49 protein-coding genes (2 of these 49 cut by a window edge) are annotated in these 57,671 nt (G+C 55.5%); 24 read left to right on the top strand and 25 right to left on the bottom strand.

The window, feature by feature from the left end; translation table 11 throughout:
• Nucleotides 1-144, bottom strand: partial view of a uracil phosphoribosyltransferase gene (upp, locus tag H8E27_09750; GenBank protein MBC8325895.1) — the 5' portion only. 462 nt of this gene lie to the left of the window's left edge; 144 of the gene's 606 nt are visible here — the first part of the coding sequence; its start codon is at nucleotides 142-144; its stop codon lies beyond the left edge, outside the window.
• A gap of 23 nt (nucleotides 145-167) precedes the next feature.
• A complete protein-coding gene (gene sppA / locus H8E27_09745; GenBank protein ID MBC8325894.1) occupies nucleotides 168-1,283 on the bottom strand; it encodes a signal peptide peptidase SppA in 1,116 nt (371 codons plus the stop codon).
• Between the two features lie 202 nt (nucleotides 1,284-1,485).
• Here sppA and nusA point away from each other — a divergent pair, with 202 nt between their 5' ends.
• The 15 genes from nusA to H8E27_09670 all read left to right on the top strand — a co-directional run bounded on the left by nusA (nucleotide 1,486) and on the right by H8E27_09670 (nucleotide 20,294).
• Nucleotides 1,486-2,913 (top strand): transcription termination factor NusA, encoded by a 1,428-nt coding sequence (gene nusA, locus H8E27_09740; GenBank protein ID MBC8325893.1) that lies wholly within the window; start codon nucleotides 1,486-1,488, stop codon nucleotides 2,911-2,913.
• A gap of 8 nt (nucleotides 2,914-2,921) precedes the next feature.
• Nucleotides 2,922-5,327, top strand: coding sequence for a translation initiation factor IF-2 (gene infB / locus H8E27_09735; GenBank protein ID MBC8325892.1), 2,406 nt, complete (start codon nucleotides 2,922-2,924; stop codon nucleotides 5,325-5,327).
• A gap of 19 nt (nucleotides 5,328-5,346) precedes the next feature.
• Nucleotides 5,347-5,733, top strand: coding sequence for a 30S ribosome-binding factor RbfA (rbfA, locus tag H8E27_09730; GenBank protein MBC8325891.1), 387 nt, complete (start codon nucleotides 5,347-5,349; stop codon nucleotides 5,731-5,733).
• Nucleotides 5,733-6,722 carry a bifunctional oligoribonuclease/PAP phosphatase NrnA gene (locus H8E27_09725; protein ID MBC8325890.1) on the top strand — a complete coding sequence of 330 codons (990 nt, stop codon included), beginning with the start codon at nucleotides 5,733-5,735 and terminating at the stop codon, nucleotides 6,720-6,722. The genes rbfA and H8E27_09725 overlap by 1 nt, the downstream gene beginning before the upstream one ends.
• Complete coding sequence (gene truB / locus H8E27_09720) at nucleotides 6,722-7,465, top strand: tRNA pseudouridine(55) synthase TruB (protein MBC8325889.1); 744 nt, start codon at nucleotides 6,722-6,724, stop codon at nucleotides 7,463-7,465. The genes H8E27_09725 and truB overlap by 1 nt, the downstream gene beginning before the upstream one ends.
• Nucleotides 7,462-8,394 (top strand): bifunctional riboflavin kinase/FAD synthetase, encoded by a 933-nt coding sequence (locus tag H8E27_09715; GenBank protein MBC8325888.1) that lies wholly within the window; start codon nucleotides 7,462-7,464, stop codon nucleotides 8,392-8,394. The genes truB and H8E27_09715 overlap by 4 nt, the downstream gene beginning before the upstream one ends.
• Before the next feature lie 268 nt (nucleotides 8,395-8,662).
• Nucleotides 8,663-9,655 (top strand): MoxR family ATPase, encoded by a 993-nt coding sequence (locus H8E27_09710; protein ID MBC8325887.1) that lies wholly within the window; start codon nucleotides 8,663-8,665, stop codon nucleotides 9,653-9,655.
• A gap of 128 nt (nucleotides 9,656-9,783) precedes the next feature.
• Nucleotides 9,784-10,590, top strand: coding sequence for a DUF58 domain-containing protein (locus H8E27_09705; GenBank protein ID MBC8325886.1), 807 nt, complete (start codon nucleotides 9,784-9,786; stop codon nucleotides 10,588-10,590).
• Between the two features lie 430 nt (nucleotides 10,591-11,020).
• A complete protein-coding gene (locus H8E27_09700) occupies nucleotides 11,021-11,563 on the top strand; it encodes a hypothetical protein (protein MBC8325885.1) in 543 nt (180 codons plus the stop codon).
• Nucleotides 11,560-12,576 carry a VWA domain-containing protein gene (locus H8E27_09695; GenBank protein MBC8325884.1) on the top strand — a complete coding sequence of 339 codons (1,017 nt, stop codon included), beginning with the start codon at nucleotides 11,560-11,562 and terminating at the stop codon, nucleotides 12,574-12,576. Before H8E27_09700 ends, H8E27_09695 begins: the two co-directional genes overlap by 4 nt.
• A 4-nt stretch (nucleotides 12,577-12,580) precedes the next feature.
• Nucleotides 12,581-15,355: a VWA domain-containing protein gene (locus tag H8E27_09690; GenBank protein MBC8325883.1), complete on the top strand. Its 2,775-nt coding sequence runs from the start codon at nucleotides 12,581-12,583 to the stop codon at nucleotides 15,353-15,355.
• Nucleotides 15,355-17,064, top strand: coding sequence for a BatD family protein (locus tag H8E27_09685; protein MBC8325882.1), 1,710 nt, complete (start codon nucleotides 15,355-15,357; stop codon nucleotides 17,062-17,064). The genes H8E27_09690 and H8E27_09685 overlap by 1 nt, the downstream gene beginning before the upstream one ends.
• Complete coding sequence (locus H8E27_09680; protein ID MBC8325881.1) at nucleotides 17,061-17,804, top strand: tetratricopeptide repeat protein; 744 nt, start codon at nucleotides 17,061-17,063, stop codon at nucleotides 17,802-17,804. The genes H8E27_09685 and H8E27_09680 overlap by 4 nt, the downstream gene beginning before the upstream one ends.
• 55 nt (nucleotides 17,805-17,859) lie before the next feature.
• Nucleotides 17,860-18,834, top strand: coding sequence for a PmoA family protein (locus tag H8E27_09675; protein MBC8325880.1), 975 nt, complete (start codon nucleotides 17,860-17,862; stop codon nucleotides 18,832-18,834).
• Between the two features lie 26 nt (nucleotides 18,835-18,860).
• Entirely contained in the window at nucleotides 18,861-20,294 is a 1,434-nt protein-coding gene (locus H8E27_09670) for a Gfo/Idh/MocA family oxidoreductase (protein MBC8325879.1), read from the top strand.
• Between the two features lie 69 nt (nucleotides 20,295-20,363).
• Here the strand turns inward: H8E27_09670 and H8E27_09665 are convergent, their stop codons facing one another.
• Nucleotides 20,364-20,762 (bottom strand): DUF5069 domain-containing protein, encoded by a 399-nt coding sequence (locus H8E27_09665; GenBank protein MBC8325878.1) that lies wholly within the window; start codon nucleotides 20,760-20,762, stop codon nucleotides 20,364-20,366.
• A 177-nt stretch (nucleotides 20,763-20,939) separates the two neighbouring features.
• On the opposite strand from H8E27_09665, the gene H8E27_09660 reads away from it, so the two are divergent.
• The 6 genes from H8E27_09660 (at nucleotide 20,940) to H8E27_09635 (ending at nucleotide 26,339) form a co-directional block, all read left to right on the top strand.
• Nucleotides 20,940-21,653 carry a hypothetical protein gene (locus tag H8E27_09660; protein ID MBC8325877.1) on the top strand — a complete coding sequence of 238 codons (714 nt, stop codon included), beginning with the start codon at nucleotides 20,940-20,942 and terminating at the stop codon, nucleotides 21,651-21,653.
• A 29-nt stretch (nucleotides 21,654-21,682) separates the two neighbouring features.
• Complete coding sequence (locus H8E27_09655; protein ID MBC8325876.1) at nucleotides 21,683-22,522, top strand: hypothetical protein; 840 nt, start codon at nucleotides 21,683-21,685, stop codon at nucleotides 22,520-22,522.
• Nucleotides 22,523-22,604: 82 nt separating this feature from the next.
• Nucleotides 22,605-23,414 carry an LpxI family protein gene (locus H8E27_09650; GenBank protein ID MBC8325875.1) on the top strand — a complete coding sequence of 270 codons (810 nt, stop codon included), beginning with the start codon at nucleotides 22,605-22,607 and terminating at the stop codon, nucleotides 23,412-23,414.
• Between the two features lie 3 nt (nucleotides 23,415-23,417).
• Nucleotides 23,418-23,915 carry a hypothetical protein gene (locus H8E27_09645; GenBank protein MBC8325874.1) on the top strand — a complete coding sequence of 166 codons (498 nt, stop codon included), beginning with the start codon at nucleotides 23,418-23,420 and terminating at the stop codon, nucleotides 23,913-23,915.
• 94 nt (nucleotides 23,916-24,009) lie between these two features.
• Nucleotides 24,010-25,464 carry a decarboxylating NADP(+)-dependent phosphogluconate dehydrogenase gene (gnd, locus tag H8E27_09640; GenBank protein MBC8325873.1) on the top strand — a complete coding sequence of 485 codons (1,455 nt, stop codon included), beginning with the start codon at nucleotides 24,010-24,012 and terminating at the stop codon, nucleotides 25,462-25,464.
• The gene (locus H8E27_09635; GenBank protein ID MBC8325872.1) at nucleotides 25,461-26,339 is read left to right on the top strand and encodes an HAD family hydrolase; all 879 of its coding nucleotides are present in this window, start codon (nucleotides 25,461-25,463) and stop codon (nucleotides 26,337-26,339) included. Before gnd ends, H8E27_09635 begins: the two co-directional genes overlap by 4 nt.
• Before the next feature lie 6 nt (nucleotides 26,340-26,345).
• On the opposite strand, the gene H8E27_09630 is transcribed toward H8E27_09635, so the two are convergent.
• From H8E27_09630 to H8E27_09525, 22 genes are all read right to left on the bottom strand, one after another.
• Entirely contained in the window at nucleotides 26,346-27,713 is a 1,368-nt protein-coding gene (locus H8E27_09630) for an HlyC/CorC family transporter (GenBank protein ID MBC8325871.1), read from the bottom strand.
• Nucleotides 27,713-28,666: a DUF21 domain-containing protein gene (locus tag H8E27_09625; protein MBC8325870.1), complete on the bottom strand. Its 954-nt coding sequence runs from the start codon at nucleotides 28,664-28,666 to the stop codon at nucleotides 27,713-27,715. Before H8E27_09625 ends, H8E27_09630 begins: the two co-directional genes overlap by 1 nt.
• A 71-nt stretch (nucleotides 28,667-28,737) precedes the next feature.
• Complete coding sequence (locus H8E27_09620; GenBank protein ID MBC8325869.1) at nucleotides 28,738-29,973, bottom strand: HlyC/CorC family transporter; 1,236 nt, start codon at nucleotides 29,971-29,973, stop codon at nucleotides 28,738-28,740.
• A 54-nt stretch (nucleotides 29,974-30,027) separates the two neighbouring features.
• Nucleotides 30,028-31,239, bottom strand: coding sequence for a hypothetical protein (locus H8E27_09615; protein ID MBC8325868.1), 1,212 nt, complete (start codon nucleotides 31,237-31,239; stop codon nucleotides 30,028-30,030).
• Between the two features lie 2 nt (nucleotides 31,240-31,241).
• Nucleotides 31,242-32,456: a cell division protein FtsA gene (gene ftsA / locus H8E27_09610; GenBank protein ID MBC8325867.1), complete on the bottom strand. Its 1,215-nt coding sequence runs from the start codon at nucleotides 32,454-32,456 to the stop codon at nucleotides 31,242-31,244.
• 5 nt (nucleotides 32,457-32,461) lie between these two features.
• Nucleotides 32,462-33,367: an FtsQ-type POTRA domain-containing protein gene (locus H8E27_09605; GenBank protein ID MBC8325866.1), complete on the bottom strand. Its 906-nt coding sequence runs from the start codon at nucleotides 33,365-33,367 to the stop codon at nucleotides 32,462-32,464.
• Nucleotides 33,357-34,238, bottom strand: a complete 882-nt coding sequence (locus H8E27_09600) for a D-alanine--D-alanine ligase (GenBank protein MBC8325865.1) — start codon at nucleotides 34,236-34,238, stop codon at nucleotides 33,357-33,359. The genes H8E27_09605 and H8E27_09600 overlap by 11 nt, the downstream gene beginning before the upstream one ends.
• Nucleotides 34,239-34,340: 102 nt before the next feature.
• A complete protein-coding gene (gene murB, locus H8E27_09595; protein ID MBC8325864.1) occupies nucleotides 34,341-35,252 on the bottom strand; it encodes a UDP-N-acetylmuramate dehydrogenase in 912 nt (303 codons plus the stop codon).
• Nucleotides 35,206-36,663 (bottom strand): UDP-N-acetylmuramate--L-alanine ligase, encoded by a 1,458-nt coding sequence (murC, locus tag H8E27_09590; protein ID MBC8325863.1) that lies wholly within the window; start codon nucleotides 36,661-36,663, stop codon nucleotides 35,206-35,208. The genes murB and murC overlap by 47 nt, the downstream gene beginning before the upstream one ends.
• 44 nt (nucleotides 36,664-36,707) lie before the next feature.
• On the bottom strand, nucleotides 36,708-37,742 hold the full coding sequence (locus H8E27_09585; GenBank protein MBC8325862.1) for a UDP-N-acetylglucosamine--N-acetylmuramyl-(pentapeptide) pyrophosphoryl-undecaprenol N-acetylglucosamine transferase: 1,035 nt from the start codon (nucleotides 37,740-37,742) through the stop codon (nucleotides 36,708-36,710).
• Nucleotides 37,742-38,881 carry a putative lipid II flippase FtsW gene (ftsW, locus tag H8E27_09580; protein MBC8325861.1) on the bottom strand — a complete coding sequence of 380 codons (1,140 nt, stop codon included), beginning with the start codon at nucleotides 38,879-38,881 and terminating at the stop codon, nucleotides 37,742-37,744. The genes H8E27_09585 and ftsW overlap by 1 nt, the downstream gene beginning before the upstream one ends.
• Before the next feature lie 15 nt (nucleotides 38,882-38,896).
• Nucleotides 38,897-39,739 (bottom strand): LysM peptidoglycan-binding domain-containing protein, encoded by an 843-nt coding sequence (locus tag H8E27_09575; protein ID MBC8325860.1) that lies wholly within the window; start codon nucleotides 39,737-39,739, stop codon nucleotides 38,897-38,899.
• Nucleotides 39,740-40,003: 264 nt separating this feature from the next.
• The gene (murD, locus tag H8E27_09570; protein ID MBC8325859.1) at nucleotides 40,004-41,383 is read right to left on the bottom strand and encodes a UDP-N-acetylmuramoyl-L-alanine--D-glutamate ligase; all 1,380 of its coding nucleotides are present in this window, start codon (nucleotides 41,381-41,383) and stop codon (nucleotides 40,004-40,006) included.
• 3 nt (nucleotides 41,384-41,386) lie between these two features.
• The gene (locus H8E27_09565; protein ID MBC8325858.1) at nucleotides 41,387-42,565 is read right to left on the bottom strand and encodes a phospho-N-acetylmuramoyl-pentapeptide-transferase; all 1,179 of its coding nucleotides are present in this window, start codon (nucleotides 42,563-42,565) and stop codon (nucleotides 41,387-41,389) included.
• Between the two features lie 6 nt (nucleotides 42,566-42,571).
• Complete coding sequence (locus tag H8E27_09560; GenBank protein MBC8325857.1) at nucleotides 42,572-43,921, bottom strand: UDP-N-acetylmuramoyl-tripeptide--D-alanyl-D-alanine ligase; 1,350 nt, start codon at nucleotides 43,919-43,921, stop codon at nucleotides 42,572-42,574.
• Nucleotides 43,921-45,363, bottom strand: a complete 1,443-nt coding sequence (locus H8E27_09555) for a UDP-N-acetylmuramoyl-L-alanyl-D-glutamate--2,6-diaminopimelate ligase (GenBank protein ID MBC8325856.1) — start codon at nucleotides 45,361-45,363, stop codon at nucleotides 43,921-43,923. Before H8E27_09555 ends, H8E27_09560 begins: the two co-directional genes overlap by 1 nt.
• A gap of 3 nt (nucleotides 45,364-45,366) precedes the next feature.
• Complete coding sequence (locus tag H8E27_09550; GenBank protein MBC8325855.1) at nucleotides 45,367-47,163, bottom strand: penicillin-binding protein 2; 1,797 nt, start codon at nucleotides 47,161-47,163, stop codon at nucleotides 45,367-45,369.
• Nucleotides 47,164-47,259: 96 nt separating this feature from the next.
• Nucleotides 47,260-47,589, bottom strand: a complete 330-nt coding sequence (locus H8E27_09545) for a hypothetical protein (protein ID MBC8325854.1) — start codon at nucleotides 47,587-47,589, stop codon at nucleotides 47,260-47,262.
• Between the two features lie 38 nt (nucleotides 47,590-47,627).
• On the bottom strand, nucleotides 47,628-50,072 hold the full coding sequence (locus H8E27_09540) for a hypothetical protein (protein ID MBC8325853.1): 2,445 nt from the start codon (nucleotides 50,070-50,072) through the stop codon (nucleotides 47,628-47,630).
• Nucleotides 50,073-50,095: 23 nt separating this feature from the next.
• The gene (gene rsmH / locus H8E27_09535; GenBank protein MBC8325852.1) at nucleotides 50,096-51,040 is read right to left on the bottom strand and encodes a 16S rRNA (cytosine(1402)-N(4))-methyltransferase RsmH; all 945 of its coding nucleotides are present in this window, start codon (nucleotides 51,038-51,040) and stop codon (nucleotides 50,096-50,098) included.
• Between the two features lie 3 nt (nucleotides 51,041-51,043).
• A complete protein-coding gene (locus H8E27_09530) occupies nucleotides 51,044-54,052 on the bottom strand; it encodes a hypothetical protein (protein MBC8325851.1) in 3,009 nt (1,002 codons plus the stop codon).
• A 100-nt stretch (nucleotides 54,053-54,152) separates the two neighbouring features.
• A complete protein-coding gene (locus H8E27_09525; GenBank protein MBC8325850.1) occupies nucleotides 54,153-54,617 on the bottom strand; it encodes a hypothetical protein in 465 nt (154 codons plus the stop codon).
• A gap of 190 nt (nucleotides 54,618-54,807) precedes the next feature.
• Between H8E27_09525 and queA the strand changes: the two genes are divergently transcribed.
• From queA to H8E27_09510, 3 genes are all read left to right on the top strand, one after another.
• A complete protein-coding gene (queA, locus tag H8E27_09520; protein ID MBC8325849.1) occupies nucleotides 54,808-55,881 on the top strand; it encodes a tRNA preQ1(34) S-adenosylmethionine ribosyltransferase-isomerase QueA in 1,074 nt (357 codons plus the stop codon).
• Entirely contained in the window at nucleotides 55,881-56,537 is a 657-nt protein-coding gene (locus H8E27_09515; protein MBC8325848.1) for a dihydrofolate reductase family protein, read from the top strand. The genes queA and H8E27_09515 overlap by 1 nt, the downstream gene beginning before the upstream one ends.
• Nucleotides 56,538-56,621: 84 nt before the next feature.
• On the top strand, nucleotides 56,622-57,671 hold the 5' portion of the coding sequence (locus H8E27_09510; protein ID MBC8325847.1) for a citrate synthase. It continues 81 nt past the right edge of the window; the window shows 1,050 of its 1,131 coding nt (coding positions 1-1,050); its start codon is at nucleotides 56,622-56,624; its stop codon lies off the right edge, out of view.

Raw genomic sequence — 57,671 nt, 5'->3', positions numbered from 1 at the left:
ACGCTTTTGTTTAACTGCCAAATCGGCGGTGGCCTCGTGCAGCAAATGCAGCCCGAGCTGGCCGAGGGTGCGGCGAAATTCCGGATGCGGCGTGGTCTTGTCGCGCAAGGTGGCGAGCCGTGCTTGCGCGAGGGGGTGCTGGATGAGGTGGACGTTTTTCAAAAAAACTATTGGGCAAAAAGATGGGGGGCGATGTAATAGGGCAATCCGGGCCGAAGCGAAATGGGGTTGAGCCCGAGATCAACCTTCACGGTGCTGCCCGCGGGCGGAGTGCTGCTTTTGGTGAAGAGGTTGAAGATGCCCAAATAATCTACGGGCGGATCATGCCGCACAAGGCGGGCGGTGTCCTCGGGAATGCCGGTGATATCTTCGGCGAGGCGGATGGCGGCGTCGAAGTTGCCGAGCTTATCCACCATCCCCAGCTCGAGCGCTTGCGCACCGGTAAGGATGCGGCCATCGGCGTAGTCCTTCCAATCAGCGACTAATTCTTTAGCATGTTTGTTCGTACGGCGACCTTTCTTTTCGCGGCCATCCTTGACGATGGTGGCGAATTGTTCGTAAGTGGAATCGATAAAATCCTGCAGAATTTTTTGTTGCTCATCGCTAGTGTCCTCCGGCGGATTGAAGGGTGAAAGCATATCTTTGTTGGCGCCGCTCTTAATGGTAACCGCTTGGACCCCGACTTTATCCATCAACCCGTGTAAATTTATGGACTGCATAATGACGCCAATAGAGCCGGTGATGGTGAGTTTGTTGGCGACGATGAGCTGACACGGAGCGGCGACGTAATAACCGCCGGACGCGGCCATCCCGCCCATCGAGGCGATGACGGGTTTGCCGGTGTCGGCCTGGAAATCCACGATAGCCTTGTGGATTTCATCGGAGGCAAGCACTTCGCCACCGGGGGAATCGATGTGGAGAATGACCGCCTTGATGCGGGAATCGGCAGCGGCGAGGTCGAACTGTTTCTTGATCCGCGTCACCATATTTTGCTCCGCACTGAGCCCATAGCTGGTGATGACACCGGTGACTGGAACGATGGCGATGCGCTCTCCGGTGTCGCCACTGCGCACGATGGTTTCGGAATAAAGATCTGCGGGCGCCGCCAGCGAATCCATCGCCTCACCCACGGAAGAAACAAACCACCCCCCCAGCAACAAGATGCCCCCCAGCGTTAAAAACAGGAACGTAAACACCCAACGCCCCGCGCCGGTGGAGCGGGGATAGGGCTGCGGGTTCTGGGGCAAAACAGGCGGCGTGGGGTTAGTTTCGTGATCGCTCATTCGGCGAGTTTACCGCCCGGTGCCCCTGCCCGCAAGCGGTTGGTTTGCCCTTGACGCTAACCCGCCCCGCGCCTAATCTCCGCCCGACAGGTAGGTATTGGCTCGTGGAGCCAGATGCGGCAAGTCGGTTTAATACCGGCTTTTTTGTTCCCCCGATGGGGTCAAAGTGCCCGGCAACCCACCCGTGAAAGGCGCCCAATATATGGATAAAGGCATAAACAGCGCGGAGTTTTTGGCTCTGCTGGATTTTTACGAAAAAGAAAAAGGCATCAGCCGCGAGGCACTGACTGAGGCGATCAACGAAGCGATTCTCGCTGCGGCAAAAAAGGCCGTTGGCGCCAGTCGAGATTTACGTGTTGAGACGGATCCCAAGTCCGGGGAAATCCGCGCCTTTGCGCGGCTGCTCGTGGTGGATCGCGTGCAGAATGAGCAGGACGAAATTTCGCGCTTCGACGCGATGCAATTCAAGGACGACGCCAAGGCCGGTGACGAGATTGAAAAGGAAGTTACCCCCACCGGTTTCGGCCGTATCGCCGCGCAGTACGCCAATCAAAATCTCAAGCAATACATCCGACGCGCTGAAAAGGCGCTCATCTTCGAGGAATTCAAAGACCGCACCGGCGACATTGTGCGCGGCACCGTCCGGCGCTTTGAGCGCAGCGACGTGATCATCGACCTCGGCCGGTACGAGGCGTTGCTGCCCAACCGCGAGCGAGTGCCCATCGAAGAATATCAGCCGGGCGAGCAACTACGCTGCTACGTCAAAGCCGTAGAAGAAACCGGACGTGGCCCGGAAATTATTCTCTCCCGCGCCGACCCGAATTTTGTCATTAAACTTTTTACGCAGGAAGTCACCGAGATCGCCGACGGCACGGTGGAGATCATCGCCGTCGCCCGCGAGCCGGGCTGGCGCACCAAGCTCGCCGTGCATTCGGCCGACAGCCGGGTGGATCCCGTGGGCGCTTGCGTAGGCTTGCGTGGTCAACGCGTGAAAAACATCGTACGCGAGCTGAATAACGAAAAAGTGGACATCATCCACTGGAGCCCGGACATCAGCACTTTCGTCATCGAAGCCCTGAAGCCTGCGGAAATCAAAACCCTCAAAATCAATGAGGCCGACAAACGCATTCAGGTTTTTGTTAATGAAGACCAACTTTCACTTGCCATCGGCAAGCGCGGCCAAAACGCGCGCCTCGCCCAAAAGCTCGTCCGCTGGCATATCGATATCGAAGCGTACCAAGTGGAAGTCCTCTCCTTCGATGACCAAGTCGCCAGCGCCGTAGCCGCGATGACCGCTCTACCCGGCATCGACGATACGCTCGCGCAAACGCTTGTCCAAAGCGGCTTCCATTCCGTGGCCGATTTGCAACAAGCCGAAGCCGCCGACCTCGCGGAAATCCCCGATCTCGCCCCGCACGCGGAAACAATTATGACCGCGCTCGCCTCCGTGGTTAACAGCGCGACTGAAACGGAAGCCACCGAAACTCCAGCCGAAGAAGAATCTGCCCCACAACCGGAGGCCGCCGAAACCACTGAAGAACCCGCGACCGAAGAAACGGAAGCCGAACCCGACACTGACGACGAAACCACGGAGGCTACCGAGCCCGCCGCCGACATCAAGACAGACTAAAGCCAAATATGCCCGTACGCATTTACGACATCGCCAAGAAACTGGGTATCCAGAGCAAAGAGGTGCTGGCCAAAGCCAAGGACCTCGGAATCGCCAATGCGCGCGTTGCGTCCAGTTCGCTCGATAAAATCACCGGCGAATATCTAGAACAGGAAATCGCCAAGGAACTTGCCCCCGCCGAGGAACAAGCCGACGCCGCCGCCGAAGCCAAAAAAGCAGAAGCCGCCACACCAGTAGAAAGCGGTCCCGTTTTGATTGTGGCACCGGAACCCGAGCCGGAACCCGAGGAAGAATCTGAACCTGAACCCGAGCTGAAACCCGAAGAAGAATCCGGACCCGAAGCTGCGGAAGAACCCGCAACGGCTGAACCCACCGAAGCCCCCACAGCCGAAGCTGCGACGGAACCAGAAGCGCCCTCAACACCTGCCGCCCCCGAAGAACCTGCCGGGCCGAAGGTTGGCGAAAAGATCGGCTTTATTGATTTAGGCAATATGCCCATCCGCCGCGAAGCGCGCGGACGGCGCGATAAAAAGGAAGACAAAAAGAAACCCGCCGACAAGCCCGCCGCAAAGCGCGACGCCCAACCGGCCAAGCCCCGTTACGTTGCCAAGGCCGACGCGCCGGTCATCACCCTCAAGCCACCGATTATGGTGCGCGAACTGGCCGAGGCCATCCGCCGCAAACCATTCCAACTCATCGCCGACTTGATGCATCTCGGTGTGTTTGCCAACGTGAACCAAGCGGTTGACGAGCCGACGGCCAAGCAGCTTTGCGCCAAAAACGGATTTAGGTTCGAAGCCAAAAAACGGCAGCGCGATGCCGCTGCCCCCGCACCGGTGCCCGAGAAAAAGCTCGAGCTGGACCTCGACGATGCCGAGGGTGATCTCAAACCACGCCCACCCGTGGTCGCCGTAATGGGCCACGTGGATCACGGCAAAACTACCCTGCTCGATGCCATCCGCAGCGCCAATGTAGTCTCCGGCGAAGCCGGCGGCATCACTCAGCACATCGGCGCCTACTCCATCGACGTCCCCCACCCCGAAGACAAAAAACGCCTCGAGCCCATCACTTTTTTGGATACCCCCGGCCACGCCGCCTTCAGCGCGATGCGTGCGCGCGGTGCAAATGTCACCGACCTCATCGTGCTGGTTATCGCCGCCGACGACGGCGTGATGCCGCAGACCATCGAATCCATCAACCATGCCAAAGCTTCCGGCGCGACAATAATCGTCGCAGTCAACAAATGTGATGTACACGGCGCCAACCCGATGCGCGCGCGCGAGCAAATGAGCGAGCACGGCCTGTCCGCCGAGGATTGGGGGGGCGACACACTCTTCGTTGACGTCTCCGCGCTCAAGGGCGAGGGCATCGATAAACTGCTGGACGCCGTTTTGCTGCAGTCCGAATTGCTCGAGCTAAAGGCCAACCCCGACCGCCGCGCCGCCGGCAACGTGGTGGAAAGCGGAATGGAACCGGGCGGCCCCACCGCCACGGTCATCGTCCGCAAAGGCACGCTCAACCTGGGTGACCTTGTAATTTGTGGCCAGTATTACGGTAAAGCCCGCGCGCTGATTAATGAAGAAGGTGAACGATTGAAAACAGCCGGACCGTCGTACGCCGTCAAACTCCTCGGCCTCAATGGCGTACCCGAAGCGGGCGATGATTTTCACGCGGTGGAACACGAAAAAGCAGCACGCGACCTCGCCGAAGAACGCGGCGAAATCGCTCACAAACAACGGCTCGATGGCCGCGCCGCGGGGGTTACATTGGAGAACCTGTTCGACACCATTGAGGCCGCCACGGCCAAGACGCTGAAGGTCATCATCAAGGCCGACACTCAAGGCTCCGCCGAAGCGATCGTGGAATCGCTCGGCAAAATTGAATCGGACAAGGTCAATCTTGAAGTCATCCATAGTGCCGTCGGCACCGTGAGCGAAAGCGACATCAACCTCGCTGCGTCCTCCTCGGCGGTTGTCCTTGGCTTCCACACGCGTGTGGACAAAGGCGCGCCGGACGTCGCCAAACATCACGGTGTGCAAATTAAGCAGTACAAAATTATTTACGAACTCATCGACGAAGTGAAGGACGCGATGGCCGGCCTGCTCGATCCCGAGGAAAAACAGGTCATCATTGGCACCGCCGAAGTGCGCCAACTTTTCCCGCTCAGCAAAGGCGGCGTGGTGGCCGGCTGCATGGTCACCGATGGCCGCATCAACCGCGGCAAAGTGCGTGTGACGCGCAATGACAAAGTGCTGCACACCGGCAAAGTGACCACGCTCAAGCGTTTCAAAGACAACGCCGATGTCGTGCGATCGGGAATGGAATGCGGCATCCGCGTCGAGGGCTTTGATGATTATCAGGAAGGCGATCTCATCCAGAGCATCACCACCGAACAAATCGCCGCCACTCTTTAACCCCAGCCACACACCGCGCATGCCCTCGCTCCGCCAACAACGCGTCCGCGAACTCCTCAAACGCACGGTCGGCGAAATCCTCCGGCGCGAACTGGACTCCGAATCCTGCGGCCTCATCACCGTCAACGATGTCGGAATGGCGAATGACCTCCACTCCGCGATGATCTTCGTTAGCGTGCTCGGCAGCGATGCACAAAAACGCACCGCCGCCAACCGCCTGAAATCCGAACGCTCGCGCATCCAATATATGCTCGGCCGCGAGGTGGTGCTCAAGTACACCCCGCGCATTAAATTCGAGCTGGACGACGCCATCGAGGCCGGCAACCGCGTGATGTCCATCCTCGAAGAAATGGAGCAAACCAACCCGCCTGAATCCACCGTTGGCGATGCGAAAGACGACGACTGATGCGCACGCTTAAAATCATCGACCGCATTATCCGCTCCGTGAACGAAGGCGACACCTTTGCCATCGGCGGCCATATGCGGCCCGATGGCGATTGCATTGGCAGCGAGCTCGCACTTGCCTACGCCCTGCGTGATCTTGGCAAAAAAGTCACTGTGTTTAATCAAGATGCAATGCCCGACAAACTGGCGTTCCTTGACCCGAAAAAAATATTACGCAGTGCGCAGAAGCGCCGCCCCTTCGATTGCGTGTTCGTCACCGACTGCGCCAACCACGAGCGCCTCGGCACCATCCGCGAAACCGTCAGTAAACGCGGCACGCTCATCAATATCGATCACCACAATTCCAACACCCGCTATGGCGACCTCAACTGGGTGGACAGCAAAAGCGCGAGCACGGGCGAGATGATTTTCCGCCTCATCAAACAGGCCAAGTGGTCCGTCACGCCGCTCATTGCCGATTGCCTCTTCACCGCCATCAGCACCGACACCGGCAGTTTCCAGTATCCCACCACGCGCCCGTCCACTTACCACGCCGCCGCCGAGCTGGTGAACTGCGGCGCGAATCTCGCCCGCATTTGCGATGAAGTTTACCAAAGCTACCCCCTCTCGCGCGTGAAACTGCAGAAGCATATGTACAACAGCTTCCAGCTCATCGAGCAAGGCCAAGTCGCGTACTTTTGGATCCGCCAGGCTGATTACAAAAAAGCCGGCGCGGTGCCTGATGAAAGTGAAGGGCTCATCGATCACATCCGCGATATTCAGGGCGTAAAGGTCGCGTGCCTCTTTGAGGAAATCAAACCGGACATCACGCGCATCAGTTTGCGTTCCAAACTGCCCAAGCTGGATGTCTCCACCATCGCAATGGACTTCGGCGGGGGCGGGCATATGTCCGCCGCCGGCGCGCGCATTCTCGGCACGCAACGCGCCACCCAACGCAACGTATTGACCGCTGTGAAATCCGCCCTTCGCCAAGCCAACGGAAAAGTCTGATGCCCCATCCTCAACCGGAATCCGAACTCAACGGCGCGCTGCTCATCGATAAACCCGCCGGGCCTACCTCGCACGACATCGTGGACATCGTCCGCAATCTCTTTCGCATCAAAAAAGTCGGCCACTGTGGCACGCTCGATCCCGCCGCCACCGGCCTGCTCATTCTCCTGCTCGGCCGCGCCACCAAGCTTTCGCAAAAACTCACTGCCGACGATAAGGTCTATGAAGGCGCCATCACCTTCGGCCAAGCCACCGACAGCTACGACGCCCAAGGCGAAGTGACGACCACCTCCCCCGTGCCGCCGCTCGATTGCGACGCCCTCAACCTCGCCGCGCGCAAATTCACTGGCGACATCCAGCAAAAACCACCGATGGTTTCCGCCGTTAAAAAAGACGGTGTGCCGCTTTACAAACTCGCCCGCAAAGGCAGGACCATTGAACGCGAGGCCAAGCCGATCCATATTTATTCCTACGATTTCAACGAGTACAAAGAGCCCGTCGCCCGCTTCCGCGTCCATTGCACCAAAGGTACCTACGTCCGCAGCCTCGCCCACGAGCTGGGGCAAACCCTCGGCTGCGGCGCGCACTTGAGCGCCCTTCACCGCACGGAGTCCGGCAAATTCAACGTCGCCACGGCCATCCGCCTTGAAGACCTCGTCAAGCTGCCCGCCGAGGAACTCCCCGCGCGGATGGTTTCGCTGCTCGATATCGCCCGAATGTTCCTGCCCGCCACCGACGAATGAGAATCCTCCACGACGCCCGCGAAGTGCAGCCCCCCAACGGCCGCGTCTGCTGCGCCATTGGCCTCTTCGATGGCGTCCATCTCGGACACCAACAAGTCCTTCGCCAGGCCGTCTCCGATGCGCACCAGCTTGAGGCCACACCGCTGTGCGTGACATTTTCTCAACACCCCGCCGCCGTGCTTGCCCCCGACCGCGCCCCCGGCCTCATCCAGCACCTCCCCCAACGCCTTGCCGCCATCGAAGCCCTCGGCATCGAAGCCACCCTCCTCCTCCCCTTCGATGAGACGATGAGCCAAATTCCCGCCGAGATGTTTATTCAGGGATTATACGTTGACCTTGGCCGAATCCAATCCATCTGTGTCGGTGCCCACTTCGCCTTCGGCCATCAACGCCAGGGCAATGTGGACCTCCTCCAACGCCTCGGGCAGGAAATGAATTTCATTGTGCACGGACTCGCCAGCGTTTCGCTGGATGACGAAACCGTCAGCAGCACCCGCATCCGCCAAGCCATTGAGGCGGGCCAGCTCGATGCCGCCGGCCAAATGCTGGGGCGCGAATACGCCCTCACCGGCGAAGTCATCCAAGGCGATCAACGCGGCCGCACCCTCGGCTATCCCACCGCCAATCTTGAAGCCACCGCCCTTTGCCTCCCCCCCAACGGCGTCTATGCCGCGCACGCCCAAGTCGGCGAAGCCACCCACCGCGCTGCCGTCAACATCGGCCACCGCCCCACCCTTGCCGATGCCGATCCCCGCCTGCACGTCGAAGCCCACCTCCTCGATTTCGAAGGCGATCTCTACGGCCAAGACCTCGCCCTCACCTTCGTCGGCAAACTCCGCGAAGAACAAAAATTCGAAACCCCCACCGCCCTAAAAACCCAAATCCAAAAAGACCTAGTCGCCGCAAGGTATTTATTCACGCAATTGTGAGTGGGTTGAGGGCCCGGGGGGTTGAGGGTTGAGCCCGGGTCGGACGCGCAAAGCGCGTCCCTACCGGGGCGATCCACAATCCGGTAAAGGTAGGGCGCGCTGTCCCAGCGCGCCGCGGCCGGCTCGGAGAGCCAGCCCTACCCCCAGGCCACCAGCCCGGGCTAGATTTCCCAAATCCCCATTCCCCATTCCCCACTCCCTCCCCCCTCATCAATCGAAACCCCAAAATCCTTCCCCCCTCTCCCCTTTTCCCCTATCTTCCGCGCGTATGAATCACGCGGAAATTGAGGCCGATAATTCGGCGGTGACGGAGGCGGGGGCGTTTGTGCAGCCGTTGATGGATGAGATGGGCAAGGTGATTGTCGGCCAAAAATATTTGCTGGAGCGGCTGGTGATTAGTTTGCTGGCCAATGGGCACGTGCTGCTCGAAGGCGTACCGGGGATTGCCAAGACACTGGCAATTAAGACGTTATCGGAGGCGTTGAATGTGGACTTTTCGCGCATTCAGTTTACGCCGGATATGTTGCCGGCGGATGTGACGGGGACGCAGATTTACAATCCACAGTCGGGGGAATTTACCACGCGGCAGGGGCCGGTGTTTGCAAATTTGTTGTTGGCCGATGAGATCAATCGCGCGCCGGCGAAGGTACAGAGTGCGTTGCTGGAAGCGATGCAGGAAAAACAGGTGACCATCGGCGATCAAACGTATCCGTTGCCACAACCGTTTCTCGTGATGGCGACAGAAAATCCCATTGAACAGGAGGGCACGTATCAATTGCCCGAGGCGCAGGTGGATCGCTTTATGCTCAAGGTGGTGATGGATTATCCAACCCAAAAGGAGGAGCGACAAATTCTGGAGGACTGGGCCAAGACGGAAGGCACGCCCGTGGCCCAACAGGTGGTGACGGTGGAGCAGGTGCTCACGGCGCGCAAGGTTGTGGATACGATTTATGTGGATGACAAGGTGAAGGAGTACATCGTGAACCTCGTGTGCGCGACGCGGGATCCGGGGATTTTCAATGTACCCGCGCAGGGGCTCATCCAATTGGGCGCCTCGCCGCGTGCCACCATTTACCTCACGCTCGCCTCCAAGGCCCACGCATTCCTGCAAGGGCGCGGCTACGTGACGCCACAAGACGTGAAGGCCATCGCGCCGGACGTGATGCGTCATCGCATTCAAATAAGCTACGAAGCCGAGGCCGAAGATAAAACCAGCGACCATGTGCTGGCGTTGTTCCTGGATCACATGCCGGTGCCGTAGGTGATTTACGAATGACGATTTACGAATGACGATTGGTTTCCCCACAACCCTCAACCCTCAACCGCCTTTTGAACCCTTCAAAAGTTCGCCAAATTGAAATCCGCACTAAGCGGCTGGTAAGCGATGTGATGGTCGGCCAATACCGCAGTGTGTTTCGCGGGCAGGGAATGGATTTTGATGAGGTGCGCGAGTATCAGCCCGGCGATGAGGTGCGCAATATCGATTGGAACGTCACGGCGCGATTGAACCAGCCGTTTGTGAAACAATTCGTGGAGGAACGCGAGCTGACGGTGATGTTGCTGGTGGACATCAGCGCGTCGGGGCGGTTCGGCAGTGGCGAGCAAACCAAACAGGAACTCGCCGCCGAAGTAGCCGCCGCGCTCGCCTTCGCCGCCCAGCGCAACAACGATAAAGTCGGCCTCACATTGTTTTCCGATCACGTGGAAAAGTATGTGCGACCGGGAAAAAGCAAACGCCACGTGCTGCGCGTCGTGCGCGATATTTTGCATCACACCCCCGTCCATCGCACCGGCGATCTGCGCTCCGCCCTCCAGCATTTGCAAAAGACCTTCCGCCGCCGCGCGGTGATGATTGTGATTTCTGATTTCCTCGATCCCCTCCCCCACTCCGCCCTGCGCCGCGCCCAACGCCGGCACGACGTGGTGGCCATCCAAATCAACGACCCGCACGAAGACGCCCTGCCCCCGCTCGGCCGCTTGGTGCTCGAAGATGCCGAGACCGGCGAAGTCGGCGAACTGCACCTCCGAACCGAAGCCGATCGCACTGCCTTCGCCGCCCACCGCGCCGAAGACCAAGCCGCATTGGTCAAAGAATTCGGTGCCCTAAACATCGACCACATCCGCCTCGTCACCGGCGAGCCCTACGCCCCCGCGCTATCGCACTTCTTCCGCACCCGATTGGAACGCCGAAGGTAGGTTGCGGGCAAGGCGGTTTCTCCGAAACCGCCGCAGTGCGACGGGAGGGATGAGTTCCACCTCGTCCCTATTATCACCCAACAAAATCAATTTGGGGCAAGGGGGAACTTGCCCGTCCCCAAAACACGCCGACGGCAGGGACGCGCTTCACGTGTCCACGGACGCGCGAGGCGTGTCCCTACCGGGGAATGACCAAGGCCCAAATCCCAAGGAAACCCCAATTCACAAAACCAATTTGGGGCTTGGTGATTTGTCATTCCTTGGTTCTTGGGTTTTGGTCATTGCTCATTCCCCCCTTGGCGTCTTTGCGCCTTGGCGGTTCAATCTCCCGGGCCACCGGCCCAGGCTACATATTGCATTCTGCCTCCTGTCTTCCAACTTCTAACTTCTGTCCCACTCTTTCATGAGTTACCTTTCCAGCGGGAGCCGGATGAACAACACGAATCTCACTGACATTCTGGAAATCAAACCGCCGCTGGTTTTGGAAACGGGCGAGGGCTCGAACTGGGCGCTTTGGGTTTTACTGGCGGTGTTTGTAGCGGGAGCAGTGCTGTTATTTTGGGCGTTGCGCGAGCCGAAGCGCGCGCCGGTGTTACCCGCGCCGGATGCGGAGGCGTTGCGGAAGTTGCGCGAGGTTTGGGGATTGTTGCCTTCACCGGTTTTGTTTGCGCGGGCGGTGGCGGATATTTTGCGGATGTACCTCGGGGAACGGTTTGAATTCCACGCGCCGGAGCGCACGACGGAAGAATTTTTGGATGAACTCCATCGCGCCCCGCAAATGACGCCACCCCAAAAAGATTTGCTCGGGCAATTTCTGGAATTTTGTGATCTCTCAAAATTCGCGCGGCACGAGCCAACTGAAGAAGACTGCCGCCGACTGCACGCGATGGCAGTGCAGTTGGTCAAAGAAACCGCGCCGCCGCTGCCGGGCGCACTGCCCCCGCGCGTGTCGCCACCACAATTAACACGATGAACAATTTCACCTTCGAAGATCCCGCGTGGCTGGGGTTGCTGCTGCTCCTCCCGCTGGCGGGGTGGTTGCAGGGGGCATCAGGTGCGCCTCCGGCGGTGGTGTTTTCGTCACTGAAGTTGGTGAAACGATTCTCGCACATCGCGCCGCATCGCGCAGGTCGACTGGTGGCAGCACTGCGCTGGCTGGCGCTCACCGCTTGCATCCTCGGGCTTGCGCGCCCGCAATGGGGCGAAGGCCGCGAACGCATCAAGGCCAGCGGAATTGATATTATGCTCACGCTGGATTTGTCCGACAGCATGGAGGCAAAAGATTTTCGCAACCAAGGCCGCAATGTCACGCGATTGGATATTTCAAAACAAGTGCTCAAAGAATTTGTGGAGGGCCGGCCCAGTGATCGGATTGGGTTAATTGTGTTTTCCGGGTTGGCCTTCATTGCCAGTCCGCCAACCTTGAACCACGATTATTTATTGGAGAATATTGACCGTTTTGACAATGACACCGCTTCGCCGCAGAACGACGACGAGGGCACTGCGATTGGTTCGGGCATCACGGCGGCGGTCAACCGGCTGCGCGGCATTAAGGATTCCAAAAGCAAAATTATTATTTTGATGACCGATGGAGAAAACAACACCGGCAAGGTGGAGCCCGAGGAAGCCGCCGAAGCGGCGGCGGTGATGGGCATCAAAATTTACACCATCGGCATCGGCAAAGAAGGCACGGAGCTGGTGTTGCGCGATCAGTTTGGGTTACCGCGTCATCATCAGTTGGTGGGCATCAATAAGGATCGCCTGCGCGACATCGCCACGCGCACGGGCGGCAAGTTTTTTTACGCCGAAAGCACCGAGGCACTGCGCGCGGTGTATCACGAGATTGATCAACTGGAAAAAACCGATCGCGAGGAGCAACGCTTCCTGCGCTACCACGATTTGTTCGGCTGGTTCGTGGGCGCGGGGCTGGTGCTCTTGATCCTCGAACTCATCCTTAGCCAAACATGGCTGCGCAAATTACCCTAACACCATGAACATGACTTGGACCGACCCCGATCGATTGTGGCTGCTCATTCTGCTGCCGCCATTGCTCGGTGGCTTTGCCTTTGCGTGGGCGCGGCGGCGGCGTTTGCTGGGGCTTTTTGTGAGCCCGCATCGGGTGGAGGAATTGGCGGGCAGTTTGTCCGCGAAAGGCCAATGGCTGCGCGCAGTGGCACTGCTCGCGGCGATGGGTTGCCTCATTGCCACGCTGGCCGGGCCGCGCTGGGGATTTCGTGAATTCGAAAGTCGCGCCACAAGTCTCGACGTGGTGATCGCCATCGATACTTCGCGCAGTATGTTGGCCAACGATCTCGTGCCCTCGCGGATGTCGCGCGCCAAACTCGCCGCCGTCGATTTACTAAAGCTCGGTGAGGGAGATCGCTTCGCGCTCATTCCATTTGCCGGGGTGGCGTTTTTGCAATGCCCGTTAACGGTCGACCACGAGGCACTGCGGCAGCACGTGGATTTGGTGCAAGTGGACGTCATTCCCCACGGCGGCACGAGCATTGCTGCGGCCATCAACACCGCGCTGGAAATGTTTGGTGAAGAGGAAATGGATCGCCACAAAGTGCTGGTGATTTTTACCGACGGCGAAGAGCACGAACCCGATGCGGTGGCGGCGGCAAAATTGGCGGGCGCGCAAGGGATGAAAATTTTCACCGTAGGAATGGGCACGCCCGAAGGCGAATTGGTGCCGGTGCTCACTTGCCCGAGCTGCGATGAACCCAACGTGCCCGAACGCAATCGCTGCCGGGAGTGCGATGCTTATTTGGCCGACTGGTCGACCACGCGGGAGTATTTGAAAGACGATGGGCGGCTGGTCCGTAGCAAATTAAATGAGCCGATGTTACAGGAATTAGCTACGGAAACTGGGGGATTTTACCTGCGCCACACCGGCGCCGGCTCGATGGATTGGCTATACAAAAACGGGCTCGCGCCGCTGCCCAAATCAGAGCATAATCCGACCACGGTGCGACGCCAAAAAGAACAATTCCAATGGTTCCTCGGCGCGGGCGTGCTGCTGTTGTTGGTGGAATTGCTGTGGCCGAAAGGTCGCCGGCCCGCTTCCTCCAACACAGCGAGCACGACGGCGATACTGTTGTTTTTCATTTTGCCATTCGGCGCGATGGCCGCGGATAAGCCGAGCCTGAAAAAAGCGCACAGTGAATACGCCGGTGGTAATTTTGCGGAGGCACAGGCGGAATACGAAAAATTATTAACGCTGCGTCCGGGTGATCCGGTGCTGCTGTTCAATGCCGGAGCGGCGGCGTTTCAAGCGGAAAAATTTGGCGACGCCGAGCGGCATTTTCAGTCTGCATTGCGCACGCCGGATCTCTCACTGCAACAGCGGGCATTTTATAACCTCGGCAACACCCACTTTCGGCTCGGCAGTTCTCAGGAAAAACCGAAAGAGCGAATTCAGATTTGGGAGGAATCCGCACGCCACTACGAAGCGGCCGTGGGATTGAATGCCGGCGACAAATCCGCGCGACAAAACCTCGCCTTCGTGCGCCAAAAAATTGCCGAAGAAAAACGCCGGATGGAACAACTCACCGACGAACTGCCGCTCGATGGGGTTAATCGCTTTAAACAAAAAGACGAAATCGCGCTACGCGTTTATCCGCCCAGCGAGGACGCCATTCCGGAAGATGCGTATTGGCGAATGTTTGCGTTGGATGATTACCAAGACGGCGTGGCAGTGGTGTCTGATTCGTTACGGAAACTTTCCTCCCGCCGCACCGGCCCGTGGGAGAGTGCCCACGGCGGGCGCGCGCCAGCGGGGCCAATTTTGCCCGGTGAATGGCGCTTCAAGTTCGAGCCGTTGTTCAGCGAATTCCTGCCCATCCCGGGGCCATTTGCCACAGGCGAGGCGAAGGTGAAACAATGGCACTATAATAAAGAAGCCTTGCAGGGTCGCCTGCCGGAAGTGCCCAGCGCGGCGGTCGCGTATCGTGTGACCGATCCGGCGGAATGCAGCGTGCTCGCACCCGGCCCCGCAGATGCGGCGCTTAATACTGTCGCCGTGAATTCCCCGAACGAATATCCGCACACCACCCGTCAACTGCGCCTCAAAGATTCCGAACGCCATCAACTTCACCAAGCCGTTGAACGGCTGGCCAATAACGAGCCCATCGACTTTGAAACGTTTAATGAACGCGTGATTGAGTTTCTCCACAAAAATCACAAGTACACCCGCGAGACGCGTATCCCCAAAAACGCTGACAAAGATCCCGTCGTGCGCTGGCTCTTTAGCCGCGAGGATGGGCATTGCGAATATTTTGCGTACAGCCACGTATTACTGGCACGCGCGGCGGGATATCCGGCCCGCATCGCGTGCGGCTTCCACGGCGGCAAGTGGGATAAAAAAGAAAAGTGTTGGGTGAGCAAACAAAGCGAAGCCCACGCGTGGGCGGAAATTTTTAATGGCACGCATTGGATCCGCGTGGACCCCACCCCGCCGGAGGAAGGCCAGGGTGAGGGTGAAGGCGGTGAGGGCGAACCACAGGAAAATTCCGAAGGCGAGGGTGAAGGTGAACCGAATGAAAATCCTGAGGGCCAAGGCGAAGGCGAGCCGCAAGAACAACCCGGTGAAGGCGGTAAACCCGAAGAGCAAAAAGAAAGCGAAGTGCCATTCGAATTGCAGGAGACGCTACGTCAAATCAAAGAAATGCTCGAGGCCATGAAGGGCGACGAAAAACCCCTCGGCGTAGGTGAACTGGGCCGAATGCCCAAGCCACCCCGACGCCTTCGCAAGAACTGGTAATGCGCGGCCTATTCTTAATATTAGTTTGCCTCGGAAACGCCGCCTCCGCCGCGGTGCTCACCTCCACCCTCAACCCCGGCGCCATTCAACAAACTGGAAGCGCCGTGCTCACGGTGCGGTGCGATGGATATGAGCTGGCCACAGTTCATCCCGAACGCACTCCAGCGGGCATGGGGTTTTCATTTCGCGGACGCGAAGTGAACCGTTCCACGTTAAACGGCTCGGACAAATTATCCGTCACCTTTACCTATCTTGTTACCACCAGCAAAGCCGGGAGGCATATTGTCCCGGCCTTCACCGCCAAACTTCCCAACGGGACAATGCTTCGCAGCGAACCGCTTGCGCTCACGGTACTGGATCGTGACGGCAGCAGTTCAGTTGCCAACCAAAACCGCGCTGCCTTTATTAAAGTGCAGCTTGACCGATCTCAAGTTTACCTTGGCCAGGCGTTTCCGGTGACCATGGAATTGTTTGTGGAACGGCTGTTGCCGGGCGATTTGCCCGTACCACAACTCACCACGCCGGGGTTCCGGTTCACGCGCAAGCGGCCGGAGTTTTCTCACACCCTCCGACTGGAAAACGGATCACGCTATCATGTATTCCTGTTTAAAACCGGCGCAGTAGCCACCAAGGTGGGCCGCCGAAATATGGTGTTTGAAATTGATGTGACGGTGCGGGACTCGGATGATTTTTTTGGCAAACGCAAACAGATCCACGTGGCAAGTAATCCCATCGCGATGGAAGTTATGCCCGTGCCTGCCGAGGGACGGCCGGAAAACTTCTCCGGCGCGGTGGGCAGCAACCTGCAATTCAAGGTGAAGGCCAGCCATGCCGCCGTGAAAACCGGCGACCCCCTGGAACTTTCGATCGAACTTTCCGGACGCGCCGCGCTGGATCAAATCACCGTGCCCGGACCGGACCAATGGGACGGATTAAAAGTCTACCCCGCCACCAGCACCGTCAAGCATTTGGACCTCCGCCATCTGCACGCATTCAAAACCTTTACGCGCACCGTTGTTCCGTTACGTCCGGACATCACTGAGATTCCCCAGATTGAATTTGTGTATTTTGATACCGGAACAAAACAATACATCACGCACACCGCGGGCCCCTTCCCTCTGCGCGTCACGGGGCCGGCAATCCAGACGGCAGCCGGTGATCCGCCCACGTTACCTCAATCGCAAACTGATCCCCAAGCTGATGCCGGCAAAATGGAACCGCTACGGCGCACCCCCGGATTACTCGCCACGGCCCCCACCCCGTTGCTAACACACCCATGGTTTCTGATCGCACAATCTGCCCCGTTATTAGCTTGGGTGATGTTGATGGGCTGGCGACGGCGGCAAACTTATTTGGAACAACATCCCGATGTGGTGCGCCGCATCCACGTTCAAAAAGTAACACGCGAAACACTACGCTCACTGCGGCAAACCGAAACGCAAGCCGACCCCGAAGCCTTCCACGCGGGCGTACAACTCATCTTGCGTGAGCACCTTGGGATGGCAATGGGCCGACCGGCGGAAGGCATTGGCCGTGAAATTCTTGAGGACGAGACGCTGCCGCTTTCCGGCGAAAACCGTACGGCGCTGGAGCGTTTGCATGAACACAATCAACTCGCCCGTTTCACCGGCTCCGCCAACCCGCCGGAGACGGTAAAAGCACCGCTGCTCTTAAAAGATTTGGAGCGGGTCATCCATTCCCTGCGATGAAAATCCTACTGCTCTTACCGATGCTCGCGGTAACGCTCCACGCGGGTGAAAACGATTCTGATTTTTCAAAAGGTAATGCCGCATTTGAAGCGGGGGACTTTCCGGCGGCCATCACCCATTATCAATCGCAACTGAAAACAGGCCGCACCTCCACTGCATTGCATTTCAACCTCGCCCACGCGTCGTACGAGGCGAAGGAATTGGGCCGCGCGATTTTCCATTATCGGCGCGCACTCACATTGAACCCGCGCGATACCGGCGCGCAATCCAACCTCAAACGAGTGCAGGATGAAGTCCACAACGGCACCCCGCCCAAGGCCGGTTTCTGGCGACGGCTGACCGGCTATTTCACCCTGAACGAATGGACCCTCACGTCATCGGCATTGCTCACGATCTGGTGGCTGTGGCTGGCGGCGATCAACTGGCGCCCGCAATGGCGCAAACGCGGCGCAGTGGTGCGGCCTGTGCTCGGCGCGGCAGCGTTGGTATTGGCGGCGCTGGCGATTGTAAGTTGGCGGATTAAGGCGGCCCAACCGTGGGCGGTGGTCGTGCAAGATCAAGTTTCCGTGCGTTACGGGCCAGTGGAGGCTTCACCGGAACAATTCAAATGGTTCGACGGCGCTGAGCTGCGCGTACGGAACACCCATGACGCGAACGGCGCGAAATGGATTCTTGCTCAGGATCCCACCGGCCGCCAGGGCTGGCTCCCCGCCAGCGCAGTCCTCCAGCCGGGCGGCTGATTATGACACATTTTCGTTGACCCTTACACCTCGCAGCCTAGCATACAGCCACGCTATGAAACGCTCCGCGGGATTTTTCTTTTTGGCCACAGCATTGCTGACCACTCAGCGATTTGCCGATGGCATCACCCTCTCCCAAGCCGAAGGCCGCATTGATGTCACCATCAATGGGAAACTGTTCACCAGCTATCAATACAAAGGGGTTCCAAAACCGGCGTTGTATCCGCTCCGTTGGCTCGATGGCAAGGGCCTCACGCGGCGCTATCCGATGGAGCCGGCCGCAGTCGGCGAATCGAATGACCACAAACACCATCGAAGTTTATTTTGGGGACATCGCTTTGTGCGCGGAGGCAAGGACAATGGCTCACATGATTTTTGGGGAGAAACGACAAACAGCGGCAAACAAATCATGACGAAGGTGCGCTTTGATAAACAGGGAATCATTCATACCCAAAATAAATGGGTGAGCAAGGCGGGCGAAATCATTGCGACCGACAGCCGCGAAATCCGGTTCGACGCCGGCAAAAATTTCCGCATCGTTGACTACTCAATCACCATCCATGCCTCACACGGGAAGATCGTGTTGATGGATGACAAGGACGCGGGAATGGGCATCCGTGTCCCCGACAGCATGTGCGTCACCCCGCACGGCACGTCAAAAATAAAAGCCGAAGGTTATATGCTTAACAGCGAAGGCGACACCGGCGCGGCGCTGTGGGGCAAGCGCGCGAAGTGGGTGGATTACTCCGGACGCGTGGAAGGCACGTTGCTCGGCGTTTCCATTTTTGACCACCCCGGAAATCCGAAGCATCCCACCAGTTGGCACGCCCGATCATACGGCCTCTGTACTGCGAATATTTTTGGCAAACACCATTTTGAACGCCTGAAAGATAAAAATGCCGGCAATGTGACATTGAATAAAGGCGAGTTGCTCGCATTCAAATATCGATTCTACTGGCACTCGGGCAAAGGCGAGGCTAAGAAAATTGAAGCGCACTATCGCGAATGGGTTGCGCCAAAAGGCAAATAAGTTTAACTTCAACGCACACACACACTATGAACAAACAAACCCGTCGATCATTCCTCAAAACCTCCCTTTACACCGGCACCACGGTGGCTTGGACCGCTAAGAGCTGGGCCCAAGTAAACGGAGCCAACGAAACATTGCAGTGCGGCACCGTGGGCTTCCGCGGGCGGGGCGGCAGTCACATTAGTTACATTGGCAAAAACAAAGGGGCGAAACTCACCGCGCTGTGCGATGTGGACAACAAAGTGCTCAACGCCGGCACCACCAAACACGGCGTCACCGGCTACACCGACATCCGACAGATGCTCGAAAACAAAGACCTGGATGTGGTCACCATCGCCACGCCAAACCATTGGCACAGCCTCGCCGCCATCTGGGCCATCCAGGCGGGCAAAGATGTTTATGTGGAAAAACCTGTGAGCCACAATGTCTGGGAAGGCCGGCAATTGGTGAACGCCGCGCGCAAATACAAAAAAATTGTGCAAACCGGCACGCAAGCCCGCAGCAGCAAATGCATTCAAGACGCCGTGAAATGGGTGCAAGCGGGCAACCTCGGCAAGATCAAAGTGTCGCGTGGCCTTTGCTACAAGCGCCGGCCGAGCATCGGGGACATCGCCGAAACCAAACCCGTGCCAGAAGAGATTGATTACAACCTTTGGCTCGGCCCCGCGCCCAAGAAACCACTCACCCGCGGCCGGCTGCATTACGACTGGCACTGGATGTGGGATTACGGCAATGGCGATCTGGGCAACCAGGGCATCCACCAAATGGATATCGCCCGGTGGTTCCTCGGCGAGATGGAACTTTCACCGCGCATCTGGAGCGTTGGCGGTCGGCTCGGTTATAAGGACGATGGCGAGACGGCGAACACGCAGGTTATTTATCACGACTACAACACCGCCCCGCTGATCTTTGAGGTGCGTGGGCTTGCCTCAAAACTGGGCGCAAGGAATTTACCGACCTACCGCGGTGGCAGCGTCGCGGTGTTTGTGGAATGCGAAAAAGGCTGGGTCGCTGTACGTGGCTACGGCTCGGTGCAGGTCTACGATAACGACGACAAGAAAATCAAGGAGTTCAACGGCGGCGGCGACCACTTTGGCAACTTCATCGATGCCGTGCGCAGCCGTAACCCGAAGGACCTCAACGCCGAAATTTTAGAGGGCCATTTATCCAGTGCCTTATGCCACACCGGCAACATCAGTCATCGACTGGGCGACGATGCCAACGTGGAAGACATCCGGAACTTTGTGAAAAAAGATTTCGGCGGCACCGAAGCGGTGGATCGGATGATCGATCACTTGGCTGCAAAAAACGAAGTGGACTTGAAAGCCACCCCGCTCACCCTCGGCTCGGAGCTGAAGATGGACGGCAAAGCCGAAACCTTTTCCGGCAACAACGCGGCAAGCAAAATGCTCACCCGCGAATATCGCAAGCCCTTCGTGGTGCCAGAAATCAAGATCTGATTTCCCCGACCCCCCTCAATTCTCATCAGAATTGAAACACGGATTGCCTTTGTGCAATCCGTGTTTTTTTTACAAACGCCCCTCGTCAGCGTCGATGAAATCAACGAAGCACTGAATATCATTGCGGGCTCCCATTCCGGCGTCTTCCTTGCGTTGGGCGAGGCGGGCGCGCAAGTCGGCATCAGATTCATCCGCGCCATAGTTGCCCACCGCATCATTGAAAGCCGCTTGAACGGCGGAATCGAGCCGGGCATTGACGTTATGCCGCACCCAATCGGCCACTTGCCCGTCCGTATCGCTGGCGGCCACCAGAGCGGTAAGGTCGCCCGCATCCACTCCGGCGGATTCAAACCATTTGCCATCAAAGCCACGGTGGAGGAAATTAGGCTGGTAGTCTTCGTGTAGTTTACCCGCTAAATTCAGGCGAATCTTGTCGATCAGACGGGGCAAATATATCCAGCCTGCCATGGTTTCACGGGGGCTTCGGGGAAAAATGGTGTCACTCATTTCTGATAGTCCCCCACCAGCAAGGCACTGTCAACCCATCCAAATAATTAACGAAAAACGTTATTGACAAGTTTTCCTCAAAGCCATTCACTTTCACCGACCACTGTTTGTCACAACCCAACCCAATACAAGCAACCTATGTCTGAACACGAAAACGAAAACGAAAACGAAAACGAATCCACTCATGATTCCGAAAATTCAGTTGAATATCAACTTGCTGAGATCACGGAATTTGAACACAAAATCCGCCTCCTTCGTTGGGGCATGGTAGTCGGCACCCTGCTCATCATCGCCCTTGGCGTCATCAACATCATCAACAAAGTGCAACGTGCGGCAAAGCCGGCCATGCAAATTGTGGAAGATGTTCAGCAAATGCTGCCTGAAGCTCAAAACACCGCAACGGCAATCCAGGAGATTGTGACCGGCGGCGAACGCTTCGACAAGATTGCCACCAACTTCCGTTCACAATTGAGCGGGCTGGAACATATCCCTGATCGCGTTGCCTTGAGCGCCAGGAATCAACTGGTTGAAATCCTAAAAGATCGTGATGAAAAACTGCGTGAGCTCTTCCCCAATCTCAACGAGGAAAAACAAAATCAAATGATCGCCGCCTTCGGCCGAATTGCCGAGGAACGCGGTGATGAGGTTTTAATCTCACTCTTTGCCGACCACATCACAGTGGTGGACGCAATCAACAAACATCTCCAAACCATCCACGCTAAAGAAGCGAACCAAATCACCGTGGATAGTAATATGCAAGCGGGCTTGATGTTAGTCTCCTCCGTACTCGAATTACTCGTCACCACGGTGGATGATCTGAAGCAAAACATCGACGACAGCATTGATCAATAATTCAAACCCAACCTAATCATTTCATAATCATGAGCAACGATTCTAAACCTCAAGAAATCCACATCGCGGAAGAATTTGTGGAAACCACCCGCAACCGCCTGGAGCGGTCCTACAAAAACAATGTCATCGTCACGATCGTGGTGCTGTCACTCGTCACACTGTATTTTGTGCTACTCAATCGACTATTCGTAGATGATGCCCTCGATGTTGCCGGAACTTTCACGGACCTGTACAAAGGCAAAGTGGAAAAATACACTGCACTCTCAAAGGATAGTCTCAAAGTAGCCAACGTGCTAACCGATCCGGACAAAGCACCCGGCGTGGTCCTTCGTGCTCTCACCGAACAAACTGATTCCACCATCAGAAGTGAAAAAGTCACTTGGGAAAGCTGGGTAGCCGATCTGAAAGCAAACCTCAAAGAAATCCCTAAATGGGCTGAAGACGAGGACACCTACAAATTGGGTAATAGCATGGAAAAACGTGTGGAAAACTGGACCCTACAGGTGCTGCAAGATTCCACCACCGAACTCGGCGAAACCGTTGATATCTATCTTGAAAACAACAAAAGTGCCGTCGCCAAATTCGCTGAAAATTCGGATGATGAAGACGCCTTCAATATTCTCGCTGACGGTTTGCAATCTGAATTGGTGCGGTTTATGGATGAAACCGAAATCACCAATAAAGGCACGCTGGCTGATCAATCCCGGAACGTACTAACTAAGCTGCAACACGCCAATGAGATCCTCAAGGAGCTTGCTGGTAAAGATTCCAAGGACTTGGATCGTGAGCAACGCCAACTGCGGCTCGCCATTGCCCTGATGATGGAAGGCACCGATAACTTCCAAATCCCCGAAGACGGTTCCAAATAACATCTCCTTTTTGACCGCCCCGCCCTAAACCGGCGGGGCTTTTTTTTTGTGCCAAACTACTCATCCTGTTAACCTCCCGCCCATGGCTGACACCACGGACACGCTAGGCATCATCGCCGGCAACCGCACCCTGCCCCGCATCCTCGCACGCGAAGCCCGTGCCGCCGGCGTCCAGCATCTCGTGGCCGCTGCCTTCACCGATGAAACGGAGCCGGAACTGGCTGATCTGGTGGATGTGATCGAATGGCTTCGCGTCGGGCAGCTCAATAAGCTGGTGGAGGTGTTCCAAAAACACAATGTCACTCAATGCGTGATGGTTGGCCAAATTGCGCCCAAGAATCTTTTTGACCTACGCCCCGATCTGCGCGCCATTAAACTGCTTGCCAGTTTGCCTGAGAAAAACGCCCACTCCCTATTTGGAGGCATCGCCGATGAACTGGCAAAGGACGGCATCACGCTCATCGAAGCCACCCCGTGGCTCAAGCCCGCTATGCCCACCGCCGGTTTTCAACTCGGCCCTGATGCCACCGATGCAGTCCGCGCCGACATTGAATACGGCCTCCGCATCGCCCGCGAAACCAGCCGACTCGAGATCGGCCAAACCGTCGTTGTCAAAAACGGCACTGTACTCGCCGTCGAAGGCCTCGAAGGCACCGACGCCTGCCTCACGCGTGGCGGTGAGTTGGCAGAGGGTGCGATCGCCGTTAAAATCCCCAAGCCCGGCCACGACTTGCGCTTTGATATTCCTTGCCTCGGCGCCCGAACTCTGGAAACCTGCGCCTCCGCCAACATCTGCGCGCTCGCCTTCGAGGCCGATCGCACACTGTTGCTGGACGAACCGGAAGTAGACGCTCTGGCCCAACGCCACAGCATCACCCTCACCGCTATTTAAACCATGCTGAGTTCATACGAATTGATTGGGTTTATCTCACCTGAATTGGCCCACCGCATTCTCGCCGACACCGCCGAGGACAACCGCGACCTCTACGAGGCCACCCTCAGCGCTGTCGCCCGACTGCGCGGCATGCGCCCGCAATTTCTCAAACGCCAGCCCAAACCCACCCGTCACAAAACCATGGTGCAAGCCATGTCCAAACCCGCCTTCGATGAAGCTGCCGGATCGCTCCTGCGCGGTTGGCTGCTCAAACATCAGATTGGCCTTCTTACTCAATTTCTCGATGCACTCGGCATTGAACACGAGGAAGGCGTCGTTGAAGATTTACCTAAAACCATCGCCGACGATGCTCTCGCCGCAGCACTGGAGACGCTCCTCGCCAATCACGAGCGCGACGTGGTTGTCCTTTATCTCCACGCCTTCCACAATATGAACGAAGCCGGTTGGCAAAATCTCGAAGCTGCTTTAGAAAGCGATGAGCGCCTACAACTCTTTTGACCCATTTTTCACTCTTTTTTTCAAAAATTGGCTTTTATCCGGCGCCCGCTTAGGTAATCGTTCGCGCTTCGCACGAACCGTGTGACGCAATCTAATGGAACCCCAAGGCGATATCGCTCTCATCGGACTGGCCGTAATGGGCCAGAATCTCATCCTCAATATGAACGACCACGGCTACACCGTCGTGGCACACAACCGCACCACCGCGCGCGTGGACGAATTTCTCGCCGGCGAAGCGCAAGGCACAAACATCATCGGCGCACGCAGCATCCCCGAGATGATCGCCCATCTCAAAGCCCCCCGACGTATCATGCTGCTCGTGAAGGCAGGCCAACCGGTCGACGACTTCATTGAAAAACTCCTGCCTCACCTCGCCCCAGGCGACATCATTATCGACGGCGGCAACTCACTTTACGAAGACACCATCCGCCGCACAAAATATTTGGAATCCCGTGGATTACTCTTTATTGGCACCGGCGTATCCGGCGGCGAAGAAGGCGCGCGAATCGGCCCTTCCATTATGCCCGGCGGCTCGCAAGCCGCATGGCCACACGTAAAAGATATTTTCCAATCCATCTCCGCCAAAGTGGAAGACAACACACCTTGTTGCGACTGGGTAGGCGCCGATGGCGCGGGGCATTATGTAAAAATGGTCCACAACGGCATCGAGTACGGTGACATGCAGCTCATCTGCGAAGCATACAATCTCATGAAAACCGGCCTCGGAATGAGCGCCGACGAAATGCACGCCGTCTTCGCCGAATGGAACACCGGCCCGCTCGATTCTTATCTCATCGAAATTACCCGTGACATCCTCGGCTATAAAGACACCGACGGCCAACCGCTCGTGGAAAAAATCCTCGATACCGCCGGCCAAAAAGGCACCGGCAAATGGACCGTCATCAATTCCGCCGAACTTGGCATGCCGATCACCCTCATTGCCGAGGCCGTATACGCCCGCTGCATTTCAGCGCAAAAAAATGAGCGCGTAAAAGCCAGCAAAAAAATCCGCGGCCCCAAACCCGCCATTACCCGCGAGCGGGCGAAGTTCATCGAAGACATTCGCTGCGCGCTTTACGCCTCCAAAATTGTCAGCTACACGCAGGGATTCATGCTCCTCCGCGCCGCCGCCAAAGAATACCACTGGCACCTCAACTACGGCAATATTGCCATGATGTGGCGTGGCGGTTGCATCATCCGCAGCGCGTTCCTCGGCAAAATCAAGGAAGCGTACGACAAACATCCGCGTCTCCAATCATTGCTGCTCGACACCTATTTCAAACGCGAAATCCGCCACACACAAAAAGGTTGGCGCAACGTCATCGCCGTCGCCGCCAAACGCGGCATTCCCGTGCCCGCCTTCAGCACCGCCCTGTCATTCTTCGACAGCTACCGCACCGAACGTCTCCCCGCAAATCTACTCCAAGCCCAACGCGACTACTTCGGTGCCCACACTTACGAACGCCTCGACAAACCACGTGGCGAATTCTTCCACACCAACTGGACCGGACGCGGCGGTGATGTTTCCTCAACGACCTATAACGCATGAGTGATCCAGCCCAAGCCCTTCGCGAGTTTCAACCGACACAGGACTATTTCATTGGAATCGATTCCGATGGCTGCGTGTTTGATTCGATGGAAATCAAACACAAAGAATGCTTTGCGCCAATGTTCATCAAACATTTTGAACTACAGGCCGCCAGCAAATACGCCCGTGAAGTTTGGGAGTTCGTAAACCTTTATTCCAAAACCCGCGGATGCAATCGCTTCCACGCAGTCATCCGTGCCTTGCAATTAATAAGCGCACGCAAAGAAATCTCCGCACGCGGGATTGCAGTGCCCACGTTCCCCGCCCTGCTTGAATGGGTGAATCGCGAATCTAAACTCGGCAACGCCACGCTCGACGCCGAAGTCGCCAACGGCAACGAGGGCCTTGTTCGGATCAAGACGTGGAGCGACGCAGTGAATGTTTCCGTGAAAGACATTGTGCAGGGTGTGCCGCCGTTTCCCCTCGTACGCGAATCGCTCAGTTCTGCAGCTGCGAAGGCGGATTGCATGGTGATTTCACAAACACCAACCGAGGCACTCGAACGCGAATGGGCCGAGAATCGTTTGGACGAATTTGTGTGCGCCATTGCCGGGCAGGAAATGGGCACTAAAACACAGCACCTCGAATTGGCTACCAAAGGCAAATATCCCGCAGAAAAAATCCTGATGATTGGTGACGCTCCCGGCGATCACAAGGCGGCGAAAACAAGTGGCGCATTGTTTTTTCCGATCAATCCCGGTGACGAAGAACGCAGTTGGGAAAATTTACATCGCGAAGGCTTGGACCGATTTTTTAGCGGCACGTTTGCCGGCGAATTTCAGCAGGGGTTATTAACGGACTTTGATAACCGTCTTCCTCAAAATCCGCCGTGGTGACTGCCTTTAACCTTCCGGCTCTTCTTCCGTGGGCTCCCGTTCACTGAGCTTGATGAGCCGTGCGCGCTCCACTTGTCGCCGGTACGTTTGTTCCACGCGCAATTCATAGCGGCCTAATTCCAGCATATCGCCCACCTTGGCGAAAGTGCCGAGTCGTTTGGTGATTAATCCGCTCACGGTAGTCACGCCCTTGTCGTCACAGGGTTCGCCGGTCAACTCCTCCAGTTCGTGCAGGGGCATGGAGCCTTCCAGCGTCCAAGTGACCTCATCGGTTTGCACGAAAAACGGTTTCTCGTGTTCATCAAACTCATCGCGGATTTGCCCAACCAATTCCTCCAAAATATTTTCCAGCGTCACCATCCCAACCGTGTCGCCATATTCATTCACCACCAATGCAAAATGCAGTTTCCGGTCTAGGAAGATTTGCAGCAACCCTTCCAGCCGCGCCGTTTCGGGTGTGTACACTAATTCCCGCGCAAATTCCCGTAACTCATCCGCCGTTTTAGCCGTGCGGCGCCGGGCATATAAATCTTTGATGTGTACGACGCCCAGCGTTTCATCGAGATTGCCGTTGACGCACAATGGGAAGCGCGAGTGTCGCGATTCTTCCGCCATCACAAGGCAATCCTCGAGATTCGATTGGGTGTTGAACCCCATAATTTCGCGTCGCGGACGCATCACATCCCTTGCCACTCGGTTTTTGAGATCAAATGCGTTGAGCACTAAATCGCGGCTAAATTGTTCGCGGTCGGATCTTCCACCCGTCGAACCAATCATCATTCGTAATTCCTCTTCTGAATGACTATGCTCGCTTTCATCAAAAACATCCAACCCAACTTTCCTCAACAACCAAAGCGCACAATTGTTGAGTAACCAAATGAATGGATACATAATCCAGTAAAACCAGCGTAATGGATACGCCACCCACAAACTGGTCGGCAACGGTCGCTGAATCGCCAACCATTTGGGTGCCATTTCACCCACGACAATGTGTAACAAGGTAACAACTGTAAAACCCACAGCGATGGAAATAGTATGTTGCCAATGGGGATCTGATAAAAGTGGCGATCCGTTTATCTGAAGTTCATAAATGGGAGCAAGTAGTTTGTTGAAAATTGGATGCCCGACATATCCCAAACCCAAACTGGCAAGCGTGATGCCAAGTTGACAAGCACTAAGATATTCGTCGAGATTTTTGAGTAAATGCCGTGCCATTCGTGCGCGGCGTTGGCCGGCAATTACCAGGGGTTCAAGCTGGGTGTCGCGAAGTTTGACCAACGCAAATTCCGCCGCAACAAAGAAGCCGTTAAGAAATACCAAAACGCCAACAGCAAGAATCAGCAGCGGAACAACAGTAACTTCCCCCCAGTCCATTAGACTTTCACCTCCCCGAAGACGACCTTCAAAATATCCGGTAAGCTCACGATGCCGAGTTCACGTTTGCGTTTGTCCAGAATGATCACCACCCGTTGGCCGGAACGTTGCATCAGATGCAGCAGTTTTTGCAGACGAATATCTTCGTCCTGATACAATGCCGATTCCAAAAAATGCCCAATGGGTCGTTGCCATTCGTTTTCCGGCAAAAATATGAGCCGACGCAGGTTGACAACACCCGCGATGCGCCGGCGCCCATCGTTTTCCTGCCAAACGGGCATTCGGGTGTAGGGCACCACGCCGACATTTCGAACCACTTCTGCGATGGGCGTTTCAGTTGTAACCAGCGGCAAGTCCTCGAAGGACACTGCTAAATCACGCACTGGAATTTTTTGCAAATCGAGTACGCGGTCAATCATTTCACGTTCGTCTTCCGAAAGCCCATGCCCGCTTTCAGTCATCAATTGCCTGAGTTCCTCACGGCTGCCAAACAGATGACCTTGCAATTCCCGCCCGCCCGTGGTGAAAAGCAGCAAGCGTGAAACAATTCGCAGTAATTCCACTAGCGGCCCGAGCAGGGTATCGATGATCCCAAAAATCGACGTCAAAAATAAGCACAATCGGTTGGGATATTTGCGAAAAACCATTTTGGGCAACAGCTCGCACAACGTATAAAAGACCAGCACACACACGCCAAAGAGAGCCCAATAAACCCAGGCCATTGCATTCCATTGCACCAACTTGCCGGGGTCTTTTACATCCAGCAAAAATTGTAAAAAATAAAGGGTGGCTAACAGCACAAGCAGATTGGCCAGGGTGTTCCCGACCAAAATAGTCCAAAGCGTGTCTTCCGGTTGATCGAGATAGCGTTGCAACCGAATTGCTTTTTTATTTCCTTCACGGGCACGTCGGCGTAGACGCAATCGGCTCACTTCCGCCAATCCCGCTTCCATTCCGGAGAGAAAAGCAGAAACACCGAGACAGCTCGCAAACCCAGCCCCTAACAATATCCATTGCAATCCGGTCATCGGCCTCCCCCAATTCGTTGAGCTTCCACCTCCAGCACGCGTCGACCATCCGCTTCGGTGATTTTGAGTTTCAATCCACTATATTCTACTTCCGTGCCGACCGGCGGGATTACATCCATTTGGGAAGCAACCAAACCGCCGATCGTGTCCACCCCTTTCGCGCGTTGAAGCTGGGGATATTCACGGCGAAAATCTTCCAACCACACGCTGCCGCTTAGTCGCCAATTGCCCGGAGCAATTTCCTCCATTACAAATTCATCCGCACCTCCCTCGCGTCGCAGTCCACCGACCACGTCATTAAGAATATCCTCCAGTGTGACCAACCCGACTGTACCGCCAAACTCATCAAGCACAATCGCCATGTTATGTTGGTAACGTTGAAAACTTTTTAGCAATTCCAGCAGGTTCATTTCTTCTGGAACAAATGAGGGGAAATCAATCACCTCCACCATATCCACCGTCGGATCAGCCAACAGGCGGGGTGCATTTAATACACCCACTATGGTGTCGGGCGATTCATCGTACATGGGCAATCGCCGATGCTGATTTTCCCGTGCAGAAGCTATGAGCTCCGGCAATTCAAGATTGTGCGGGATACACGCCATCTGTGAACGCGGGCGCATTAAATCTGACACCGGTCGCCGATCCAACCGCATGATATTGAGGATAATTTCCTTTTCCGAAATACCTAATGTGCCTGATTGCCAACCCAGTTCGATCAGTTCGCTATATTCTTCATCCGAAAGTTCCGGCATCGGTTTGATGGAGTTGGGCACCAGCCGGAGCAGTTGTCGATTGATCCATTGTGCCACAAAACGGACAGGTTGAGTGAACCAAACCAACCACAACAAAGGACGAGCCACACGCGGCGCCCAGGATTGCGGACGACGCATGGCCAATGTCTTGGGCACCACTTCACAGAAAAGCAATAATCCCGCTGCCAACAAAAGAGCGACGAAGACAAAGTGTTGTTTGTCGAGTTTCCAACTGATGGCCAGTGCCGTGGCGATAATCGCCGCGTGCGCGAGCGTGGTCACCAGCGTCATTGTCGCCAGCAAATCATGCGGGGCGGCGAGTAGTTTTCGAATAAAAACACCGCTTTCAGGTTGGTGCGCGGTGATTTGGCGAAGGCGCCATTTACCCAAGGTGAGCAGCGCCGTTTCCGCCAAAGCAAAGAAAAAGCCGATCCCCGTAAAAAGTAGCAATAAAGCCAGTTCAGTATACCACTGCATGGCTGAAGGAACGTTGCCCCAAAGCCGAGCTTATGGCGAGGGATTTCGGGGCCATCAGTTCAGGACAATATTTCGGCGCTGATAAGTGGGGATATCAAGATCTTCCCCATTAAACACCGTGGGTTCGCCTTTATCAAAACGGCCTTTTGAAATATTGATCAGCGGAAGTTGTTGTTGGTACGCCGTCCAGAGTGCCGGGCGGGCCGGTGGCGTTTCAGTGACAATTTCCGGCGGTGAATCAACCGGTATTTGTTCCAGTCGATTGACCGGTTCAGCATCTGTTTTGGCGGGCGCTGCGACACCCGCATCAGCCGTGATGTTATCCGTGGGTTTCGGCATCATAATCAACGCCGCAAGTCCATCGCCCTGCCCGCTTTCGCTGTGCACACTAAGCAATACTTTGGCGGTAGGCGCAGCATCGCGAAGATGGCTCACCACGTCCTCCACTTCATCCATCGGCAAATCTTCACCACTCGAAAGACATAAAACAATGCCGTTTGTTTGGCCTAATATTTTCCCGGCATCGAGTTGGGGGTGGCGAAGAATCGCATCCATCAATGCACTTGGGCGTGAGTCGCCCATCACCTCAAGCGTGGCTAACACGCTCTCGGCATGTTGCCCGGCAAATAGCGAATGAAAATGTGCGAAATCGATGCTCATCTGCCCATTGGTTCGCAGCAACCTGCCGATGCCCAACAGAGCTTCAAGAATTAAATTATTGGCCGCCTCAAAACATTCCGGCACCGATGCTCCATTAGGTTGGCAATCCATCACCGTTTGGTTGGGTACGCATACAACGGTGTCGGCGATGCCTCGCAGACGTTGGAGGGCTTCTTCCGCCTGAGCATCAAGGCCTTCCAAATCAAACGGTTCAATGGCCACCGCAACCACTAGTGCCCCGGCATCTGCGGCGATCTCCGCCACCACAGGGGCGCCGCCGCCGCCCAGACCGCCCGCCAGGCCGGAGACAATCAGGACTAAATCCGTGTCTGCCAGCTTTCCTGCCAGCGTATTTTTAGCCGCACGCAAACATGCAGCTCCTACGCTGTCATCGCCACTGCAACTCCATCCGCGCCGGTTACTTTCCCCAAGCTGCAACTTTTCGGCAAGTTGCCAGTGCTGCAATTTCTCGCTGTCGGTATCCAATGCTAAAAAACGGTTAGCGGGAAAACCCAGTGCCGCAAGACTATCCACCACGCGTCCGCCTGCGCTTCCTAGGCCCACGATTTTAATACTGACCTCTTTTGATTTTTGTTGTTCGGCCATAATTAACTTCCCACCAATTTACCCGCCAACCAGTTGAACACCCCGGTCCGCGATTGACGCCCGGTGGCGCGTTGTTGCGCGCCCAGTTTCACGAGCCCCAGCGCGGTGCTGCACTCAGGTTCATCGAGAATACTACTCGGCCCACTCCCCAGCGATGCGCGGGCTGTTTGCGCTGGCATTTGAAATACATGTGCAGCCAGACGTTCCATCGCCGGCATACGCGCCCCTCCCCCGGTAAGCACTACCCCGGCGCGCAGATGCGCCAAGAGGCCTTCGCGGGCAAGATCATCACGGATGAGGAGCAGCAATTCCTCCAGGCGCGCGTGCACGATCTGGTGTAAATGACTGATGCTCACGGTGCGGTTACAGAGTCCGACATCGCTGACAAAATCATGGGTTTGTCCGTGTGCGGCGGGATCGAGCATTGCCGCACCGTGTTTGAGTTTGAGTTCCTCCGCACGCGCATTAGATAGTTTGAGGCCCACGGAAATATCGTTGGAAACGTGCTCCCCCCCCACGGCAATCACATGGCTATGGCGCAACGATCGGTTATGATAAACCACATATTCCGTGGTGCCTGCGCCGAGATCGATGAGCAGCGCTCCCTGCTCACATTGCTCGGGTGATAATGCAGCGCGGGCTGAGGATCGGCCGGCAAAAACCAGATCTTCAACCTGTAATCCCAGCCCTTTCACTGCATACACAGGGTTTTGTAACCGAGTGATTTGGCCGCTGATCACATGCACATCCACTTCCAAACGCGATGCAAACCGGCCTAATGGATTGTCCACCCCGCCCTGCCCATCCACTCGATATCCCTGACATAACGCATGCAACACCTCACGCCCCTCGGTTAATTGCGGCCGCGCTTTGCGTGCCACTGCTGTGAGATCTTCCTCTTCGATTTCCCGATCAACCGAAGCAATCGGATGCACGCCATGATAATTATTGCCTTCGATATGACTGCCGGTAACTGACAAATAAACCCTGCGCAATTCCACATCCGCACTTTCTTCAGCAGCCGCCAGCGCCCCGCGGATTGCCTCTTCGGCCAGGTCCCGATTCACGATCTCGCCCTTGCGCACCGCACCCCGGGTGAGTTCGGTTCCCACGCCAATGATTTGCAACGCGCCCTCGGCATCGGCCTCACCCACCACAGCGCAAACCTTGGTGGTCCCAATTTCCAAACCCACAATTATTTCTGATCGATCAAACATAGCTCTCAACCGCCCGTTGGACGGGAAGGCGCGTGCACCCAGCGCACGGGAAGATTGTTTTTGATGGATAAATCAACCGTGGACACGGCGCGATGATGTTGTCGGCCGAGGTCGTAAATTTGCCGCCAACGCCGAAGTTGGCCATCCAATCCATTCAGGCCAAGCGTCACGTGTGCACCCTGCCAGGTGACAACAACCAGCGTTTCACGATTTGTCACATCGATTTGCCGCAAGTGGGCCAAGCCGGCCATCGACGAAAGTTCGTATCGGCTGACTAGTTGCAATGCCGAGCGCACCGCAGGTGAATCCACGGTACGGCCGGGCAATAGTTTGGCGGGCGGGATTCCGACGATAAGCGGAAGCCACTTGGGTTGTTTTTTTTGCACGGTGAGCCGGGCGGCGATTGGCGGGATCACCACGCCGCGTGCGTCGAGCCAGTAAACCTGCCGCACGAGTTGCCCATCGTGTCTTTGGCGAAACCCCACCACTTGCGCTATCGGACGTCGCTCCACGATGCGTAACCGCAGCGTGTCGGGCAGTACGCGTTCCACAGCTGCCGATTCGATGAGCGGAGTCAGCTCGAGATCCCGTTTTATGCGCAGCAAATCTACCCGAAATAAATTTTCGCCGGTACGCACTCCAGCCATTTTCTCCAATTGATCAGACCGGATAACCCCCCGAACTTGCACGTCGATTGTTTTGACCGTGAAAATGTCATTTTCATAAAAGCCAACGCGCATCGCCCATGCGCCGCCCTGCCACACGCCGAAAAATAATGCCGCCAACCCAATCACCCCCCCGGCCCAGCGGGCAAACACTTTCACACGCTGGCGGCGAACCTTGTCCACTGGCAGGTCCACTTCCAACAACCGGTATCGGCCTTGGCGGCGATTTCGTTTTCTACCCCACATGATGTTGCATTGCCAAACCTACCATCTGCTCGCACAACTCAGGAAACTTCATCCCGTTGACTTCGGCAGCTTTGGGCAGGAGACTGGTCTCGGTAAGACCAGGCAGAGTGTTGACCTCGAGCACATACGGATTGAGCGCCTCGTCAAGCATCAGATCCACCCGTCCAAATTCTGTTGCCCCCACGGCCTTAAATGATTTGAGGCTAATTTCTGTAACAAGGCCGGCAGTGTCATCGGGTAAATCCGCCGGGCAAAAATAATCCGTGGCGCCCACGGTATATTTATTGCGGTAATCGTATGCTCCGCTTTTGGGCCGGACTTCGACGATCGGCAGCGCAGCGTCACCGAGAATACCCACCGTGATTTCCCGGCCTCGGATGAGTTCCTCACACAACACCGCCCCCCCATAACTGCCCGCAACGGCCAAGGCCGCACTCCAAAGATCGGGTGTTTCCACTATGTTCAGACCCACGCTAGAGCCTTGTCGTGGCGGTTTGAGCACCCACCCTTTGCCGAGGTGTTCGGGCACGGGCGCATTGGGGGTACGCAGCATTGTCCAGCGCGGCGTGGGGATTTTGTTTTGCTCAAACACCTGTTTTGTTAATTCTTTGTCAAACGCCACGCGACTGCCTTCAGGCCCGCTGCCGGTGTAAGGAATGCCCAATGATTCGAGCCGGGTTTGCACCTGACCGTCCTCGCCGTATTCGCCGTGTAATGCCAAAAAAACCACCTCCGTGTCGGGGGGAAGATTCCAGTCTTTTTCCAACGGATCGATTTCCTTCACGTCATGCCCCTTCGCGCGTAATGCCTTGCACACGGCCATGCCCGAACGCAATGAAACCTCCCGTTCCGCGCCTGGCCCTCCGGCCATGACAATGATGTGGAACTGATTCGTCAAACCTCCTAACCGCGAGTATACAAAAATCCGATTTATTAACAATCCAAAAGACGCCGTTTAAGGAAAAAATGCGAGTTATTCGCCGACGACTTGCACCTCAATTTGAAGCTCAATTCCGGTTGCCTTTAACACCTCCGCACGCACGTGCTGGATGAGGGCAATGATTTCGTCGGCTGTAGCTTGGCCGTCATTAATAATGAAATTACCGTGCAGCTCCGAAACGCTTGCACCTCCCACGCGGTACCCCTTCAACCCGCATTCGTCCACGAGTTGACCGGCCGGTTTTTCGATCGGATTTTTGAACATACACCCCGCACTCCGGTTATGCGGCTGGGTAGATGTGCGATGTTTGCGAAATCCCTCCATCCGCGCCCGTACCGTTTCCGAGTCGGCCCCTTCACCTCGCAGCACCGCTCCAAGAGCGATGTGATCGCGAAGCAGGGGACAGCTTCGATATTCCGCCGCCATCACCGCCGCCGGACGTTCCTCGACTGTCCCATCATCACCCATAAACCGCACACACTCCACCACCTCAAAAATCATCGCGCCCATCGCACCGGCATTCATCCGCAACGCACCTCCAATGCAGCCGGGAATGCCCTCAAGAAACTCCAAGCCTCCCAGCCCCGCATCACGCGCGGCATTTGCTACGTGCTTTAACCGCGCGCCCGCGCCGCAATGCAGTTCACCGCCGCGCACTTTAAGACGCGAAAAAAAATCTTGATGCAAACTCAGCACCACCCCTCGTATTCCACCATCCCGAATCAGCAAATTGGAACCGCGCCCAAGCACGAACAGGGGCACCTCGTTTGCCTTACAGTATCGTACCACCAATGCGAGGTCCGCTTCGTTCGCAGGCTCAATAAAAATTTCCGCCGGCCCGCCCACACCAAGCGTGGTGCGTTTGGCCAACAGCTCATGTTCCGCCACGCGCGAGGCTTCACTCAACTGAGCACGCAGTGTTTTGGAATGTGTTTGGCCGTTCATTTTTAATTAAACTCAAATCTTCACCCACCTGATGCGCCACACCGGTGATATCTCCCGCACCCAGAAACACCACCACATCGCCCGGTCGCAATGCCTCATGCACCATTCCGCGCAACACTTCCAGTGAGTCTGCGTAGACTGCCGGTTGTCCTTGTTTGCTGATGGCAGCAGCAAGGCGTTGCCCGTTCACTTCCGCGATGGGAGATTCGCTTGCGGCGTACACTTCAGTGATCCACAACAAATCCGCGCCATCAAAGCTCTCTGAAAATTCGCCGAGCAAGTATTGCGTGCGCGAGTAGCGATGTGGCTGAAAAGCCACCAACAATCGACCGCCGCAATGTTCCTTAATCGCGCGGATCGTCGCGGTGATTTCCCGAGGATGATGCCCGTAATCATCAAAAATGCGGAAGCGATCATCACAAAAAATTTCCTGTTGCCGGCGTTCCACGCCCCGAAACCCCGCGACGGCCCTGTTAATTTCTCTCTCAGCAAATCCGTTGTGATGTAAAAAGGCAATTGCGGCGACAGCGTTGGAAATATTTTTTTCGCCAATCAACCGAATGGTAAATTCACCTAAATTTACCGTACCCCGCCAAACCGTAAAGCTGTGGTCCGGCTGAATTTGGGCGCGATAATTGGCCGATGGATCGAACCCAAATGTTACCGCTTCCGGCCGGTCGCCGTACAGTTCCTCCAACCTCGGGTCATCGGCGCAATAAAACAGCGTGCCACTCGTCTGCTCCGCAAACGTGCTGAACTCATCGCACACCGCTTTGAAATCTGAATAAAAATCAAGATGCTCCTCATCGATATTGAGCACGATGGATTGATGCGGATAAAACTCACGCAGCGTGCCGTCGCTCTCGTCGGTTTCCACCACAAAAAAAGAATCGCCGCCCTCACGCTCCCCTCCCCGCGCGTGGCGGCCCAGTTGCGGCGCCAACGCCCCGACCGCAAAGCCCGGAGTCGCTCCAATGACCTCCAACGCATGCGCCAACAGAGCCGTGGTGGTGGTTTTTCCGTGCATGCCCGCAATGCAAACACTCCGGCACCGATGCGCCAGTGCCGCCAGCAACACGGCTCGGCGGGCAACGGGTGCGCCTAATGCTTCGGCTACGGATAACTCCGGATTATTTGTGCGAATAGCCGAACTATAAACGACAAGCTCGGGTTGGGCGTTTTGAAGTTGTTCCGGCGCATGGCCTATGAAAATTCCTGCGCCGCGCTCGCGTAGTTGGCGCACCTCTTTGTTTTCCCGCAAATCGGATCCGCGAACCGCAAAGCCCGCATCAAGCAGTAAATGCGCCAACCCACTCATCCCACATCCGCCGATGCCCACAAGATACACCGGCGCTCCAGGCCGAGCGTTTGCCAGCCAATGCGCCATCGTCTCGCGGTTCAATCGTTTCATCCACGGACGGTTTAATGGGTACGGGCGTGTTTGTCTACGGCACGTTATCCCAAATGCTCAAGAATGCGGCTGGAAATTTGCCGCGCTGCATCGGGCGCATCGAGTTTGCCGATGGCTTCAGACATTTTGTGAAGGCGGGAAGAATCATTCATCAACTCCTGAACCCGTTCGGATAAGAGCTCGGGAGTGATTTCGTTTTGCTCCAACACAATTGCACCTCCCCCCTGCTCTGCCACCTGGGAATTGGCGCGTTGATGATCGTCCGCTGCATTGGGGAGTGGAATTAATACCACCGGCACTCGCGCGGCGGCAAATTCTGCCAGAGAAGAAGCTCCCGCCCGACTAATGACTAATGACGCACGCGCCAGAGCCAAAGGCATGTCCTCACAAAACGCGTGAACTTCCGCGTGCGGGGAGTGCTTGGCGTATGCGGTTTTCACCGAAGCCAAATCATCCGGACCACAAAGATGGAGGATTGGTAAGTCGGTCAATTTTCTTGCTGTCACCAATTGGTTAATTGCGCGAGCACCTTGACTGCCGCCGGTGATCAGCAACAACGGTTCCGCTATTGTGGGTTGCTTGCGGAAGGCCTCCCGCACAGGCGTGCCGGTCACTCTGGCCCGCCCGCGGAAATGGCTAGCCGCAGCCTCGAAGCCCACAAAAATTTCATCCGCACTGCGCGCCAGTAAACGGTTCGCCCGTCCGGGAATTGCATTAGATTCATGCAAAAACGTAGCCGCGCCGAGGCGCCGCCCCTCCCAAATGGGTGCTGCGGAGGTGAAGCCTCCCATTGCCAGTACGGCTTGAGGCCGGTCTATTTCAAAATGACGACGAACACATTTCTTCGCCGCGCGTAACCCGAGTAGAAAACGAATGGGATGCCGCGCACTGAAGCCCACCGCAGGCACGCTCCAATGTGGAATATCCGGCACAGTCGCAACGGCTTGCTGGTCAACCGGTTTTTCGGAAACCACGAGCGTCACCCGCGCGCCGGATCGCTGCAGTTCACGGGCCACTGCCACGCCGGGGAAGAAATGGCCGCCGGTCCCTCCACACGCAATGGCCACGTGGAGAGGCATCAGGATGTTTCGGGCAACAGTTTCTGGGATTCGTGAGCGGGTTCCCGCCCCTCGGATTTTTCGGGTGGAGATTCGTCTGCACGACTGGCAATGCTGAGCAGCACGCCCACACTGCCAAGCATCATCACCAAACTCGATCCGCCGTAGCTGATGAACGGCAACGGCAATCCCTTATTGGGCAGTGCACTGGTCACCACGCCGATGTTAATGAACGCTTGCAACCCAATTAGAAAAGTAATGCCCGTTCCAAGAATCATTCCAAATCGATCGCGTGAATGCCATGCGATGTACAATCCACAAATAACAATCGCTGCGAATGCGAGCACCACCAATAAGCTCGCCACCACACCCAGTTCCTCACCGATCACGGAGAAAATAAAATCCGTGTGATGTTCAGGAACAAAGCCCAACTTCTGCCGTCCGTTCCCCAATCCCACCCCGGTGGATCCTCCGGAGCCCAGCGCGAGCATGGCTTGGTACGCCTGAAACCCGGTGCCTTCGCGGTGCTGTTCCGGATGCAAAAATGCCATGATACGTTTCATCCGAACGGGATCGTTCATGACGGCCACGGAAATGGCTGCCGCGCCTGCTCCCATTGGCGGGATCAGATATTTCCAGTGAGTGCCGGCCACGAACAACAAAATACAACACACCGTTGCGAGTAACATGGTGGTGCCAAAATCAGGCCCCAGAAAAACTAAACCCAAAGTGAGGCCAATAAATGCCCCGGGCAAAAGGAGTCCATACCGAAATTCACGCATTTTTTTGACATGTTCATCAGCCCACGCAGCGATCGCAATCAGCAGAGTAATTTTTGCTAATTCAGATGGCTGGAAATTCATCGGCCCAAGATCAAACCACCGGCGGGCGCCGTTGAGTTTAATGCCGATGCCCGGAATTAAAACCAACACCAGCATCACCAGCGTGCCAACGAATAATGGCAGTGCAAAGCGTTGGAGAATCCGGTAGTCCACGGAAGTGGCGGCAAAACATACGCCCAATCCAATCCCGCCCCACACGAGTTGCATTATGATATAACGGGCGCCGCCGGTGGCCATACCGGCACTATAGAGCATCACCATGCCCAGCGCCAGCAGACCGGCTACGCAAAACGCAAGAATGGTGGTGGCGTACCGCATGGCGGCTGGCCAGCCTTACTCCGCGGGCGGAGGAGGTGCCACACTACTGCTCGGTGGCCCAACCGCTTCGGGTACCACGGGCACGCTGATCGGCAATCCGGTGGTTGGCGACAACGCCGGGGGTGCGGACGGAATTGGCGTCGGCAATGCGGGTGCGGATGCTCTCATGGGTACGGTGAGTTTTTGGCCGATCTTAAGGAAATCAGATGTCAATCCGTTCATCGATTTTAGGTTGGCAACTTTGGTGCGATGTTTAAGTGCAATGTGGCCAAGCGTGTCACCCTTTTTCACGGTGTACGTGTTGGGCGCATCGGGCACACTGTTGGCCGGGGGCAGCGCAGCCAATGGCTTTGGTGTCGCAGCGGGGATGATGATTTTCTGTCCGATGCGTAATCGGGTGGGAACGATATTCGGATTAGCCTTCGACACGGCATTCATTCCCACGCCATATTTTTTGCCGATGGAATAAAAGGAGTCCCCCTTGGTCACGACATGCTCGACTGTGCCGGTGACCGGTGCGGGCGGAATTGGCGAGGGAATCGCTGAGTGAACGGGCTGAGGCACACCTGTGTTTGCCAAACCCGTTGGAGTAACGCCAATGGGCGGTGCGGAGATGGGCAGTGAGGCCACCGGTGCGGGAATGGGATCGCCATTGAATCCTCCGCTTCCGATCGGCGGAGTCACCACCGGATCGGGCATCGACTCGTTTTTAGGCTGGGGCGCCGGGCCGGCGATTTCTGCCATTTGCTCGGCGGTGGATTTAGGGCCTTCGGCAGCCTCATCTTTTTGTTTGCAGGCATTAAACAAAATGCCGGTAAACAGTGCCACGTGCAACAGCACCACAACGATGACTGCCATACGCATGTTGGATCGCCCGCGGCTCACGCCCTCAAAGTTTAATCCCGGCGGAATAATTGGATTGGTTTCCTTCATAATAACACCCTCCTGTTGATTTGTGGAAACCCGGTCATCGGGTCAACACCTCCTTGTCTCCCACGCCCGAAGGCGAGGCATTAGTTAACAGCAAGGAGGGTAGCCCGCCAAACCCATTGTGAAAAACTTGTCGACAGCGTGTGAACAGGCACACGCCATTCGGGTTACTTCCCGGAGTGCTTCTGACGTTCAATCGTCGGTTCGGGTGCCCGTGTTTAACCCGACGATTGCCTGGCAAAACTCGCGGCCCCGGTGTTCATAGCTGTCAAATTGATCAAAACTGGCACAAGCCGGTGACAGCAAAACCACATCTCCGGGAACAGCTTTCCTCCTTGCTTCTGCCACTGCTTCTAGCAGATTTGCCACCGTTTTACAAGGCGAAAAGAGGGTCCAATCACCAAGAATTTGCTCTCGTGCCTCACCGATCAAAAAGGCGCCTTTCACCCGTCGGGCAATTTCCGGGCCGGCCGCGAGAAAATCCAACCCCTTGTCCTGCCCGCCCGCGATCAGCCAAATATTTTTCTGTGAATTGCCCGTCGGCATTGATTGCAATGCGCCACATAGGGCGTGGACGTTAGTGGCTTTCGAGTCGTTCACAAATCGCACGCCTCCAATTTCAGCCACAATCTCACAGCGATGCGGCCCGACGTGACTACGACTCATCGTGGCTTTAATTTTGTCGACGGAAATTTTCTGGCAATACCCCACCGCGAACGTGGCCATCAGATTTTCGGCGTTGTGCAGGCCGTCGATCGCCCATTCATCAAGGTCAAGTAACGGTCCGGGCCATCCGGGCAACTGACTCACAAGCAACCGGCGGTCCATATGCAAATCAGCGGAGGCATCGGTCGCACTAAAGGTAATGATTTTCGAGGGAGGCGATAGATCGAGTTTTTCCAATTCGCGCAGGGCTTCGAGTTGAACGATCGCGTAATCGATGGGCTTTTGGTTTTCAAACAAACGCGCTTTGGCGCGAATGTATTTTCCCATCGAACCATGCCGGTCTAAATGGTCCGGGGCGAGATTGAGCAGCACTCCAATGGCGGGGCGAAAGTCCGCAATGGTCTCAAGCTGAAAGGAACTCACCTCAAGCGTCACCGCATCAAGTTCACGGGTTTGGCTCACCACCGTGCAAAGTGGCGTGCCAATATTACCGGAAGCGACCGTGCGGCACTGCGCTTGGCTCAGGAGCGAGGCGACCCATTCGGTGGTGGTGGTTTTGCCGTTGGTGCCAGTGATGGCGATGACAGGGCATTCGGTGAATCGCCAGCCTAATTCCATTTCTCCCCAAATTTGAACGCCGCGTGAACGCAGGCTGGCGACCATTGGCAACGCTAAAGGCACCCCCGGGCTGATCACGGCAAGATCAAAAGCATCCGGAATCTCATCCACACCAAGCCGGCACGTTGCCCCTTTTTCGGTGAGGGCAGCAGCGGTTTGCTGCAGCACGCACGTGTCCGTGTTATCCACTGCGGTGACTGTTGCGCCTTGTTGCAGCAATAGCTCCGCCGCAGATATGCCGCTGCGGCCAAGCCCGATCACACACGCGTTTTTCCCTGCCCAATCCATAGGTCAGCGGAGTTTCAGCGTGGCGAGAGCAAGCACGGCAAATAATATGCCAAGGATGTAAAAGCGCACCACCACTTGATTTTCGTGCCAGCCTTTTTCCTGAAAATGATGGTGCAACGGGGCTTTCAAAAATATGCGGCGACCTTCGCCCGTACGGATGCGCGTCCATTTATACCAGCCGCGTTGGAGGATCACCGAAACCGCTTCGAGTACGAAAATGCCTCCGGCAATAACCAGCACCCAAGGTTGGTGAATCAGCACGGCTATGATGCCGAGCGAACCGCCCAGCGCCAGTGAACCGGTGTCGCCCATAAACACACGGGCGGGAAAACAGTTGAACCACAAAAACCCAAGACACGCGCCCATCATTCCGGCACACACCACCGAAAGTTCGCCCGCGCCGGACACCGCCGGCACGTATAATTCGGCGGCAAATTTTGCGTGTCCCGCGATATAGGTGAACACAAAAAACACCATCGACACAATCAGCACGCTGCCCACCGCAAGCCCATCCAGGCCGTCGGTGAAGTTCACCGCATTTGAGCTGCCCATAATCGCACATACAGTAATGAGCAAGCCCACTCCCGCTGCCCACGAAAACACCATTGTGGCTGAGGGGCCGGATAGAATCGGATCCTTCAGAAATGGCACCATCACATCAGTGATGAGTTGGCGCGTTTCTTCCAGCCGCCACAGATACACGGCGATGGTTGCGCTGAGGACAAACTGAACGACGAGCTTTACTTTTTCCGTGAGTCCCTCGCTGTTTTGCTGGCTGATTTTTGAATAGTCGTCATAAAACCCCAACAGACACAGCACCAACATTGAGAGCAGCGTTAAGGTAACCAGCGGATTCCATTGTGCCCACAGTAAAGCCGAGAGATCGATCACGCCGACGATGAGTAAACCGCCCATAGTCGGCACGCCGCGTTTGGACACGCCGTCGGTCATTTTGCCATCCGCACGCGCGCGGTCTTCATATTCCTGCCGCACGCCAATGCGTTTGAGCCAGCGAACCACCATCGGCCCGAGCAGCCAACATAACCCCAATGCCGTCACCGCCGCGCCCGCGCCGCGAAAGGTGATGTACTGAAACACGCGCAGCGGCGAAAGCCAGTCGCCCCACTGGGCATGGCCATTGGCAACCAGCCATTCCGGTAGTTGACTCAAATAATAAAACATCCTCCCTTAAATCAATTCTTCAAGTTGCTCCAATCGCTCGGCGCGTGAAGCCTTTAGTAAAATGCTGTCACCCGGCTGCAACCAATTCCGTAACAACTCAGATGCCGCTCCGATATCCGGCACGGCTTCGGCCTGAGCCAATCCTGCCTCGCGAGCAGCCGCCGTGGTGACCGATGCCTGTTCGCCGACTGCGATCAACCCATTCACACAATTCGCCGCACGCTCCCCCGCCTCCCGGTGCGCAGATTCGGCGTGACTGCCCAGCTCGGCCATATCGCCCAGCACGGCAAAGCGATTCCCTTTCATTGGCAGGCTGGCCAATGTATCCAGCGCGGCGCGCACTGAATCGGCATTGGCGTTGTAGGCGTCATTCAGCCAGCGCACGCCGTTTTTTTCACTCAACTGCAAACGCATCGCCGACACCGGGCATTCGGCCAAGCCACGCGTGATGGCGTCTCGACTAAGACCCAACTCCGCCGCCGCCGCGATGGCCAGCGTGCCGTTGGCGGCCTGATGGCGGCCGAGCAGTGGGGTGGTGTAATTTCCACTGAGCTCGATAGATGGTGCGTGTACTTCAAATGTCGTTCCGCTTTCAGTCACTTCCACGGTACCCACGCGCCAGTCGTTTGGTTCAGCAAACCCTACGCGGATCACCGGGGCATTGCTGCGTTCGGCAATGGATTGACTCCATTTATCATCGCCATACAGAAAAAGTTTTCCACCGGCCGGCAACAATTCGCCCAGCACGCCCTCCTCCCGGGCCACGCCTTCGAGCGTTTTAAAAAATTCCATGTGTTCTCGGCCGATTCCGGTGAGCAATCCGAATTGTGGTGCGGCCATCGAAACAAGGGGCGCCAACTCGCCGGGATGATTCGTGCCCAGTTCCAACACAGCGGCGCGATGGCTCGGCTCAATGGCTAACAGCGTGGATGGCACGCCCACGTCATTATTAAAACTGGCTTCACTGTGAAGGGTTTCCATTTGCGCACGCAGAATTGCAGCGAGCATTTCCTTGGTTGATGTTTTGCCGTTTGAGCCGGCGATGCCGAACACAACCGCTTCCATTTCCGCGCGGTGAGCGGCGGCCAATTGCCCGAACGCGCGGCGGGTGTCGGGCACGACCAAGGACGGCCCGTCGCATGAGGCATCCACCACCACGGCAACCGCACCGGCCTCAATGGCGGCGGTCGCGAATTGGTTTCCATCAAAATTATCCCCGCGCAAAGCTACGAATAAATCGCCGGGCTGAAGCTTCCGGGTGTCGGTACAAACACGGTGAACAGGTGTGGCCGGATCGATGCCATGCGCTTCACCGTGGCAGGCATCAAGTATGAATTGGAGTGATCTCGGCTCCATCAGCAACCTTTGTTTAAAGTGGCGAGCACGGCGCGTGCTATTTGACGGTCATCGAACGGCATCACGGTGTCATTAATTTCCTGATAGGTTTCGTGGCCTTTACCGGCGATGAGCACGGTGTCGCCCGGTTTGGCTTCGCGCAAAATTTCGTCAATGGCCCGCTCGCGGTCGAGCTCAATCCGGTTTTTGCCGGGGCAGCCTTCGGCAATTTGTTCGGCTATGAGATATGGATTTTCGCGGCGCGGATTGTCGGTGGTGATAATTATATCATCGGCCAAGGCGGCGGCGGCTTCACCCATTTTCTGACGTTTCCCGGTATCGCGATTTCCGCCACACCCGAAGAGCACGCGCAGGCGGCCGGGGGTAATTTCCCGCAACGTGACGAGCACTTGACGCAGGGCATCATCCGTGTGCGCATAATCCACGTAAACCGCAAAGGGCTGCCCTTCGTGCAAGGGCTCGAGCCGGCCGGGCACCGGGGGCATTGCCGCGAGCAACGGAACGCAGTCGGCCATTTCAATTCCCATGGCGCGGACAATGCCCAGAGCGGCGGCAGCGTTGGAAACATTATGTCGGCCAATGAGCGGCATAGTGAAGTCAATGCTGCCCAAGGTGAATTGAGTTTTTTTCTGGCCTAAATTGAGTTGGGAAATACGCAGATCCAAATCCGAATTTGATTCGCCAAAAGTCGTGACGGAAAATTCATTGGCGAGGCGTTGGCCGTACGGACTATCGGCATTAACGAGGCGTTGACCCTCAACGGGTTGTTGGGTGAAGAGTATGCGCTTCGCGGCAAAGTAACGCTCCATGTCACCATGGTAATCGAGGTGATCTTGCGTGAGGTTGGTGAAGGCGGTGGTTTGAAAGTTCAGTCCCGCCACTCGGGATTGCTCGAGTGCGTGTGAGCTGATTTCAATCACGCATATCTCGCATCCGGCACGAACCATTCCGGAAAAATATCCGTGCAGCTCAAGGGATTCGGGCGTGGTGCGGGCAGCGGGAATTACGCGATCGCCGAGATCATACTCCACTGTTCCAATGAGGCCGCAGTGGCGGCCAAGCCCTCGCAGGAGTTCGCGCACGAGGAAGGCGACGGTGGTTTTACCGTTGGTGCCGGTGATGCCAATCAAGTGAAGACGTTGCGCGGGTTCACCGTGAAAACGAGCGGCTAATTGCGCCAACACCGCGCGTGGGTTATCCACTTGAACAATAGTCGTTCGGCCGGGCAACTTCATGGCGCGGCCGGTGATGACGAGTGAAGCACCCTGATGAATCGCGGCCGCAGCGAAATCGTGACCATCGACGCGCGTGCCGGGGAGCGTGATGAAGGCCGTGCCCGGAGTGACGCGACGCGAATCGTAGGCAAGACCGATGATGGGGATTTCGAGACTGCCGCGCACTAGTTCGAACGGCAAATCATGAAGCAACTCGGCACCCGTCATGGCTCAACGCGGTTCGGAGTTATTGCCGGAAACCATGGAGCCTTGTTGAACGAGGTCCGGCTTCAAGCCAAGGTAACCGGCGGTGCGTTCGGCGATTGCTTTGAAAACCGGCGCGGCGGTGAGTCCGCCGTAGTAGTCGCCCTTCGGTTCGTCCATCGAAACAAGGATGCATAACGCCGGCGCGTCTGCCGGGAAAAACCCTACGAAGGAGGCATAATATTTGCCGGGCAGATATCCCCCGCGACCGGCTTTTTGAGCGGTACCGGTTTTGCCGGCCACGGTGTAATATTGCAACGCAGCGAGTTTGGCGGTGCCGCCCGGTTGAGGGACAGTTTTAAGCGCCTCCGTGGTGGCGCGAGCGGCTTCGGGGGAAACCACTTGCCGCACAGGTTCAGGATGGTATTGCACCACCACCCGCCCGCGATCATCCTCCAAATGATCCATCACCATCGGTCGCATTAACTTTCCACCATTCGCGATGGCGCTCATCATCATTGCCATTTGCAACGGCGTGGCAGTCACCTCATGCCCCATCGGCACACGGGTGATGGAAAGTTTGTTCCATTTAGTTAATGGATGCACTGTGCCGCGCACTTCTCCGGGCAAACTGATGCGTGAGCGTTCCCCAAACCCAAACTGCTTCATATAACCGTGCAAACGCGGCGCCCCGAGACGAAGCCCCACTTTGGCGGCACCGATGTTGGAAGATTTGGTAATGATAGATTTGACCGTAAGACTGCCGTACGCGTGATGATCACGCAACAATTTGCCCGCGTATCGAAAGGATCCATTTTCACAGTGGAACGTGGAAGCCAGCCCAACGATCCGCTCATTGAGCGCAGCTGCGATCGGGACGATCTTAAATGTGGAGCCCGGCTCCGCGGTGTCAGTAACAGCGCGGTTGCGGCGGGTTTCGGCGGCTGCAATTCCCGGGTTGTTTGGATCAAAATCCGGCAAGTTTGCCATGGCGACAATGGCGCCCGTCTTGGGGCGTACCACAATGGCGGTAATGCCGAGCGGTTGGTGTTTGGCCATTGCCTTGGCGAGTTCAGCTTCAACGATATGTTGCACGCCGGAATCAATCGTAAGCACTACGTGTAAACCATTGCGCGGCGCAACATCCTGTTGGCGCAACGCCACCACTTCCCGCTTACGGGAATCGGTCTCGGTGACGCGCCATCCACGCGAGCCCACCAGTTTACTATCGAGCACGTGCTCGATGCCTTCTTTACCGCGATGACTCACGCCGCCCACAAAGCCAAGCACATGCGCGGCGTGTTTTTTGCCTGGATACACACGTAACTGGCCTTCCTTGCGATCGGCAAACACCGATTGACGGCGAAGACTCCGGAACGCAAGATGTTGTTGCCGTGAAAATTTAGTTTCATCCAAGCCCACATCCATGTCCCGCAATGCTCCGGCTGCTTGCTCCCACACTTCGCGCGGTACTTTGCGTTTGAGTACGACATATCGATTGGTGCGAAGGATGCCTTGTTCGTTAAGCATCATTTGCGGTTTAAGGCGTTGGCTTAATGCCTGCTCATCTAAATCTAAAATGGGTGCCAACGCATGCGCCACTTGGGGATGCCAACGCCCGATCAAAGCAGGATCCGCGCACACGGTTTTCACAAATAAACTCGTGGCAAGAAGATTGCCTCGGATATCACGGATATCACCCCGGCGTGGCTCACGGATGATCGTGCGGATGGTGTTATCGCGCGCAAATGATTGCAATTCATCGTGCCGCAACACTTGAAGATCAACCAACCGATAGCCGAGCGCTCCGAATGAAAGGAGCATCACCGCAGCAAAAAAGAAAAGCCAACGCCGTGCGCCTTTGCGAATTTGAGTAGTATCTTTACCCTCCATGCACCTTTCCCGGCTGGAGGAAACGGATTAACGACTGGCAGTGCGCACCGGCCGCGATGGGGCGGTCTCGATTTTTGCGTCAACCAAGACCACGATTTGTTCCGGCCTCGGCACTTCCAGATCCAACCCTAACTGACGTAGCCGGGCATCCAGTTCCTGCGGACTCATCAGGTACGCCAGTGTGTCCCCGCGGCGTTTATTCTCCCGCCGTAAATCCTCCAGCTTATTTTCGTTTTTTTTGATCTGCGCCCCGAGGTCGTTAATTTGTTTTTTCTGCCACACATAGCCCAACCCAAGGCTACACGTGACAAGACAAATTAACACCGCCTTGAGCGCAGGCCCAAATCGTACTGACATTGCTGTTCGTTTTCGATTCATTGTTATCCCCAACTTTTTTAATCGCGCGGTACCACCCTGATGAAACGTTGTCCATTCGATTGAAACGGCACTGACATTGATCGCCCTGTACCCACTTTCGGATTACCCACTGCTGTCCAATTACTTCGGTCGTTCGAGGTTTGAACCACATACCGACTTCCCGGCCGGCTATCAAACCGTAAACTCATTCGGCCATTTTGTAATGTCACTTTTGATGGTACAGGGATATTGCGCATTTGTTGTGCAACTGCACTGCCTGTGTTTGCCCTGTTTCGGATCTCATTAAATCGTGATTGAACTGTTGTTTGTGTCGCCCTATACGGCCCACTTATCGTTCCGCGAGTCGCCACGCTACCACTCTGCGAACCTCTGAATGCAAACAATTGGCGCTGTGAATTACCCTGACTAACAACTGTCCCGGGTGAAAAATTTCCTCGGGTTCCCGGCACCGAAGATAACCGCGATTGAGTATTAAAGGTGGCTCGATTTCTCACTGAGGAAGTTGCTCCTCTTGCAGTTGTTATTGGGTTGCGTATTGATGGCGCTGACCCAAGAGATCCAATCCGCCTCGCCCCCGAATAATTCCTGGCGGTCGATAATAACGCGTTGCGCGCTGCTTGAGTCGTAACCATTGAAGCGGCCGGCCGTCCGCCCGCCATCGGTGCACCCGCACCCCGAGATACCCCAGCAGCATTGTGCCTTGCCCCTGCAGATGTTCCCGTTTTAGCTGATACATTCTGTGTTGTTGGCCGCTGAATGATTGTGGGCCGACCCGCGGCACTCATTCTCATTGAACTTCCACCGCTGACTGTATGCATTCCAAATACCGATTGCCCTCCTGACGGTTTAGAATTTATGTTTTGCTGGCCACCCCCGTTATTGACTACTTCGGCGTTTACTGGACGAGCAATTGCACCTGCTGACGGGGGCTTGATCACGTTACCCACATTACGCGTGCTTTGGCGGGACGCTTGCTTTACGGCATTTTGTGCTGCTCTTGCTGAGGCTTGTGTCGTCCTCACTGCTTCTGCAATTGCACTCTCGTGCTGGACCACAACATTCCCAACCGCCTCCTCTTTTTTTTCTTCCATTTTTACACCACCCGGACTTTTACCCTCTTTCTTTATAGCAAGAACCACCTTATTAGGCCCCTGCCCGCCTCCAGTGACATCTGCTCCTGCTGCTAAATCAATGGATGGATTTTTCGTTGAATAACGCTGTGCTTTTAATAAAAAACTTGTCGGGCTGATTACATCTACCCATGCCACCATCAACATCCCGTTTCCATTGCCCGCCGCTGCCGTCATATTTTGTTTGTTTATCACTCGAGTGTTGACCCGAAACTCAGCTCCCCCTTTTAACATTCTTCCATGAATTTCACTTCCTGATTTTGTATTTGACCCACAATCCCATGCCACCAATACACCATCCGCAGTCGCCGCCAATGCTGGACTTACCTGGTCCCCCCCGCCAAACCGATTATGTAATGTTCGTGGCCCCAATGGTTGCCCTTGATCTGTAAATGAACGGGTATAAATATCCTGGCCCATGCCTAGCCCACTTTCATTCAGCTCCTCCCAAGCCACGGCAAATCCACCGGCCGCTGTTGAAACCACATCCGGATTTGCACAAATTGCCTGGCCGCCATCTAATCTAAACTCATTGCCCAATAAATTCCCCCGACCATCTATTCCACGTCCCATAATCTGACTTCTCATAAACGAAACACTAACTTGGTGCAATTCTTCACCCCCTCCCGCTTGGCCATATTGGCCATTACCGGCCATTGCATACTGCTTGCCTTGCTCGACTTCATTTACCCATGTAACCATAAACCCGTCACCTTTAAGCGCTGCGATGGCAGTGTTAAACTGGCTCCATTTAATTGTTTGGTTCATTTGAATTTCCGCGCCGACCTTGATTCCCTGCGCATTAAACCGTCTGGCATAAACCCCGTCTCCCGCACCGTCCTGATATTGACTTTCCCAACATACACAAACCTCTCCCTTTTGATTTACTGCCACATCCGGCCTGTCCTGATTACCGCGTGTAAATGAATTTACCACTTGAGTCCCGCCCATGGGGTTGCCGTTTTGATTGACAAACCTGATATAAACATCCCGTGATTTCCGTGCGCCCGCTTCCCATACAATCACCGCCCCACCATTTGGCAACATCGCCACTTGAGGATGCGCCTCATCATCCCGCGAAGTAGATTCACTCACCCGGACTGGCCCGCCATTTTGCTCCATCAAAACATTTAATGGCTGCAACAGTATTTTACTTCCATTGCTGTTTTTTGATGTGTGTTCCCATACCGCAAACCCTCCGTTCGAATTAAAATCCAACTCGGGGTTGCTTTGGTGGCCCACCAAATCACCGCCCAAAGTAAATACTTCGCCAATTGGCCCTATCGCAGACTGAACATTTGCCGGCACCAACACCAATATCAAACTGATCATTAGGTTTTTTTGAATTGCGTTCATTATTCGCCTTCCATTTCCCCCAGTTTTTCTAATACACGTAACTGTGCACTTCTTGATCGAGGGTTGTTTTCTGCCTCACGCTCAGTTGCTCTAATTGCGCGACGATTTACCCATCGCATTCGAGCCGGCCGCTGCACTCGCAGGTCCGGGATATCGACATCACCCACCACGTCATATTCACGTGACTCCTCACGCCCAAATTGTTTCACAATCCGATCTTCACCTGAATGAAATGTGATGATCGCCAATCTTCCCCCTCGTTTCAATAAACTGGCCACACGCGGCAATCCTGTTCGCAACTCTTCAATTTCATTATTTACCGTCATTCGCAATGCTTGAAAAGTTCGAGTTGCTGGATGAATTTTTTGCCCTCTTCGCGGGCATTCCTGCTCAATTAAATTTGCTAATTCTGTTGTTGTTTCAAATAATTTAACTTTGCGTCGGCGAACAATTGACCGTGCAATTCTCCTTGATTTCCTTTCTCCGCCTAACTCATAAATTAAATTGGATAATTCCAACTCGGACCGGGCATTGACCCAATCTGCTGCAGTTACTTTCTGATTGTCATCCATTCGCATATCGAGCGGTCCTTCGTTTTGCAAACTAAACCCGCGACCTGCTTCATCCAATTGCGGCGAACTCACTCCCAAATCCAACAAAACACCGTCAAGCGTGCCTAACCCAATCCAATCACTCATCGCCGAATAATTGCCACGGCGAATCTCAACCCTTTCACCGAAGGGTGCGAGCCGGGATGACGCAGCCTCCACAGCAGCGCCATCCCGATCGCTTCCCCCAAGCCAGCTCCCAGCGCCGGCTTTTAAAATCATTTCAGCATGACCACCACCGCCCACAGTCCCGTCGGCATACCTTCCATTTTCCCGAGGCCGAATCCCTGCCAACACTTCTTTGGCTAATACTGGTAAATGAACGAAATCCTTCACGCATCAGTTTTGAATAAATAGATAACTGACCGGAGGGCCGATCGCAGTTCCAAATGGGGTCCTAATCACAACACGCCTTCTGGCATCGAGATTCGTTCCGGTTTGACTATCGAATAGCGATATTCCGTTCATACCAAAATCTACAGGGGTAATTTGAATTTCAAATCCGTCGGTATCCCCAACAATCGTCGGATCATCCCAGGCCCTCAGCGAAACTCCGACAGCAAGCACGCTTGGCTCAACCGCATTCCTCAAACTCAAAGCGCTTGGCGGCAACCCGTTGTTATCGGTTGATTGAATTAAATTTCCGCTTCCATCAACGAACTCAATTGATAGCGCCAAATCCAACCCAGACCCTCTAATGGTTAATATATCAGCGTTATTTCCACGCGTCCAAGTCCTGTTGCCATCGTCAACAGTCAACCCTGTTGGAATCGTCGACACGGTGAACACCTCCTTAATCACCGGCCAAGTTTGCCCCGTAACCGCGCGTTCGCCACCCACACCCAAGTGCGTAAATTTATGCGCATTGGGTCGCGCCGGACTCCGCTGACCATCTGACCGCGTTACCCGTATATTCCTTCCAAACGTATTACGCGTTACATCTGAATTGTTCCCATCACTACGAATTCTTGTATTTGCCAACCCTATATCTGAACCAAAGGCTGTTGAATTATTTTCTGAAAAGTAATCTGCTGGAATGTATATTGTCGTGTCCGTCACGGTCCATTTCCTACCACTCGCATTATTGTCCGGTGCCGTGATAATATTATAATTGGGTGTATCAAGTTCATAATTCGTGACATTATTATCATCATAGAACTCGATCTGATTTGCGACCGCACCTGCTGCCGTGATGAATCCGCTTCCTCGGATCAACAAACTTTTTCGGGTATTCAACGGCAGCCCGTCGTATTGAGTACTTTGAACAATTGGATACCCGGCGTTAATTGTTGCAAAATTATATAATGCACTTTCACCTTTCGGATTGATCAACCGAATCAATCGTGTCGCGCCTTCTGTCACGCTCCCCAGAACACCCGGCGGCAGTTTAATGAGCTGATCACTCAAAATGTAAGCCCGCGGATTTATCTTTTGTAAGATGACCAATCCTGTCGTATCTAAAATTTGGATTTCGGTAACCGTATCCGTTCTCGAGCCGTAAATATAAATTGTGTCGCGGGTCCGATTAATTGTGCTGTCCGTTCGAATTTCCCCAGTCACTCCGGATAAAATATCGATGTGCGCGATTGACGCAACCGTCCCCGACGGTGCCGTAACTGCTTCCATTTGGGTAATGTCTGACTCTGGAAAAGTTATGTAATCTTCAGGGCCCGTGTTTGTGACCCATCCCCATTGAAATTGCGTCACAAAATTTCCCTCAATACCAGGCTCACCTGTCCATACGACTTGATGGAATGGCGCACGTGTTGTGTAGATAAATTGGATGGATTGCGTCGGTGCTGGCCTCAAAATTGTACCGGGCCCCTGCATTACCGCCACACTGCCCTGTTGAGTATTTGGAGCGGTTAATGATGTCCACCCCGCTGTATCGGGAAGCGAAATTACTGGAATGGTATTGCCCGCCACCCCCAAATCATTAGCTATAAAAATGATGTCCGGGATCGTTGTTGTTCTTGAAACTAACTGTGAAAAATAAGGAGGCGTTCCGTGCACCATCGCTGCATTTTGAACGGCATTTGTGATGAACACATCCGTCCACACTGTTGAGTACGGAAGAAAATCCTGGCCAATCAACGAATCAAATGCCCGATAGACAAATTTAATTTTGTTAATTCCTCCACGTAATGCATTGGCTGATACAGCCCCGGCAGCCGCACCACCTACCAATCCAGTTGGGTTTGGCCGTATATTTCCCCCTGTCGGTGCCACCGGCGTAAAACCAGCGGCCACAATTCCAACAATCGCCCGCCTTTGCGGTGTCAGGAACGGTGAATTTGGCGGCACGGCTCCAGTTTGAGCGGAAGTTACTGGATTCATATTCGCAGGGGTCACCAACGTGACGGATGCATCCAACGCCTCGAACACCACGTTATTTGTGCGGTAAAGGTATTTCAACCCACCCGCGTCATCAAAAGTTAGCGTATGACGGGGCTGATCACGTGATTTGCCTCCCACATTTGGAGGGGCCGGGAGATTCCCTGAATAGTCCGGACGAAAGAAAACGCCCGGCGTGCGGAACACCGTTGGCGCCACCGAAGGCCAAGGCATCCCGCCGAAGTTGATGACATCCCGAATCGCGGCGATGGCGCTATATTGGTTATCATTTCCAATTGTGTACTCAACCGCATCCCAAATCGTAATATTAGCCGTATTGGCCGGGCTATTATTATATAACCAGTAGCTATGCGACACCCCATTAATCACCGCCGTCGGCTGGTAGGTATACGGATCAAAATTCCGCATCGAAATCTGAAATGTGCCAGCGTTATTTGCTGTGTTATAACCCATCACATCGTGAATCACGAAGCAGTAACGATGCGGGTTCCCTAGCCCTAAATGGTTTACCAGCAATCCCAACGTAATGGATTCCATATCCGTCACGCTATTAATGTTGGCCGACGGATTGAATTCCCACGTTGAAAAATGCTGGTCGAATTCAGTGATCAAGTTCAACGAACTTACACCGTTTGTGTACGCCTTATCCGTAGGCTCAAAATAATCATTCAGCACAGTAAACGCATTACTGATCGCTGCCATCCCGTTGTGACCGAAGTATCGAATGAATGTGCTGTCGAACGCATACGTAAGCTCCGGATAATTCCAGCGGTTAAACTCCTTCACCGGCGTGGGGCGCCCCATCGGGTCATCCATGTTCACATTCGGCACTGTGGCCGTGCCCACGCCATTGGGAGCCTGCAATCGCCCGCCCGATGCAATGGACGGATTGGTAGGCCCGATTAACACAAACGCCCGCGCCCCGAACGGCGACAGGCACAGCGCCGCCAACACAAAGGCAAGGCCGCATCGGTTTTTCCAATTCTTCCTCATTTTAATAATGGGGCCGCGATGACCGGGGCCCTTGCCCCGGCCACCACGTTACCCACCTCCTTGGCGTCTACCGAATGGCAGAACACATCCTCACCCGCCGTTACTCCATCAACGTGAAAGCCGCGCCGGCCATCACTTGATCTTCGCCGCGCACGGCGCCGTATCGGTTCGGGTTCCAAATTTCAAAACGATCCAGCAAGCCCACCAGCACGGCATCCTTTTTGATGCCGGCCGCCTTCACCATTTCTTCCGGCAAACAAATTCGGCCCGCCTTGTCCAACGGCACTTGCGCGCTCTCGCTTCCGATAAAACGTTTGAGCACTACCTTGTTTGGGTCGTCATTGCTCATCGCGTTAATATCCGCCATCAAGTGGCCCATCTGTTCCGGCGGCAAAACCCGCAAGCACGGGCCGTGCGTCGACTTCGGCCAAACGATCAAAGTAAATTCTACGTCCGGCCGCGACGGCCGCCACTTTGCCGGCACCTGCACACGCCGCTTGCCATCCACTCCATGTCGATAGAGCGAATTGTAATAAACTGCCACGTTGTCCGTTTCGTCTGACATCGTTTGCGTGATGCACCTTTAACCCACTTCGCCACACAGCGCAACACTTTAGTGACACTTATTCACATTCGTCAACATTTTTGTTGGGATTTTTGGGTTATTTTTATTCACCCAATTCGCCTGAGGCTCGCGTTTATTCACAAAAAATGCCTCAATTCCGGCCGTGAGCACGGAAAATCAGGAAAAACCTCTGAAAACTGAGGATTTCAACTTCAGTTTACCCCCTGAGTTGATTGCTCAAAACCCGGCACCTGCGCGTGATGGCTCACGCTTGCTGAATGTAAAGAGGGTTGAGGGCACTTTCGCCCACCATCAATTCCTCGATCTCCCGCAATTCCTGCGCGCGGGCGATGTGCTGGTGATGAACAATTCCCGCGTGATCCCTGCCCGCCTGCGCGGACGCAAAGCAATTGGCGGTGGCGCAGTGGAAATCCTACTCACCGAGCCTGCGTCCGATGCCACGTGGTGGGCGATGGTACGCCCCGGCAAACGTCTGCCACCCAAAACACAAATCGAAATTCTCGACAACCAAGGCCGCCCCACCCCGTTCACCGCCGAGGTGCTGAAAAAAAATGAAGAAGGCCACGCGTGCCTGCACTTCGAGGGCACCGATCATTTGCTCGCGGAATTGGATGCCCTCGGCGAAATACCATTGCCGCCTTACATCCACCGTGAAACGCACGGGAAATCGGGTGAAGATGCCGAGCGCTACCAAACGGTGTACGCCAAACCCACCGGTTCCATTGCCGCGCCCACCGCGGGGCTACACTTCACGGAGCCATTCCTTGATCAACTCCGCGCGCAGGGAGTAGAAACACACACGGTGACCTTGCACGTTGGCCTTGGGACATTTGCGCCAGTGAAAGCGGAGGCATTGGCGGAGCATCGAATGCATTCAGAGCGCTTTACCTTGCCCGCCAAAACCGCCGCCGCCATCAATGCTGCCAAAACTGAAGGGCGGCGCGTGATTGCCGTGGGCACCACCACCGTGCGCGTGCTCGAAAGTGTGGCGGCACAACAAGAGTCGCTCTCCGCCACTTCGGGCAGCACGGATATTTTCATTTATCCGCCACGCGAGTTCAAAGTGGTGGATGGATTGCTCACTAATTTTCATTTACCGCAATCCACGCTGCTGATGCTGGTAAGCGCCTTCGCGGTGCCAGGCGAATTGAGTGGACGCCAATGGATGCTCGAAGCGTACGCCGAGGCCATCCGCAAAAAGTATCGCTTCTTCAGCTACGGCGATGCGATGTTGATTCTGTGATGCGTCCGCACGTTTCCATCAATATGGCGATGACCGCCGATGGCAAAATCGCCAGCGCCAACCGCGAAGTGACCAGTTTCGGCAGTCGCGCGGACCATGCACATTTGCTCGCCCTGCGCGATCAAGCTGACGCCATCCTCACCGGCGCGGGCACGCTCAACGCTCAGCCCGAAATCATCCTCGGCCCAGGCCCTAAATCTAAACCCAAACCGCCTCTACGAATCATTGCCAGCGGCAGCGGGCAAGTTAATACGCGCCATAAAATTTTCCGGTCCAAAGGCGCGCCTGTGTTGGTGCTCACCACCGAAGGCATCAGCCCAAAGCGGTTGACGCATTTGAAGGCCGCAGCCAACGCGGTGGAAATTTGCGGCACCGAAGCTATTAGTTTCAAACAGGCGCTCGATTGGCTCAGCAAAAAATGGGGCGTGAAACGGCTGCTTTGCGAAGGAGGCGGGCAATTAAATGATTCGCTCTTCCGTGCGGGCGTGGTCGATGAGGTAAACCTCACGGTGTGCCCGCGTTTATTCGGAGGGCGGGATGCACCCACGATCGCCGATGGCCTTGGTTTTGCACCGCTCAAAAACGCCACGCAATTCACCTTAAAATCCCGCAAACAGGTGGGTGATGAATTGTTTCTGGTATTGCGGAAAGCTTGACGCGACGGGTTGATTTTTTTAAGTTCCCCGACCTCAACCCCCTGTTTTTGGGAGCAAATAGCTATGACAATGAGCGAATCAGGAATGACAGCGGAACCGATCGACAAAGGAATGGCTGGCGTGGTGGCCGCCGAAACGGAACTGAGCGACGTGCGCGGCGATCTCGGCGAGTTGGTTTATTGCGGCTACAACATCAATGACCTTGCGGAAAACGCCTCGTTTGAAGAAGTCATTCATTTGCTGTACCACAATCGCCTGCCCACTCCGGACGAACTCGCTACGCTGAAACAAGACCTCGCCTGCCGACGCGAAATCCCGCAGGGCGTCATCGACCTCATCAGTGCGATGCCCGCTGAGGCCGCGCCGATGCACGTGCTGCGCACCGCCGTCAGTGCGTTGGGCTGCTACGATGCCGAGCCCGAAACGGGTGAAAACATCGCCCTCGCGCGCGAAAAATCCTTAACCCTCATCGCGCAAATCCCGGTTCTCATCGCCACCTTTCACCGGCAACGGCAAGGCAAGGAATTACTCGCCTCCGATCCTTCGCTTGGCGAAGCCGCAAACTTTCTCTGGCTCATCAATGGCGAAAAACCCAGTGCCGACATGGAGCGCACCATTGATATTTGCTACATCCTCCACGCCGACCACGGCTTCAACGCCAGCACCTTCAGCAGCCGTGTGACGATCGCCACGCTCAGCGATGTGTACAGTGCCATCACCAGCGCCATCGGCACGTTGAAAGGACCGCTCCACGGCGGTGCCAACGAAGGCGTCATTAAAATGCTGCACGAGATTGGTGAATTGGATCAAGTAGACGCCTACGTTGAAGATTGCCTCACGCACAAACGCAAAATCATGGGCATTGGCCATCGCGTTTACACCACGCTCGACCCCCGCGCGCCGCACCTCAAGCGGATGGCGCAAAAACTCACCAAAGAATTGGGCGAACCCAAGTGGATCCAAATGAGCGAGCGCATCGCCGAATTGATGCTTGAGAAAAAGAACCTCAACGCCAACGTCGATTTTTATTCTGCCACCGTCTATTACAGCCTCGGCATTCCGACCGATTTATTCACCCCCATCTTTGCCATTGCGCGCACGGCAGGCTGGACCGCCCACGTCCTCGAACATCTC

It is taken from the genome of Limisphaerales bacterium (assembly GCA_014382585.1).
GTDB lineage: Bacteria > Verrucomicrobiota > Verrucomicrobiia > Limisphaerales > UBA1100 > JACNJL01.
Note: the sequence above shows the minus strand (reverse complement) of the source record. Positions and strands in the feature narration are given on the sequence as shown.

Bases quoted from the DNA above. Each gene is read 5' to 3' on its own strand.
- murD (MBC8325859.1), bottom strand. From the start codon at position 41,383: ATGGATTGGGCAGGGAAAAACGCGTGTGTGATCGGGCTTGGCCGCAGC.
- H8E27_09705 (MBC8325886.1), top strand. From the start codon at position 9,784: ATGGTCGGCCAATACCGCAGTGTGTTTCGCGGGCAGGGAATGGATTTT.
- H8E27_09670 (MBC8325879.1), top strand. From the start codon at position 18,861: ATGAACAAACAAACCCGTCGATCATTCCTCAAAACCTCCCTTTACACC.
- H8E27_09585 (MBC8325862.1), bottom strand. From the start codon at position 37,742: ATGCCTCTCCACGTGGCCATTGCGTGTGGAGGGACCGGCGGCCATTTC.
- H8E27_09690 (MBC8325883.1), top strand. From the start codon at position 12,581: ATGAACATGACTTGGACCGACCCCGATCGATTGTGGCTGCTCATTCTG.
- infB (MBC8325892.1), top strand. From the start codon at position 2,922: ATGCCCGTACGCATTTACGACATCGCCAAGAAACTGGGTATCCAGAGC.
- H8E27_09665 (MBC8325878.1), bottom strand. From the start codon at position 20,762: ATGGCAGGCTGGATATATTTGCCCCGTCTGATCGACAAGATTCGCCTG.
- H8E27_09700 (MBC8325885.1), top strand. From the start codon at position 11,021: ATGAACAACACGAATCTCACTGACATTCTGGAAATCAAACCGCCGCTG.
- H8E27_09675 (MBC8325880.1), top strand. From the start codon at position 17,860: ATGAAACGCTCCGCGGGATTTTTCTTTTTGGCCACAGCATTGCTGACC.
- rbfA (MBC8325891.1), top strand. From the start codon at position 5,347: ATGCCCTCGCTCCGCCAACAACGCGTCCGCGAACTCCTCAAACGCACG.
- H8E27_09650 (MBC8325875.1), top strand. From the start codon at position 22,605: ATGGCTGACACCACGGACACGCTAGGCATCATCGCCGGCAACCGCACC.
- H8E27_09530 (MBC8325851.1), bottom strand. From the start codon at position 54,052: ATGAGGAAGAATTGGAAAAACCGATGCGGCCTTGCCTTTGTGTTGGCG.
- H8E27_09620 (MBC8325869.1), bottom strand. From the start codon at position 29,973: ATGCAGTGGTATACTGAACTGGCTTTATTGCTACTTTTTACGGGGATC.
- H8E27_09540 (MBC8325853.1), bottom strand. From the start codon at position 50,072: ATGATCAGTTTGATATTGGTGTTGGTGCCGGCAAATGTTCAGTCTGCG.
- H8E27_09615 (MBC8325868.1), bottom strand. From the start codon at position 31,239: ATGGCCGAACAACAAAAATCAAAAGAGGTCAGTATTAAAATCGTGGGC.
- H8E27_09560 (MBC8325857.1), bottom strand. From the start codon at position 43,921: ATGGAGCCGAGATCACTCCAATTCATACTTGATGCCTGCCACGGTGAA.
- H8E27_09600 (MBC8325865.1), bottom strand. From the start codon at position 34,238: ATGGCCGGAGGGCCAGGCGCGGAACGGGAGGTTTCATTGCGTTCGGGC.
- H8E27_09680 (MBC8325881.1), top strand. From the start codon at position 17,061: ATGAAAATCCTACTGCTCTTACCGATGCTCGCGGTAACGCTCCACGCG.
- H8E27_09685 (MBC8325882.1), top strand. From the start codon at position 15,355: ATGCGCGGCCTATTCTTAATATTAGTTTGCCTCGGAAACGCCGCCTCC.
- H8E27_09630 (MBC8325871.1), bottom strand. From the start codon at position 27,713: ATGGACTGGGGGGAAGTTACTGTTGTTCCGCTGCTGATTCTTGCTGTT.
- sppA (MBC8325894.1), bottom strand. From the start codon at position 1,283: ATGAGCGATCACGAAACTAACCCCACGCCGCCTGTTTTGCCCCAGAAC.
- H8E27_09695 (MBC8325884.1), top strand. From the start codon at position 11,560: ATGAACAATTTCACCTTCGAAGATCCCGCGTGGCTGGGGTTGCTGCTG.
- H8E27_09710 (MBC8325887.1), top strand. From the start codon at position 8,663: ATGAATCACGCGGAAATTGAGGCCGATAATTCGGCGGTGACGGAGGCG.
- H8E27_09655 (MBC8325876.1), top strand. From the start codon at position 21,683: ATGAGCAACGATTCTAAACCTCAAGAAATCCACATCGCGGAAGAATTT.
- murC (MBC8325863.1), bottom strand. From the start codon at position 36,663: ATGAAACGATTGAACCGCGAGACGATGGCGCATTGGCTGGCAAACGCT.
- ftsA (MBC8325867.1), bottom strand. From the start codon at position 32,456: ATGTTTGATCGATCAGAAATAATTGTGGGTTTGGAAATTGGGACCACC.
- H8E27_09715 (MBC8325888.1), top strand. From the start codon at position 7,462: ATGAGAATCCTCCACGACGCCCGCGAAGTGCAGCCCCCCAACGGCCGC.
- H8E27_09515 (MBC8325848.1), top strand. From the start codon at position 55,881: ATGCGTCCGCACGTTTCCATCAATATGGCGATGACCGCCGATGGCAAA.
- truB (MBC8325889.1), top strand. From the start codon at position 6,722: ATGCCCCATCCTCAACCGGAATCCGAACTCAACGGCGCGCTGCTCATC.
- ftsW (MBC8325861.1), bottom strand. From the start codon at position 38,881: ATGCGGTACGCCACCACCATTCTTGCGTTTTGCGTAGCCGGTCTGCTG.
- gnd (MBC8325873.1), top strand. From the start codon at position 24,010: ATGGAACCCCAAGGCGATATCGCTCTCATCGGACTGGCCGTAATGGGC.
- H8E27_09565 (MBC8325858.1), bottom strand. From the start codon at position 42,565: ATGTTTTATTATTTGAGTCAACTACCGGAATGGCTGGTTGCCAATGGC.
- H8E27_09635 (MBC8325872.1), top strand. From the start codon at position 25,461: ATGAGTGATCCAGCCCAAGCCCTTCGCGAGTTTCAACCGACACAGGAC.
- nusA (MBC8325893.1), top strand. From the start codon at position 1,486: ATGGATAAAGGCATAAACAGCGCGGAGTTTTTGGCTCTGCTGGATTTT.
- H8E27_09550 (MBC8325855.1), bottom strand. From the start codon at position 47,163: ATGCTCCTTTCATTCGGAGCGCTCGGCTATCGGTTGGTTGATCTTCAA.
- H8E27_09555 (MBC8325856.1), bottom strand. From the start codon at position 45,363: ATGACGGGTGCCGAGTTGCTTCATGATTTGCCGTTCGAACTAGTGCGC.
- murB (MBC8325864.1), bottom strand. From the start codon at position 35,252: ATGAACGGCCAAACACATTCCAAAACACTGCGTGCTCAGTTGAGTGAA.
- H8E27_09625 (MBC8325870.1), bottom strand. From the start codon at position 28,666: ATGGAAGCGGGATTGGCGGAAGTGAGCCGATTGCGTCTACGCCGACGT.
- H8E27_09575 (MBC8325860.1), bottom strand. From the start codon at position 39,739: ATGGCAGTCATCGTTGTGGTGCTGTTGCACGTGGCACTGTTTACCGGC.
- H8E27_09545 (MBC8325854.1), bottom strand. From the start codon at position 47,589: ATGTCAGTACGATTTGGGCCTGCGCTCAAGGCGGTGTTAATTTGTCTT.
- H8E27_09725 (MBC8325890.1), top strand. From the start codon at position 5,733: ATGCGCACGCTTAAAATCATCGACCGCATTATCCGCTCCGTGAACGAA.
- H8E27_09645 (MBC8325874.1), top strand. From the start codon at position 23,418: ATGCTGAGTTCATACGAATTGATTGGGTTTATCTCACCTGAATTGGCC.
- H8E27_09605 (MBC8325866.1), bottom strand. From the start codon at position 33,367: ATGTGGGGTAGAAAACGAAATCGCCGCCAAGGCCGATACCGGTTGTTG.
- H8E27_09525 (MBC8325850.1), bottom strand. From the start codon at position 54,617: ATGTCAGACGAAACGGACAACGTGGCAGTTTATTACAATTCGCTCTAT.
- H8E27_09660 (MBC8325877.1), top strand. From the start codon at position 20,940: ATGTCTGAACACGAAAACGAAAACGAAAACGAAAACGAATCCACTCAT.